Annotated in this window: 52 protein-coding genes and 2 tRNA genes; 32 read left to right on the top strand and 22 right to left on the bottom strand. The window is 74.6% G+C overall.

What is annotated here, in order from left to right; all coding sequences use genetic code 11:
• Positions 1-198: YbdD/YjiX family protein (locus AB6N24_RS07885; RefSeq protein ID WP_412868858.1), on the top strand; the 198-nt coding region annotated here is incomplete at its 5' end.
• 47 nt (positions 199-245) lie between these two features.
• Here the strand turns inward: AB6N24_RS07885 and AB6N24_RS07880 are convergent.
• On the bottom strand, positions 246-1046 hold the full coding sequence (locus AB6N24_RS07880; protein WP_412868857.1) for a hypothetical protein: 801 nt from the start codon (positions 1044-1046) through the stop codon (positions 246-248).
• Positions 1047-1451: 405 nt separating this feature from the next.
• Here AB6N24_RS07880 and AB6N24_RS07875 point away from each other — a divergent pair, with 405 nt between their 5' ends.
• The 10 genes from AB6N24_RS07875 to AB6N24_RS07830 all read left to right on the top strand — a co-directional run bounded on the left by AB6N24_RS07875 (position 1452) and on the right by AB6N24_RS07830 (position 13683).
• A complete protein-coding gene (locus tag AB6N24_RS07875) occupies positions 1452-3314 on the top strand; it encodes an acetolactate synthase large subunit (protein WP_412868856.1) in 1863 nt (620 codons plus the stop codon).
• Positions 3315-3384: 70 nt separating this feature from the next.
• Positions 3385-3909 (top strand): acetolactate synthase small subunit, encoded by a 525-nt coding sequence (gene ilvN / locus AB6N24_RS07870; RefSeq protein ID WP_258723827.1) that lies wholly within the window; start codon positions 3385-3387, stop codon positions 3907-3909.
• 81 nt (positions 3910-3990) lie between these two features.
• The gene (ilvC, locus tag AB6N24_RS07865) at positions 3991-5019 is read left to right on the top strand and encodes a ketol-acid reductoisomerase (protein ID WP_412868855.1); all 1029 of its coding nucleotides are present in this window, start codon (positions 3991-3993) and stop codon (positions 5017-5019) included.
• Between the two features lie 185 nt (positions 5020-5204).
• Positions 5205-6254: a 3-isopropylmalate dehydrogenase gene (locus tag AB6N24_RS07860; protein ID WP_412868854.1), complete on the top strand. Its 1050-nt coding sequence runs from the start codon at positions 5205-5207 to the stop codon at positions 6252-6254.
• 109 nt (positions 6255-6363) lie between these two features.
• Positions 6364-7476 (top strand): branched-chain amino acid aminotransferase, encoded by a 1113-nt coding sequence (locus AB6N24_RS07855; RefSeq protein WP_412868853.1) that lies wholly within the window; start codon positions 6364-6366, stop codon positions 7474-7476.
• A gap of 413 nt (positions 7477-7889) precedes the next feature.
• Positions 7890-9521, top strand: coding sequence for a citramalate synthase (cimA, locus tag AB6N24_RS07850; protein WP_412868852.1), 1632 nt, complete (start codon positions 7890-7892; stop codon positions 9519-9521).
• 123 nt (positions 9522-9644) lie between these two features.
• The gene (locus AB6N24_RS07845; RefSeq protein ID WP_412868851.1) at positions 9645-10481 is read left to right on the top strand and encodes a hypothetical protein; all 837 of its coding nucleotides are present in this window, start codon (positions 9645-9647) and stop codon (positions 10479-10481) included.
• A 27-nt stretch (positions 10482-10508) separates the two neighbouring features.
• Positions 10509-11558 (top strand): lipoate-protein ligase LplAB, encoded by a 1050-nt coding sequence (gene lplAB / locus AB6N24_RS07840; RefSeq protein WP_412868859.1) that lies wholly within the window; start codon positions 10509-10511, stop codon positions 11556-11558.
• Positions 11559-11679: 121 nt separating this feature from the next.
• The gene (locus AB6N24_RS07835) at positions 11680-12999 is read left to right on the top strand and encodes an LCP family protein (RefSeq protein WP_412868850.1); all 1320 of its coding nucleotides are present in this window, start codon (positions 11680-11682) and stop codon (positions 12997-12999) included.
• A 222-nt stretch (positions 13000-13221) separates the two neighbouring features.
• The gene (locus tag AB6N24_RS07830) at positions 13222-13683 is read left to right on the top strand and encodes an NUDIX domain-containing protein (RefSeq protein WP_412868849.1); all 462 of its coding nucleotides are present in this window, start codon (positions 13222-13224) and stop codon (positions 13681-13683) included.
• Positions 13684-13693: 10 nt separating this feature from the next.
• On the opposite strand, the gene AB6N24_RS07825 is transcribed toward AB6N24_RS07830, so the two are convergent.
• The 6 genes from AB6N24_RS07825 to AB6N24_RS07800 all read right to left on the bottom strand — a co-directional run bounded on the left by AB6N24_RS07825 (position 13694) and on the right by AB6N24_RS07800 (position 17271).
• Positions 13694-14125, bottom strand: a complete 432-nt coding sequence (locus AB6N24_RS07825; protein ID WP_412868848.1) for a hypothetical protein — start codon at positions 14123-14125, stop codon at positions 13694-13696.
• A complete protein-coding gene (locus tag AB6N24_RS07820; protein WP_258723817.1) occupies positions 14112-14306 on the bottom strand; it encodes a helix-turn-helix transcriptional regulator in 195 nt (64 codons plus the stop codon). The genes AB6N24_RS07825 and AB6N24_RS07820 overlap by 14 nt, the downstream gene beginning before the upstream one ends.
• A complete protein-coding gene (locus AB6N24_RS07815; RefSeq protein WP_412868847.1) occupies positions 14303-15271 on the bottom strand; it encodes a CPBP family intramembrane glutamic endopeptidase in 969 nt (322 codons plus the stop codon). The genes AB6N24_RS07820 and AB6N24_RS07815 overlap by 4 nt, the downstream gene beginning before the upstream one ends.
• A 315-nt stretch (positions 15272-15586) precedes the next feature.
• The gene (locus AB6N24_RS07810) at positions 15587-15919 is read right to left on the bottom strand and encodes a DUF202 domain-containing protein (RefSeq protein ID WP_412868846.1); all 333 of its coding nucleotides are present in this window, start codon (positions 15917-15919) and stop codon (positions 15587-15589) included.
• On the bottom strand, positions 15916-16287 hold the full coding sequence (locus AB6N24_RS07805; protein ID WP_412868845.1) for a YidH family protein: 372 nt from the start codon (positions 16285-16287) through the stop codon (positions 15916-15918). Before AB6N24_RS07805 ends, AB6N24_RS07810 begins: the two co-directional genes overlap by 4 nt.
• Before the next feature lie 234 nt (positions 16288-16521).
• Complete coding sequence (locus tag AB6N24_RS07800) at positions 16522-17271, bottom strand: YggS family pyridoxal phosphate-dependent enzyme (RefSeq protein WP_412868844.1); 750 nt, start codon at positions 17269-17271, stop codon at positions 16522-16524.
• Between the two features lie 100 nt (positions 17272-17371).
• Between AB6N24_RS07800 and AB6N24_RS07795 the strand changes: the two genes are divergently transcribed.
• The gene (locus AB6N24_RS07795) at positions 17372-17770 is read left to right on the top strand and encodes a YccF domain-containing protein (RefSeq protein ID WP_412868843.1); all 399 of its coding nucleotides are present in this window, start codon (positions 17372-17374) and stop codon (positions 17768-17770) included.
• A 25-nt stretch (positions 17771-17795) separates the two neighbouring features.
• Here the strand turns inward: AB6N24_RS07795 and ybaK are convergent, their stop codons facing one another.
• The 3 genes from ybaK to AB6N24_RS07780 form a co-directional block, all read right to left on the bottom strand.
• Positions 17796-18293 (bottom strand): Cys-tRNA(Pro) deacylase, encoded by a 498-nt coding sequence (ybaK, locus tag AB6N24_RS07790; RefSeq protein WP_412868842.1) that lies wholly within the window; start codon positions 18291-18293, stop codon positions 17796-17798.
• 37 nt (positions 18294-18330) lie between these two features.
• Entirely contained in the window at positions 18331-18909 is a 579-nt protein-coding gene (locus AB6N24_RS07785; protein ID WP_412868841.1) for a VIT1/CCC1 transporter family protein, read from the bottom strand.
• A 129-nt stretch (positions 18910-19038) separates the two neighbouring features.
• Entirely contained in the window at positions 19039-19542 is a 504-nt protein-coding gene (locus tag AB6N24_RS07780) for a pyridoxamine 5'-phosphate oxidase family protein (protein WP_412868840.1), read from the bottom strand.
• A 142-nt stretch (positions 19543-19684) separates the two neighbouring features.
• Between AB6N24_RS07780 and AB6N24_RS07775 the strand changes: the two genes are divergently transcribed.
• Positions 19685-20509 carry a CPBP family glutamic-type intramembrane protease gene (locus AB6N24_RS07775; protein WP_412868839.1) on the top strand — a complete coding sequence of 275 codons (825 nt, stop codon included), beginning with the start codon at positions 19685-19687 and terminating at the stop codon, positions 20507-20509.
• 60 nt (positions 20510-20569) lie between these two features.
• Here the strand turns inward: AB6N24_RS07775 and AB6N24_RS07770 are convergent, their stop codons facing one another.
• Positions 20570-23173: a DEAD/DEAH box helicase gene (locus tag AB6N24_RS07770; protein WP_412868838.1), complete on the bottom strand. Its 2604-nt coding sequence runs from the start codon at positions 23171-23173 to the stop codon at positions 20570-20572.
• Between the two features lie 126 nt (positions 23174-23299).
• On the opposite strand from AB6N24_RS07770, the gene ppk2 reads away from it, so the two are divergent.
• Positions 23300-24223: a polyphosphate kinase 2 gene (gene ppk2, locus AB6N24_RS07765; protein ID WP_412868837.1), complete on the top strand. Its 924-nt coding sequence runs from the start codon at positions 23300-23302 to the stop codon at positions 24221-24223.
• Positions 24224-24244: 21 nt separating this feature from the next.
• Here ppk2 and AB6N24_RS07760 read toward each other — a convergent pair whose 3' ends face one another.
• The 3 genes from AB6N24_RS07760 to AB6N24_RS07750 all read right to left on the bottom strand — a co-directional run bounded on the left by AB6N24_RS07760 (position 24245) and on the right by AB6N24_RS07750 (position 28182).
• Positions 24245-25702 (bottom strand): alanine/glycine:cation symporter family protein, encoded by a 1458-nt coding sequence (locus AB6N24_RS07760; protein ID WP_412868836.1) that lies wholly within the window; start codon positions 25700-25702, stop codon positions 24245-24247.
• A gap of 80 nt (positions 25703-25782) precedes the next feature.
• Positions 25783-26814: a S66 family peptidase gene (locus AB6N24_RS07755; RefSeq protein WP_412868835.1), complete on the bottom strand. Its 1032-nt coding sequence runs from the start codon at positions 26812-26814 to the stop codon at positions 25783-25785.
• Positions 26815-27270: 456 nt separating this feature from the next.
• Positions 27271-28182, bottom strand: a complete 912-nt coding sequence (locus tag AB6N24_RS07750; RefSeq protein WP_412868834.1) for a 3-methyladenine DNA glycosylase — start codon at positions 28180-28182, stop codon at positions 27271-27273.
• Positions 28183-28297: 115 nt separating this feature from the next.
• Here AB6N24_RS07750 and AB6N24_RS07745 point away from each other — a divergent pair, with 115 nt between their 5' ends.
• From AB6N24_RS07745 to AB6N24_RS07735, 3 genes are all read left to right on the top strand, one after another.
• The gene (locus AB6N24_RS07745; RefSeq protein WP_412868833.1) at positions 28298-28684 is read left to right on the top strand and encodes a DUF1304 domain-containing protein; all 387 of its coding nucleotides are present in this window, start codon (positions 28298-28300) and stop codon (positions 28682-28684) included.
• A 101-nt stretch (positions 28685-28785) separates the two neighbouring features.
• Positions 28786-29454: a pyridoxine/pyridoxamine 5'-phosphate oxidase gene (locus AB6N24_RS07740; RefSeq protein WP_412868832.1), complete on the top strand. Its 669-nt coding sequence runs from the start codon at positions 28786-28788 to the stop codon at positions 29452-29454.
• Positions 29427-30182, top strand: coding sequence for a maleylpyruvate isomerase family mycothiol-dependent enzyme (locus tag AB6N24_RS07735; protein WP_412868831.1), 756 nt, complete (start codon positions 29427-29429; stop codon positions 30180-30182). The genes AB6N24_RS07740 and AB6N24_RS07735 overlap by 28 nt, the downstream gene beginning before the upstream one ends.
• A 3-nt stretch (positions 30183-30185) precedes the next feature.
• Here AB6N24_RS07735 and AB6N24_RS07730 read toward each other — a convergent pair whose 3' ends face one another.
• Positions 30186-31385 carry a heparan-alpha-glucosaminide N-acetyltransferase domain-containing protein gene (locus tag AB6N24_RS07730; protein WP_412868830.1) on the bottom strand — a complete coding sequence of 400 codons (1200 nt, stop codon included), beginning with the start codon at positions 31383-31385 and terminating at the stop codon, positions 30186-30188.
• 125 nt (positions 31386-31510) lie between these two features.
• Here AB6N24_RS07730 and AB6N24_RS07725 point away from each other — a divergent pair, with 125 nt between their 5' ends.
• The 4 genes from AB6N24_RS07725 to AB6N24_RS07710 all read left to right on the top strand — a co-directional run bounded on the left by AB6N24_RS07725 (position 31511) and on the right by AB6N24_RS07710 (position 35568).
• Complete coding sequence (locus AB6N24_RS07725) at positions 31511-32332, top strand: methyltransferase domain-containing protein (RefSeq protein ID WP_412868829.1); 822 nt, start codon at positions 31511-31513, stop codon at positions 32330-32332.
• A gap of 83 nt (positions 32333-32415) precedes the next feature.
• Positions 32416-33201 (top strand): fumarylacetoacetate hydrolase family protein, encoded by a 786-nt coding sequence (locus AB6N24_RS07720; protein ID WP_412868828.1) that lies wholly within the window; start codon positions 32416-32418, stop codon positions 33199-33201.
• A gap of 67 nt (positions 33202-33268) precedes the next feature.
• Positions 33269-34798 carry a glutamate--tRNA ligase gene (gene gltX / locus AB6N24_RS07715; protein ID WP_412868827.1) on the top strand — a complete coding sequence of 510 codons (1530 nt, stop codon included), beginning with the start codon at positions 33269-33271 and terminating at the stop codon, positions 34796-34798.
• Positions 34795-35568, top strand: coding sequence for an HAD family hydrolase (locus AB6N24_RS07710; RefSeq protein ID WP_412868826.1), 774 nt, complete (start codon positions 34795-34797; stop codon positions 35566-35568). Before gltX ends, AB6N24_RS07710 begins: the two co-directional genes overlap by 4 nt.
• Before the next feature lie 6 nt (positions 35569-35574).
• On the opposite strand, the gene AB6N24_RS07705 is transcribed toward AB6N24_RS07710, so the two are convergent.
• Positions 35575-36321, bottom strand: a complete 747-nt coding sequence (locus tag AB6N24_RS07705) for a class I SAM-dependent methyltransferase (RefSeq protein ID WP_412868825.1) — start codon at positions 36319-36321, stop codon at positions 35575-35577.
• Between the two features lie 270 nt (positions 36322-36591).
• On the opposite strand from AB6N24_RS07705, the gene AB6N24_RS07700 reads away from it, so the two are divergent.
• The 3 genes from AB6N24_RS07700 to AB6N24_RS07690 all read left to right on the top strand — a co-directional run bounded on the left by AB6N24_RS07700 (position 36592) and on the right by AB6N24_RS07690 (position 38180).
• Positions 36592-36663: transfer RNA gene (locus AB6N24_RS07700), tRNA-Gln, on the top strand.
• A gap of 90 nt (positions 36664-36753) precedes the next feature.
• Positions 36754-36826 (top strand) — tRNA-Glu (locus tag AB6N24_RS07695).
• Between the two features lie 247 nt (positions 36827-37073).
• Complete coding sequence (locus tag AB6N24_RS07690) at positions 37074-38180, top strand: FAD-dependent oxidoreductase (protein WP_412868824.1); 1107 nt, start codon at positions 37074-37076, stop codon at positions 38178-38180.
• A gap of 10 nt (positions 38181-38190) precedes the next feature.
• On the opposite strand, the gene AB6N24_RS07685 is transcribed toward AB6N24_RS07690, so the two are convergent.
• Positions 38191-38910, bottom strand: a complete 720-nt coding sequence (locus tag AB6N24_RS07685) for an IclR family transcriptional regulator (protein WP_183294257.1) — start codon at positions 38908-38910, stop codon at positions 38191-38193.
• A 100-nt stretch (positions 38911-39010) separates the two neighbouring features.
• Here AB6N24_RS07685 and leuC point away from each other — a divergent pair, with 100 nt between their 5' ends.
• From leuC to AB6N24_RS07660, 5 genes are all read left to right on the top strand, one after another.
• Positions 39011-40465, top strand: coding sequence for a 3-isopropylmalate dehydratase large subunit (leuC, locus tag AB6N24_RS07680; RefSeq protein WP_412868823.1), 1455 nt, complete (start codon positions 39011-39013; stop codon positions 40463-40465).
• A gap of 30 nt (positions 40466-40495) precedes the next feature.
• Entirely contained in the window at positions 40496-41167 is a 672-nt protein-coding gene (gene leuD / locus AB6N24_RS07675; protein WP_412868822.1) for a 3-isopropylmalate dehydratase small subunit, read from the top strand.
• A 122-nt stretch (positions 41168-41289) separates the two neighbouring features.
• Positions 41290-42600, top strand: coding sequence for a UDP-N-acetylglucosamine 1-carboxyvinyltransferase (gene murA, locus AB6N24_RS07670; protein ID WP_258723792.1), 1311 nt, complete (start codon positions 41290-41292; stop codon positions 42598-42600).
• Positions 42601-42718: 118 nt separating this feature from the next.
• Positions 42719-43693, top strand: a complete 975-nt coding sequence (locus AB6N24_RS07665) for a lysophospholipid acyltransferase family protein (RefSeq protein WP_412868821.1) — start codon at positions 42719-42721, stop codon at positions 43691-43693.
• Positions 43690-44718, top strand: coding sequence for an NAD(P)H-dependent glycerol-3-phosphate dehydrogenase (locus tag AB6N24_RS07660; protein WP_412868820.1), 1029 nt, complete (start codon positions 43690-43692; stop codon positions 44716-44718). Before AB6N24_RS07665 ends, AB6N24_RS07660 begins: the two co-directional genes overlap by 4 nt.
• Before the next feature lie 117 nt (positions 44719-44835).
• Here AB6N24_RS07660 and AB6N24_RS07655 read toward each other — a convergent pair whose 3' ends face one another.
• Positions 44836-46020, bottom strand: a complete 1185-nt coding sequence (locus AB6N24_RS07655; RefSeq protein ID WP_412868819.1) for a trans-sulfuration enzyme family protein — start codon at positions 46018-46020, stop codon at positions 44836-44838.
• Positions 46021-46093: 73 nt separating this feature from the next.
• Between AB6N24_RS07655 and AB6N24_RS07650 the strand changes: the two genes are divergently transcribed.
• Positions 46094-47242, top strand: coding sequence for a D-alanine--D-alanine ligase family protein (locus AB6N24_RS07650; protein ID WP_412868818.1), 1149 nt, complete (start codon positions 46094-46096; stop codon positions 47240-47242).
• A 100-nt stretch (positions 47243-47342) separates the two neighbouring features.
• Here the strand turns inward: AB6N24_RS07650 and AB6N24_RS07645 are convergent, their stop codons facing one another.
• Together AB6N24_RS07645 and AB6N24_RS07640 are read right to left on the bottom strand one after the other, a co-directional pair.
• A complete protein-coding gene (locus AB6N24_RS07645) occupies positions 47343-47873 on the bottom strand; it encodes a GNAT family N-acetyltransferase (RefSeq protein WP_412868817.1) in 531 nt (176 codons plus the stop codon).
• 67 nt (positions 47874-47940) lie between these two features.
• Positions 47941-48567 (bottom strand): DUF3515 family protein, encoded by a 627-nt coding sequence (locus tag AB6N24_RS07640; RefSeq protein ID WP_412868816.1) that lies wholly within the window; start codon positions 48565-48567, stop codon positions 47941-47943.
• A gap of 80 nt (positions 48568-48647) precedes the next feature.
• Here AB6N24_RS07640 and AB6N24_RS07635 point away from each other — a divergent pair, with 80 nt between their 5' ends.
• Positions 48648-49634, top strand: coding sequence for a thiamine-phosphate kinase (locus AB6N24_RS07635; protein ID WP_412868815.1), 987 nt, complete (start codon positions 48648-48650; stop codon positions 49632-49634).
• 175 nt (positions 49635-49809) lie between these two features.
• On the opposite strand, the gene AB6N24_RS07630 is transcribed toward AB6N24_RS07635, so the two are convergent.
• Entirely contained in the window at positions 49810-50346 is a 537-nt protein-coding gene (locus AB6N24_RS07630) for a GNAT family N-acetyltransferase (RefSeq protein ID WP_412868814.1), read from the bottom strand.
• 103 nt (positions 50347-50449) lie between these two features.
• Positions 50450-50641, bottom strand: coding sequence for a 50S ribosomal protein L28 (gene rpmB, locus AB6N24_RS07625; protein ID WP_034632165.1), 192 nt, complete (start codon positions 50639-50641; stop codon positions 50450-50452).
• Positions 50642-50971: 330 nt separating this feature from the next.
• On the opposite strand from rpmB, the gene AB6N24_RS07620 reads away from it, so the two are divergent.
• A partial coding sequence (locus tag AB6N24_RS07620; RefSeq protein ID WP_412868813.1) for a DAK2 domain-containing protein occupies positions 50972-51794 on the top strand: 823 nt, incomplete at its 3' end.

The following is a 51794-nucleotide window of genomic DNA, read 5'->3' as shown; positions in this document are numbered from 1 at the left end:
GGCGTGCGGGCGCGGGCGGCCCGGGCGTGGCGCGCGGTGCGCTGGTACGTGGGCGCGCTGCTGGGCGACGACGACCACGCGCGCTACGTCGCGCACCTCGCGCGCACCTCCCCGGGGGCCACGCCGCTGGGCGTCGGGGAGTACTGGCGCGAGCGGCACGCGCACACCGCGCGGCACCCGGGCTCGCGCTGCTGCTGAGCCCCGTGGTCCGAGCCGCGGGCCGGGCGCGCTCCGACCCGACGCGCTCAGGGCGCGAGCGTCGGGTAGCTCGTCCGCCAGCCGTCGACGAGCCACCGCCCCTCGACCGGGACGAGGTACAGGGTGTGGTCGGTGTCGTAGACGCGCTCCCCGTCGGGGGCGCCGAAGACGCGCTGGTAGGAGAACGTGACGGCAAGGCGTGCGGCGCCGGCCTCGGGCGCCACGAGCTCCACGGTGGGCTGCCCGGTCGGCCGGTAGGGCTCGATGCTCCCGACCTGCTCCGTCGCGGCGGCGCCGTCGGCGGTGCGGGGCGGGTCGGACTCCCCAGCGCCAGGATCCGCGGGGTCCGCGCCCGGGGCCGGCGCGACGGGAGGGACGAGCGCGCTCGACGGGACGAGCGCCGAGACGGTCGGCTGGTCGCCGGACTCGAACGCGTCCACGAGGAGCGACCACGCCGACGGCGTGAGGTGCACGGCGACGGGCTCGAAGTACGCGAGCAGGAGCGGTCCGTCGCCGTCGGGCCGCTGCGTCTGCTCCGAGGTCTCCATCACGACGTCGAACGCCTCGATCGCCTGGGCCGCGAACGTGCTCAGGTCCGCCGCGGCGAAGTGCGCACCGGCGTCCGCGGGCAGCGCGAGAGCGGCAGGGTCGTAGACGAGGGCGTCCGCGAGCTGCTCGAGGGGCGCACCCGCGTCGCCGCCCGGCGCGGTCGGCGCCGAGCTCGCCGTGGAGCTCGCCGGCGTCGAGCTCTCGACGGGTACCGGGTCCGCGGCGGGGGTCGGTCCGGCGCACGCCGCGAGGACCAGCAGGGCGGCGACCACGAGCGCGGGCGCACGCGTGGAGGGCATGGCCGTCCTCCCTCCTCGCCGCAGCGACGGCAGCATCCGGTCGAGGTCCCGTGGGGCCTCCTGCCGTCCAGATCGGCACGGCCCGGGGGCCGCATGAGCCGTGGCGAGCGTTTCCGTATGCCGGACACGTGAACCACCATGCGAGACGCGCCACGGGGTGAGGTGACATCCCCGCGGGTGCGGCGTAGAGTCCCGGACGTGCAGACGATCCTCCTTCTCGTAGTACCTGAGCGCGCCGGCTGAGGCGACCTCGTCACCAGGTCTCGTCGCGCGCTCACCCCTCGTCCAGCCCGTTCCGGGCCGAGGGGTTTTTCTATGTCGGCGGCAGGCTCGCCCGCGCGGACGGACGACAGCACCGCACAGCACGACCCGAGCTCCACCAGCACCGAAGCCAGGGAGAAACCGATGGTCCAGGGTCCCCACCCGGCACCCCCGCGCACGCCGGCCACGCCGGCCTCCGTGCGCGTCACCGCCGATCCGCGCAGCGCCGAGGTCACGCGCGACGTCGCCGTCGGCCCCGAGCGCGTCACGGGTGCCCAGTCGATCGTCCGCTCGCTCGAGGAGGCCGGCGTCGAGGTGGTCTTCGGCATCCCCGGCGGCGCGATCCTGCCGACCTACGACCCGCTCATGGACTCGAAGCGCGTCCGGCACATCCTCGTGCGGCACGAGCAGGGCGGCGGCCACGCGGCGCAGGGCTACGCGCACGCCACCGGGAAGGTCGGCGTGTGCATGGCGACGTCCGGCCCGGGCGCGACGAACCTGGTGACCCCGATCGCCGACGCGCACATGGACTCGATCCCGCTCGTGGCGATCACCGGCCAGGTCGGTGCGTCGCTCATCGGGACGGACGCGTTCCAGGAGGCCGACATCGTCGGCATCACGCTGCCGGTCACCAAGCACAACTACCTCGTGACCGACCCCGACGAGATCCCGCGGGTCATCGCCGAGGCGTTCCACATCGCGTCGACCGGCCGGCCCGGCCCGGTGCTCGTCGACATCGCGAAGTCGGCGATGCAGACGGACACCACCTTCTCGTGGCCGCAGGAGCTCAAGCTCCCCGGCTACCACCCGGTGACGAAGCCGCACGCGAAGCAGATCCGCGAGGCGGCCCGGCTGCTCGCGACCGCCCGCCGGCCGGTGCTCTACGTGGGCGGCGGCGTGATCCGCTCGCGCGCGTCGGAGGCCCTGCGCAAGCTCGTCGACGCGTCGGGCGCGCCCGTCGTGACGACGCTCATGGCCCGCGGCGCGCTGCCCGACTCCCACCCGCAGCACCTGGGCATGCCCGGGATGCACGGCACGGTCGCCGCGGTCGCGGCGCTGCAGAAGGCCGACCTGATCGTGAGCCTCGGTGCGCGGTTCGACGACCGCGTGACCGGCAAGCTCTCGAGCTTCGCGCCCGGCGCGACGATCGTGCACGCCGACATCGACCCCGCGGAGATCGGCAAGAACCGCGCCGCGGACGTGCCGATCGTGGGCGACCTCAAGGAAGTCCTCGCCGACCTGCTGCCCGAGCTCGTCAAGGAGCACGCGCAGCACGGCCGGCCCGACCTCGAGGGCTGGTGGAAGCAGGTCGACGCCTGGCGCGAGACGTTCCCGCTGGGCTTCGACGAGCCCGACGACGGCCACCTCGCCCCGCAGCACGTCATCCGCCGGATCGGCGAGATCTCCGGGCCGGAGTCGATCTTCGCCTCGGGCGTGGGCCAGCACCAGATGTGGGCCTCGCAGTTCATCCGCTACGAGCGCCCGAACTCGTGGCTCAACTCCGGCGGGCTCGGGACCATGGGCTTCTCGGTGCCCGCGGCGATGGGCGCGAAGGTCGGCGAGCCCGACCGGACCGTGTGGGCCATCGACGGCGACGGCTGCTTCCAGATGACCAACCAGGAGCTCGCGACCTGCACGATCAACGAGATCCCGATCAAGGTCGCGGTGATCAACAACTCCTCGCTGGGCATGGTGCGGCAGTGGCAGACGCTGTTCTACGAGTCGCGGTACTCGAACACCGATCTGCACACCGGCCACGGCACCGCGCGCGTCCCCGACTTCGTCAAGCTCGCCGAGGCCTACGGCTGCGTGGGGCTGCGGTGCGAGACGACGGCCGACGTCGACGCGACGATCAAGCGCGCGATGGAGATCGACGACCAGCCCGTCGTGGTCGACTTCACGGTCTCGCGCGACGCGATGGTGTGGCCCATGGTCTCGGCCGGCGTGAGCAACGACGAGATCCAGTACGCGCGCGGGATCTCCCCGGCGTGGGACCGGGAGGACTGATGCCCGGCCCCAGTCGCCCCCGAACGCCGGCCCCCGTCACGACCCCGTCGACCCCTGGAGAAGGTGCAGCATGAGCAGGCACACGCTGTCGGTGCTCGTCGAGAACAAGCCCGGCGTGCTTACGCGCGTCGCCGGGCTGTTCGCCCGCCGCTCGTTCAACATCCACTCGCTCGCGGTCGGCCCGACCGAGCACGACGAGATCTCGCGCATCACGGTGGTCGTCGACGTCGAGGCCCTGCCGCTCGAGCAGGTCACGAAGCAGCTCAACAAGCTGATCAACGTGCTCAAGATCGTCGAGCTCGAGGACGCGTCCTCGGTGCAGCGCGAGCTGCTGCTGGTCAAGGTCCGCGCCGAGGCCGCGCAGCGCACGCACGTGCTCGAGGTCGTGCAGCTGTTCCGCGCGCACGTCGTCGACGTCGTCCCCGACGCGGTGACGATCGAGGCCACGGGCAGCCCGGCCAAGCTGACGGCCCTGCTCAACGCGCTCGAGCCGTTCGGCGTCCGCGAGATCGTCCAGTCGGGCACCGTCGCGATCGGCCGCGGCTCGCGCTCGATCACGGACCGCGCGCTCGAGCGGGTCTCCCGCACCGCCTGACCACGCCTGGGCCGGCCCGCCGGACCCGGAGCACCCCGCCCTACGCTTCTGCACGACCCCCCACCAACAAGGAGATCGACCGTGGCTGAGCTGTTCTACGACGACGACGCTGACCTGTCCCTCATCGCCGGCAAGAAGGTCGCCGTCATCGGCTACGGCAGCCAGGGGCACGCGCACGCGCTGAACCTGCGCGACTCGGGCGTCGACGTCACGGTCGGCCTGCGCGAGGGCTCGAGCTCGCGCGTCAAGGCGGAGAACGAGGGCCTGAAGGTCCTGCCCGTCGTCGAGGCCGTCCAGGGTGCCGACGTCGTCGTGATCCTCGCGCCCGACCAGGTGCAGCGTCACCTGTACCGCGACGAGATCGCCCCGAACCTCAAGGACGGCGCGGCCCTCGTCTTCGGCCACGGCTTCAACATCCGCTTCGGCTACATCACGCCCGAGGCCGGCCACGACGTCGTCATGGTCGCCCCCAAGGGCCCGGGCCACATCGTGCGCCGCGAGTACGCGGACGGGCGCGGCGTGCCGGTCATCGTCGCGGTCGAGCAGGACGCGTCCGGCCAGGCGTGGGAGCTCGCGCTCTCGTACGCCAAGGGCATCGGCGGCCTGCGTGCCGGCGGCATCAAGACCACGTTCACCGAGGAGACCGAGACGGACCTCTTCGGCGAGCAGGCCGTGCTCTGCGGCGGCGCGTCGCAGCTCGTCCAGTACGGCTTCGAGACGCTGACCGAGGCCGGCTACCAGCCCGAGGTCGCGTACTTCGAGGTGCTGCACGAGCTCAAGCTCATCGTCGACCTCATGGTCGAGGGCGGCATCGCCAAGCAGCGCTGGAGCGTCTCGGACACCGCCGAGTACGGCGACTACGTCTCGGGCCCCCGGGTCATCGACCCGAGCGTCAAGGAGAACATGAAGGCCGTCCTCGCGGACATCCAGAACGGTGCCTTCGCGAAGCGCTTCATCGACGACCAGGACGCCGGCGCCCCCGAGTTCCAGGAGCTCCGCGCGAAGGGCGAGGCGCACCCGATCGAGTCGACCGGCCGTGAGCTGCGCAAGATGTTCGCGTGGGTCAAGCCGACCGAGGGTGACTACGTCGAGGGCTCGGCCGCGCGCTGACCCGACGCGGCCCGACCGCCGCGCCCGTTCCACCTCGCCCGGCCCGCAGGCCCGCACGGCCTGCGGCGTCGTCGCACCGCACGTCCGCCGAGGGCGGCGTCCCGCACCCGGGGCGCCGCCCTCGGCGTGTGTCGAGGAGTGAGATGTGCGTCCCGGCACGTGGGACGCCCCGCTAGGGTGGCCGCATGACGCGCACCATCGAGCTGGCAGTGATCGCAGGCGACGGCATCGGGACCGAGGTCGTCGAGCAGGGCCTGCTGGCCCTCGACGCGGCGCTCGCCGGCAGCGACGTGACGGTGCGCACCACCGACTTCGACCTCGGCGCCCGCCGCTGGCACGCGACCGGCGAGACGCTCACGGACGCGGACCTCGAGGCGATCCGCGGCCACGAGGCGATCCTGCTCGGCGCGATCGGCGACCCGCAGGTCCCCTCGGGCGTCCTCGAGCGCGGGCTGCTGCTCAAGCTGCGCTTCGCGCTCGACCACTACGTCAACCTGCGCCCCGGGCGGCTCTACCCGGGCGTGACGTCCCCGCTCGCGAACCCCGGTGAGGTCGACTTCGTCGTCGTGCGCGAGGGCACCGAGGGCCCGTACGTCGGCAACGGCGGCGCGATCCGCGTCGGCACGCCCGCCGAGGTCGCGAACGAGGTGAGCGTCAACACCGCGTTCGGCGTCGAGCGGGTCGTGCGCGACGCGTTCGCCCGTGCCGCGGCCCGCCCGCGCAAGAAGCTCACGCTCGTGCACAAGCACAACGTGCTGGTGCACGCGGGCCACCTGTGGCGCCGCACGGTCGACGCGGTCAACGCCGAGTTCCCCGACGTCACGGTCGACTACCTGCACGTCGACGCCGCGACGATCTTCCTCGTGACGAACCCGTCGCGCTTCGACGTCATCGTGACCGACAACCTGTTCGGCGACATCCTCACCGACCTCGCCGCGGCGATCACCGGCGGCATCGGCCTCGCCGCGTCCGCCAACATCAACCCGGACCGCACCGCGCCGAGCATGTTCGAGCCGGTGCACGGCTCCGCGCCGGACATCGCGGGCCAGGGCAAGGCCGACCCGACCGCGACGGTCCTGTCCGTCGCGATGCTCCTCGACCACCTCGGGCTCACCGACGCCGCGGCGTCCGTCGAGCGCGCCGTCGCCGCCGACCTGGCCGAGCGCGGCTCGCTCGGGCGAGTACGGTCGACGGCCGAGGTGGGCAAGGACCTCGCCGCGCGCATCAGCGGCTGACCCGCGCACGGCCCGCTCCCGCGGCGGGCCGGCGCGCGGCGCACGTCCCCCGACCACCCGGCCGTCTCACCCGGTACCGTCAGAACCGTCCCAGGTGAAAGGCCCCCTCATGAGCACCGACACGTCCCCGTCGACCGAGCTGCCGACGTTCGAGATCCGCCCGACGGACACCCCGACCCCCGACGCGGAGCGCGACGCGCTGACCGCGGCGCCGAAGTTCGGGACCGTCTTCACCGACCACATGGCGCGCGTCTCGTGGTCGCACGACACCGGCTGGCACGACCGCCGCGTCGAGCGGTACGGGCCGCTGCAGCTCGACCCCGCGACCGCGGTCCTGCACTACGGCCAGGAGATCTTCGAGGGCCTCAAGGCGTACCCGCACCCGGACGGGTCGGTCTGGACGTTCCGCCCGTGGGCCAACGCCGCCCGGCTCGCCCGGTCGGCGCACCGGCTCGCGCTCCCGGTGCTCACCGAGGCCGACTTCCTCGGCGCGATCACCGCGCTCGTCGCGACCGACCGCGCGTGGGTCCCGACCGGCGACGAGGCGAGCCTGTACCTGCGCCCGTTCATGTACGCCTCGGAGGCCTTCCTCGGCGTCCGCCCGACGCTCGAGGCCGAGTTCCTCGTGATCGCCTCGCCGGTCGGCCCGTACTTCGCGGGCGGCGTCAAGCCGGTGTCGATCTGGGTCGACGACGAGTTCCACCGTGCGGGCCCCGGGGGCACCGGCGACGCGAAGTGCGGCGGCAACTACGCCGCGAGCCTCCTGCCCCAGCGGCAGGCCGCCGCGAACGGCTACGACCAGGTGTGCTTCCTCGACGCCGCGACGAACACGCTGCTCGAGGAGCTCGGCGGCATGAACGTGTTCGTGGTCCGCGCCGACGGCACGGTCGCGACGCCCGAGCTCTCCGGCTCGATCCTCGAGGGCGTCACGCGCTCGTCGATCCTGCAGCTCGCCCGCGACGCCGGCCACGACGTCGAGGAGCGGCGCATCCCGCTCGCCGAGGTGCTCACGGGGCTGTCGGACGGCTCGATCACCGAGGTCTTCGCGTGCGGCACGGCAGCGGTCATCACCCCGATCGGCCGGCTCGCGGGCCGCGGCTGGGAGCACACCGTGGCCGACGGCCAGCCGGGTGCGCTCACCACGCGCATCCGCACCGAGCTCACGGACATCCAGTACGGCCGCGCCGCCGACCGGCACGGCTGGCTGCACCGGCTGGTCTGACCGTCGCCCGTCGCGGCCGTCCGTCACGGGCGGCCGCGCCGGCGGGTCCGCGGCTGCCCGCGGCTGCCCCGCGGCGGCGTCCCGGCGAGCGGACGGGGGCGCGCCGGCGGCATCGCGGCGGGCGGGTGTCCAGCGGGCGAGAGGGACGAGGGGCCGCCGAGGCGCTGTGGCATGATGTGGCGCGTGACACAGCTCAGCCTCATCATCGTGTAGCGCGTCTGCCCACCCGCAGACGCGCCGACCTCCCGCATCCTCGGGGGGTTTTTTTGTTGTCGGGCACCATCCCCGTCCGGCAGCTCGTCGATCGACACTGACACGACAGGCCGGCACCACCCCGCCGGCGGGACCCGCCGGCCGAGGCCGGTTCCCCGAGATCGACGCACGTCCGACCGACCGCACGGAGAGAGCCGATCGTGACCCACCCCAGCACCGAGGGCGCGCGCCCGTTCCACGTCTACGACACGACCCTGCGCGACGGCGCGCAGCAGGAGGGCATGAACCTCTCCGTCGCGGACAAGCTCGCGATCGCCCCGCTGCTCGACGAGCTGGGGGTCGGCTTCATCGAGGGCGGCTGGCCCGGGGCCATCCCGAAGGACACCGAGTTCTTCGCGCGGGCGCGCACCGAGCTCGACCTGAAGCACGCGGTGCTCGCGGCGTTCGGGTCGACGCGCAAGCCCGGGGTCCGGGCGGAGGACGACGCGCAGGTCCGGGCGCTGATCGACTCGCAGGCCCCCGTGGTGACGCTCGTCGCGAAGAGCGACCTGCGGCACGTCGAGCGGGCGCTGCGTACGACCGGCGAGGAGAACCTCGCGATGATCGGCGACACGGTCGCGCTGCTCGTGCGCGAGGGCCGGCGGGTCGTCGTCGACGCCGAGCACTTCTTCGACGGGTTCCGCTTCGACCGGGACTACGCGCTGTCGGCCGCGGTACGCGCGTTCGGGGCCGGCGCCGAGGTCGTCACGCTGTGCGACACCAACGGCGGGATGCTGCCCGACTGGGTCGCCGAGATCGTCGCCGAGGTGCGCGCGGCCGTGGGCCCCGACGCGATCCTCGGCATCCACGCGCACAACGACTCCGGCTGCGCCGTCGCGAACTCCATCGCGGCCGTCGGGGCCGGCTGCGAGCACGTCCAGGGCACGGTCAACGGCTACGGCGAGCGCACGGGCAACGCCGACCTGCTCGCCGTCGTCGCGAACCTCGAGCTCAAGCACGGCCGCACGCTCCTCGCGACCGACGGCGAGGGTGACGGCGGCCTCCCCGAGATGACGCGGATCGCGCACGCGATCAGCGAGATCACCAACATCGCCCCGTTCGCCCGGCAGCCGTACGTCGGCGCCAGCGCGTTCGCGCACAAGGGCGGCCTGCACGCGAGCGCGATCAAGGTCGACCCCGACCTCTACCAGCACATCGACCCGCGGCGTGTCGGCAACGACATGCGCATGCTGATCTCCGACATGGCCGGGCGCGCGGCGATCGAGCTCAAGGGCCGCGAGCTCGGCTTCGACCTCGCGGGGCAGGGCGAGCTCCTCGCGCGCGTGACCAAGCGGGTCAAGGACGCCGAGGCGCAGGGGTACACCTACGACGCGGCCGACGCGTCGTTCGAGCTGCTGCTGGTCGAGGAGCTCAACGGCGGGCGGCCGGGGTACTTCCGGGTCGAGAGCTGGCGGGCGATCGTCGAGCGGGCCGGCGGGCGCGGGGTGCCCGCGACGGCCGAGGCGACCGTCAAGCTGCACGCGGGCGGCGAGCGCATCGTCTCGACCGGGGAGGGGAACGGGCCGGTCAACGCCCTGGACCACGCGCTGCGGCAGGCGCTCGTGCGGGTCTACCCGGTGCTCGAGTCGTTCGAGCTCATCGACTTCAAGGTCCGCATCCTCGACTCGATGCACGGCACGGACGCGGTGACGCGGGTGCTCATCGAGTCGAGCGACGGCCAGACGTCCTGGAGCACCGTCGGCGTCGGCCCGAACCTGCTCGAGGCGTCGTGGGAGGCGCTCACCGACTCGGCGATCTGGGGCCTGTACCACCACGGGGTCGACCCGAGCTGACCGCGACCGCGCGTCGCCGCTCGGGCCGCGGCCCGGGGGAAGCGCGGTGGTCGGGTCCTGCAGCCGACCGCTCGGTCAGCGTAAGGTCAAGGGAGTCTTATCCCTCGTCCGCAGGAGCGCACCGTGCCCGTCGACGTCGCGGCGGCCCCGCCGCACCGGCGCACCCGCCGGTGGCCCTGGTGGGTCGTCGGTGTGCTGCTCGTGCTCGCGGGCGCCTCCGGGCTCGCCGCGCGTCCGTGGGCCTCGGCCGAGCCGCTGCCGTTCCCGTCGCCGTCGGTGAGCCCCGGCTCCACGACCGACGCCCCGACGGTGCTGCCCACGGTCCAGGCCCCGCAGTTCGACGCCGCGTCCGCGGGCGCGCTGCTGCTCGGACGCGAGGAGCTCGAGGAGGCGCTGCCCGGTGACGACCCGCTGGCGGCGTGGCCGGTGCTGCCGTGGGCGTGGGGGGTCCCGGAGGGGTCGCGCGTCGAGCCCGAGCGGTGTGCGCTCGCCCGGACGGTCGTCAGCGCGCCGCCGCTGGCCTACGAGGTCCGCGGCTGGGACGGGCCCTCCGTGCGCGTGCGGCAGGAGGTCGCCGTCGTGGCGGACGAGAGCGCCGCGGCCGACGCCTTCCGCGCGCTCGTCGCGACCGTCGACTCCTGCCCGGAGTACCGGCAGGTCAACCAGGGCGTCGAGGGGGCGTCCTGGGCGGGGGAGCCCGCCACGGAGGCGCAGGGCCGGTTCCCGTCGCTCTGGCAGGAGATCGGGCACACCGCCGAGGGGACGACCGTGCCCGGGTACCGCGGGCACCTCCTCGTGGGCAACGCGATCGTGACCTGGAACGCCGAGGTGATCGGGGGAGCCGGGCGCGAGGACGTCGTCGACCGGCTCGGCGAGGGCGCGGCGCTCGACACGCTGGTGCAGCGGCGGGCCTCGGCCGCGACCGCGGCGCTGCAGGGGACGCCCGGGGGCGCGCCGTAGGGTGACGGGGTGAGCGACGAGACGGTCCTGCGGGGCGAGTACAAGGTGCCCGGCGGCAAGCTCGTCGCGGCCGACGTGACGGTGGTCGACGGGGCCCTCGAGGACGTCCGGGTGAGCGGGGACTTCTTCCTCGAGCCCGACGACGCGCTCGACCGGCTCGGGGGTGCGCTGCGGGGCCGGCCGGCGACCGCCGGCGTCGCGGAGCTCGCCGCCGCGATCGACGGCGCGCTCGGCCCGGACGTCACGCTCGTCGGCTTCACGACCGAGTCCGTGGCGATCGCGGTGCGCCGGGCCCTCGGCCACGCCACGAGCTGGCACGACCACACCTTCGAGCTGCTGCGCATGCCCCCGCAGCACCCCGCGCTGCACTGCGCGCTCGACCAGGTCCTCGCCGAGGAGCTCGCCGCGGGCAGGCGCGGGCCGACGCTGCGGTTCTGGGACTGGGTGGAGCCGGCCGTCGTCATCGGCTCGTTCCAGTCGCTGCGCAACGAGGTCGACGCCGAGGCCGCGGAGCGGCACGGGATCACCGTCGTGCGCCGGGTCTCGGGCGGCGGGGCGATGTTCATGGAGGCGGGCAACTGCATCACGTTCTCGCTCGTGGTCCCGGCCTCGCTCGTCGACGGGCTGTCGTACGAGCAGTCGTACGCCTTCCTGGACGACTGGGTCCTCGGGGCGCTCGCCGACGTCGGCGTCCGGGCCTCGTACGCGGGGCTCAACGACATCGCGTCGCCGGCGGGCAAGATCGCCGGCGCCGCGCAGAAGCGCCTCGCGGGCGGCGCCGTGCTGCACCACGTGACGATGGCGTACGACATCGACGCGGACAAGATGCTCGAGGTCCTGCGCATCGGGCGCGAGAAGCTCTCCGACAAGGGCACGACGAGCGCGAACAAGCGCGTCGACCCCGTGCGGTCCCAGACCGGGATGGCGCGGGCCGACGTGATCGCCGCGTTCGAGGCGCACTTCCGGTCGCGCTACCGGACCGTCGACGGCGCGCTCACGGACGCCGAGCTCGAGCGCGCCGCACATCTCGTCGAGACGCGGTTCGGGACGCCGGAGTGGACGGCACGCGTCCCGTGAGCCCCGCTCCGCGCGACGCGCGGTGCGCCGACGGGCCGCGCAGGGCACGTGCACGTCATCTGCACCGATCTCCCACCCGCTGCGGGCCCACCCGCGTGCCCGGACTCCCTACGGTGTCCGGGTGAGCCGAGCACGTCGAGCAGCGCCGAAGGGCGCACCCCCCGCCCCTCCCCGCCACGCGGCGTCGCACGGCCCGCGCCTGCCCGTCGGTCGCGTCGTGGGTCTCGTGACCGTCGCCGTGCTCGCGTTCGGCGGGTCCGCAGCCGCGCTGGCCGCCGTGCGGCTCAACGGCAACGTCGAGCGGGTCGACGACATCTCGCACCTGGTCGCCGCCCCGTCGGCGAGCCCGACCGAGCCGCCCCCGCCGGGCGACTCCTGGGCGGGGCAGCCCGTGCGGTTCGTCGCGATGGGCTCCGACGACCGCAGCGGCGTGAACGCCGAGATCGGCGGCGCGGACGACGGGATGCGCTCCGACACCACGATGATCGTGCAGGTCTCCGCGGACCGGACGCGCGTCGAGGTGGTGTCGATCCCGCGCGACTCGTGGGTGCGGATCCCCGCGTGCCACCTCGACCGCGACCCCGACGGACCGATGTCTCGGCCCCGCACCGACAAGTTCAACTCGGCGTTCGCGATCGGCGCGGACACCGGCGACGTGGGCCTCGCGGCGGCGTGCACCCTCTCGACGATCGCCGAGAACACCGGGCTCATGATGTCGGACTTCCTGCTCGTCGACTTCGCCGGCTTCCAGGGCATGGTCGACGCCATCGGCGGGGTGCGCGTCTGCGTGCCGCGGGCGATCCGCGACACCAAGGGCAACACCGAGCTCGACCTCGCGGCCGGGTGGCACGACCTCGCCGGGCAGCAGGCGCTCGACTACGTGCGCGCGCGGTACGTCACGGGCTCGGACAACTCCGACACGCAGCGGATCCCGCGCCAGCAGAAGTTCGTCGGGGCGATGACCCGCAAGGTCCTCTCGGCCGAGGTGCTGACGAGCCCGCGCAGCATCTACGGGTTCCTCGACGCCGCGACCCGCTCGCTGACGGCGTCGGACCAGCTCGGCGCGCCCGACAACCTCGTGGGTCTCGCGCTGTCGCTGCGCGAGCTTCAGCCGTCCGCGGTGACCTTCGCGACGGTCCCCAACGGCAGCGCCGACGGGCACCTGGTGTGGACACCCGACGCCGACCTCGTGTGGCAGCGGCTCGAGCTCGACCTGCCGCTCGTCGACCCGCCGGCGCCGGAGGTCCCGGACCCGGGCGCAGGGACGGGGACCGGCGAGCCGGCCGACCCCGCGGCGGGGGCGCCGGCCGACGGTACGGGGGCGCCGGCCGACGGGGCGGGGACGCCGGCCGACGGGGCGACCGGCGCCGCGCCACCCGTCCCGGCACCCGAGGTCACGACGCAGTCCGGCGTCGACCCCGACGACCCGATGTGCGGCTGACGAGGTGCGTGCAGGGCGTCGTCCGGGCGCCCGTGCTGCCACGCGCGAGCCCCGGCGCCGCGTTGCCCGCTCGACGCACCCCCGGTACCGTGGCGCTCCGTCGGGGGGCGGATCACCAGGAGGCCCCATGACGGCGGACGCGCACCACCGGCACAGGCACACGCACCGCTCGGCTCGCTCCGGACCGCCGCGCCGCACCGCGGCCGGGGTCGAGGTCGGCCGATGAGGGTCCCGCGCGGTGGCGCGACCGAGCGCCTGACCCGGATCTCGGCGTACGCGCTGTGCGTCGACGCCGGCCGTGTCCTGCTCATGCGGTGGAACGGTGCCGCAGGCTCGGCGTGGACCCTGCCGGGCGGGGGCCTCGTGTTCGGTGAGCCGCCGGACGACGGCGCGCGTCGCGAGGTGCTCCAGGAGACGGGTCTCGTCGTCGAGCTCGGCGACCTGCTGGGGGTCGACTCGCTCCGCACGGGTGCGCAGGTCGCCCCGCCGCGACCGGCCCCGCTCGACCTGCACCTGCTGCGCGTCGTGTACTCGGGGCGCGTCGTGGGTGGGCTGCTGCGGCACGAGGTGCAGGGGCCGGTCGACCGCGCGGAGTGGATCCCGCTGGACGACCTGCCGAGCCTGCGCCGGGTCGAGCTCGTCGACACCGCGCTCGGCTGGGCGAGCCCGGCGCGCGTCGTCTGATCGCCGCGGCTCAGGTCCGGCGGTCGACCACGATGAACGTGATCCCGAGCGTGGCGAGCAGCACGAACGGCAGGGCGCCGACCACGACGGTCGCGTCGGCTCCGACCATGACCGCCGCCGATGCGATCCCGCTCGCGACGATCGCGACCGTCCCGACGACCGCGAGGGTGCGGGTCAGGACGTGGTCGTCGCGCTCGTCGAACGCGCCCCCGCCGATCCGGGCGGCGGTGCCGGCCGTCCGCGCACGCCGCACGGTGCGCCAGCGCGCGACGCACGCCGCCAGGAGCACGAGCGCGCCACCCGCGAGCGCACCCTCGGCGGCGTTGCCCGGCGCCCGCCCGGCGAGCACCGCGTAGAGGGCGACCATCGCGACGGCCCCGGAGAGCATGCCGAGCAGCCACGCGTTGCGCTGCTGCGCGGGGGTGCGGTCACGCCTCGTCATGGAAGATCTCCTCGATCGTGGTGCGGAAGTAGCGGGCGACGGCGAACGCGAGCGGCAACGAGGGGTCGTAGCGCCCGGTCTCGAGCGAGTTCACGGTCTGCCGCGACACGCGCAGGGCCTCGGCGAGCGCGGCCTGCGAGAGCCCGGCCTCCTCCCGCAGCCGACGGATCTCGTTCCTCACGGGGTCACCGGCGCGTCGTGCGGGCGCGTGGCGTCGGGCGCCGTCGCGGACGTCGCGGTGAGGCTCGGCGCGGCGTCGTCGCTCGTCCCGGGTGCGCCGGCCGCGACGGGTGAGGCGGGGCTGCCGGCCGGGACGGGTGAGGCGGGGCTCCCGGCCGTGCCGACCCCGGGGGTCGCGGTGGGCCGGGGGGCGGGCAGGAGCAGCGGGCGGAGGTCGACGAGGGTGTGGAGCACCATCGGCAGGAGCAGGCTCCCGGTGCTCAGGTAGAGGCCGCCGAGCACGAAGCCGATCGCGCCGGTCGCGAGCATCCCGAGCGGGCCCTGGTACCAGTGCGCGACGCCGAACAGCACGGCTGCGGCGACGAGCACCGTCGTCCGGTCGGCGCCGGGTGCGAGCAGCGCGATCGTCAGGAGCAGGAGTCCTCGGTACGTGACCTCCTCGGTGACGCCGGCGGCGAGCGCGAGCCCGGCCCAGCCGCGTCGACCGCGCGGGGTCTGCGGGAGCATGGGCTCGACCGCGGCCGCCCCGGCGATCGGTGTGCGTGTGGACCGCCGGGCCAGGAACCGCACGAGGAGCAGCGAGGCGACGACGGCGAGCGTCGCGCCGACGAGGAAGCCGGCGAGCGTCGAGCCGCTGAGCGAGCCCCCGTCGGGCCCGCGCAGCCCGTCGAGGTCGGGTGCGGTCAGCCCGAGGTCGGCGAGCCCGACGCCCGGGAGCCCGGCGACCAGCAGCACCGCGGCGGCCCCGAACACCCAGCTCTGCCGCGACCACTGCCGGTACAGCCGGACGCGCACCGACTCCTGGGCGGCGGGTGCGGTGTCGGCGGCGAGGTCGGCGAGGAACGCGCGGTGCTCCCGCCGGCCCAGGACCGGCTCGGAGACCACGAGGGCGAGCGCGACGACGGTGAGCACGACGACGGTCACGGCGGGAGCGTCGATCGCCTGGAGCGTCTCGAGCGGGGTCACGGGTCCTCCGGTGGACGGGCGGGGTGTCAAGCGTGCTTGACTCGGAACGGTGACAAGGATGCTTGACACCGCTCCGGCTGTCAAGCGACCTTGACACCCGACCGACGCGTCGGGCGGTCGGTGGCGGGCCACCCGCACGGCCGAGGCCGGGTCGTCCCGCCCGTTCAGCTGGGAGGCCGGTCGTCCCGCCTGCGCAGCCGCGAGGACGGCCGTCCCGCCCGTGCGGCCGGGATGCCGGCCGTCCCGCCCGTGCGGCCGCGGAGCCTGTCGTCCCGCCCGTGCAGCCGCCAGGCCGGTCGTCCCGTCCGCGTCGCGCTAGGGCGCGCCACGCAGCACGACGACCGCCGCGACGACCCCGAGCAGCAGGGCCACCCCGGCGCACGCCGTCACGAGCCGCCCGCCCCCGTGCTCCCGCGTGGACCGCCGGTGCGCCACCGCCGCGAGACCTCCCGCCAGCACGACCCCCGCCGCCGCGACCCCCCACGCGGCCAGCCCGAGGTCGGGTGCCAGGAGCCGGCCGGCGACGAGCGAGCCGGTCGCGAGCCCGAGCGCGGTCCGCCGCCACGCGAGTGCCGTGCGCTCGGGCTGCAGGCCGGGTGGGGGAGCGGGAGCGGGGCCGGGCGGGACGGGCGGAGGTACGGGGCTCATGCCGCGAGCAGTCCCACGAGCAGCAGGACGCCGGTGAGGAGCAGCCCCAGGCCGAGGGGTCCGGCCAGCAGCGGCGGCGGGAGCGGTCGGGCCAGCCGTAGCGCCCGCTCCGCGCGCGCCCACCCGACCCACGCCTGCACCGGCGCGAGGGCTCCCAAGGCCACGAGGACCAGCGCCGCGGCGGATCGCGCCCACGGCTCGACGGGGACGGCGAGCGCCTCGAGGGCGACCCCGCTCGCCAGCAGCGCGAGCGACGTCCGGATCCAGGCCAGGAACGTGCGCTCGTTCGCGAGCGAGAAGCGCGCGTCGGGCTCCGTGCCCACGCCGAAGACCCAGCGCGGGAAGCGGGTGCGAGGTGCGGGGTTCATGGACCACATCTTCACCCGCGCGGCACCGCGCGCGCCGCAGCCGTATCAGCGCGGGTCCGCGATGCTCCTCCCCGGGGACAGCGCCGGCGACGGCCGGCGCACCGGCGCGGGGCGCGTCGGCGAAGGACGAGGGGGAGCCGTGGACGAGCTGGAGCGTGCGCTGCGCCGCATGGAGCTGCTGCACCGGCGGCACCTGGCCACCACCCGCCCGCGCAGCCGCGCGCTGCGGACCGGTCAGAGCGTCCGGCTGCCGAACACCGCGGTCCCGATCCGCACGACCGTCGCGCCCTCGGCGACCGCGAGCTCGAGGTCGCCGCTCATGCCCATCGAGAGGCCGGTCGCCCCGTCGGTGCCCGGTGCCCCCGAGGCGACGAGGTCGTCGCGCAGCGACCGCAGCCGCGCGTAGCCGGCCCGGACCAGGCCCGGGTCGGTCGAGTTGGCACCGATCGTCATGAGCCCGCGCAGGCGCAGCGCCGGGAGCGCCGCGACGTCCGTGGCGAGCCCGAGCGCCTCCTCCGGCGCGACCCCGCGCTTGGTCGGCTCGCCCGAGACGTTGACCTGCACCAGCACGTCGACCTTCCGCGCGGTCGCGACGCACCGCTCGGACAGGCGCCTCGCCAGCTCGAGCGAGTCGACGCTCTCGACGCACGTCGCCCACCGCAGCGCGTGGTTCACCTTGTTCGACTGCAGCGGGCCGATGAGGTGCAGCTCGGCCGCGAGGTCCGTCAGGACGGGGGCCTTGGCGACGAGCTCCTGGACCCGGTTCTCGCCGAGCAGCACCGGTGACCCGGCGCCGGCCGCGTGCACGTCCGCGGAGTCGGCCTCGACGGCCGCGCGCACGAGCTCGGCGGGCACGGTCTTGGTCGCGAGCAGGAGACGCACGGATCCCGGGTCACGGCCGGCCGCACCCTCCGCCTCGCGCAGCCGGGCCCGGACCTGACGCAGGCGTGCGGTAACTCCGGCGCGCGCGTCGTCGAGGGTCATGGCAGGACACCCTAGACCGGGGCGCGTGCCCGCGAGACCGGGGTCCGACCGGGGTCCTCCCGGATCCCGCGCGGGCGCGCCGTACGGGACAGTGGGGCACGTGAACACGCTCCTCAACCTCATCTGGCTCGTCTTCGCGGGGCTCTGGCTCGCGCTCGGCTACGTCGTCGCGGGCGTCGTGTGCTGTGTGCTGGTCGTGACGATCCCGTTCGGCATCGCCTCGTTCCGGATCGCGAGCTACGTCCTGTGGCCGTTCGGCCGCACGGTCGTCGACAAGCCCGGGGCGGGCGCCTGGTCGACGCTCGGTAACGTGGTCTGGGTGCTCGTCGCCGGGATCTGGCTCGCGATCGGCCACGTCCTGACGGCCGTGCCGCTGTTCGTCTCGATCATCGGCATCCCGATGGGCATCGCGAACCTCAAGCTCATCCCCGTGTCCCTGCTGCCGCTCGGCAAGGAGATCGTCCCGACGTCGCGCCCGTTCGCCGCGTCGGGCAGGTGACCCCGGCGCGAGCCGGTGCGCCGGGTCAGTCGCGGGCGATGTCCGCGACCGTGGCGTCCGTGAGCCGCACGAGGTCGGCGGGCGCGAGCTCGACGTCGAGTCCACGCCGGCCGCCCGAGACGAGCACGGTGTCGAACAGCCAGACGGTCTCGTCGACGACGGTCGGGTGCGGGGTCTTCTGGCCGAGCGGCGAGATCCCGCCGGCGACGTAGCCCGTGGCGCGCTCGGCGGCGGCGCGCTCGGCCATCGCCGCCCTCTTGCCACCCACCGCGTGCGCGAGCGCCTTCAGGTCGAGCTTCCCCGTGACGGGGACGACGGCCACGGTGAGCGCGCCGTCGACGCTCGTCATGAGCGTCTTGAAGACCTGCTCGGGCGGGACGCCGAGCGCCTGCGCCGCCTCGAGTCCGTACCCGACGTCGCTCGCGGGGTCGTGGTCGTAGGGGTGCGCGGTGTGCGCGACGCCGGCCGCGGCGAGCGCGACGAGCGCGGGGGTGCCCGAGGGAGCGGGCTTCTTCGAGGCCACGGCGGAAGCCTAGCCAGCGGGGAGGTGGCCCACGGGGTCAGACCGCGATGCCGACGAGCAGCCCGACGCCGTACGTGACGGCCATCGCGAGCCCGCCGCCGAGCACGTTCCGGCGCACCGCGGGGCCGGGCGCCGACCCGCCGAGGCGCGCGCTGACGTGACCGGTCAGCGCGAGCGCCAGCACGACCGCGGCGAACGTCGCGGGCACGCGGGCCCCGGCGGGAACCGTCAGGATCACCAGCAGGGGGATGAGCCCGCCGGCGACGAAGGCGACGAGCGAGGCGCCCGCGGCGTGCCACGCGCTCGTCAGGTGCGGCTCGCCGTCGCCCGTGCCGCCGGCCGCCCGCGACCGCTCGGCGTCGCGCTGGCTGCTCACGGAGACGTACTCGCCCGACGCCATGGAGAGCGCGCCCGCGACGAGCCCCGCGGCTCCGGCGATCGCGATCGCCGGGACCGACGGTGTGGCCGCCGCGACCCCGACGACCATCGCGGCGACGGACACGATGCCGTCGTTGGCCCCCAGGACGCCCGCGCGCAGCCAGTTGAGCCGCGACGCGAACTCGGTGTCGAAGGTGGGCAGCGACGGCAGGACCGTGGGCGACGGGTGCGTGGTCATGACTCCACGGTAGGCGCCCTGCCGCGCACTGTCACCGAAGGTTTGGCTGCCCTGACCTGCGAAAACGCAGGATCGCCTTACCTTCGTGACGCCCGCCGAGCGGCCGGTCGCACGGTCCGCGGGGGACCGTCAGAGCTCGACGGACCGGTTCTCGCCGATGTCCGGCTGCCCCCCGGAGACCGCCGCCTTGGCGATCTTGAACACCTTCACGACGTTCGGGGTGTCGTCGCTCCAGTACTCGGCGGACTCGGGCACCACGCGCAGCAGCGCGACGGTCGGGTCGTCCTTGCCCTCGGGGAACCAGGCCGAGACCTGCGGCGACCACAGCTCGTCGATCTTGGCCCGGTCGTGCACCAGCTCGGCGCGCCCGGCGATGGACAGGAAGCCCTTGTCCGACTCGAACGCCGCGTTCACCTGCGGGTGGGTCCGGATGTCGTCGACCTTGCGGCTCGGGTCCTGCGTGAAGAACCAGAGCTCGCCGTCGTAGTCGGCGTCCTGCACGGCGAGCGGGCGGCTGTGGAGGTGACCGTCGAGCGTCGTGGTCGTCAGGAGCGCGATCTTCGCGGCCTTCACGATCGCCGCGATGGTCTGCAGGTCGTCCTCGGACGCCTCGTTCGTCGTCGGTGCGGTCATCGTCGTCCTCCACGTCGTCGGTGTGCTCCTCACGCTACGTCGGGCCCTCGCGCCGGGCGCGTCGAGCGCTTCCCGGGCGTGACGCCCGCACCGCCCGCCCCGTCCACCGGGCACGCGCGCCGCCACGTGGCACGCTGTCCCGGTGACCGCGACGCCGACCCCGACGCTGCAGCTCGAACGTGCGGCCCTGAGCTGGAAGCTGCCCCCCGCGCTGCTGCTGTGCGCGTCGGCGGTCCTGCTGTTCGGCGTCCAGCACGCCGCCGGGTACGTGACGCTCGCCGCGTCCGTCGGTCTCGCCGCGCTCGTCGACCGCGAGCTCGCCCGGCACCTCGTGCTCGTCGCCGCGGGCCTGACGATCATCAGCCTCGTCCCGCTCGACGCGGACCTGAGCCTCAGCCACATGGCGCTCATGGGCTCGGCGCTCGCGCTCGCGGTGCTCGTGCCGTGGGCCGTCTCCCGGTTCGTCTACCGCGAGGACCTCATCCGCTTCCCGGTCCGCACCGGCAAGCCGTGGCCGCTGCCTGCGCGGCTCTACCTGCTGCTCGTCGTGCTGCTCGGGTACCTGGTCCTGCCCTTCTACCTCATCTCGACCGGGGTCTACACGAACTGGCCGGACGCCTCGGACCCGACGGTCTTCGTGCGCCTGTTCGTCGGGGTGAACGCGGTCGGGATCTGGGACGAGCTGTTCTTCGTGTGCACCACGTTCACGCTGCTGCGCCGGCACTTCCCCGACTGGCTCGCGAACCTGCTGCAGGCGGTGGTGTTCTCGTCGTTCCTGTGGGAGATCGGCTACCAGGCGTGGGGGCCGCTGCTCACGTACCCGTTCGCGCTGCTGCAGGGGTACACGTTCAAGCTCACGAAGTCGCTGACGTACGTGGTGTCGGTGCACCTGCTGTTCGACCTCGTGCTGTTCCTGACCCTCGTGCACGCGCACAACCCCGAGTGGCTGCCGATCTTCCTGTACTGACGCGGGCGGGCCTCGACGGGCTCCGGTACGACCCGGGCGCCGGGCCGGCCGACGCCCGGGTCAGAGCCGACCGACCGCCACGACGGTCAGCACGACCTCCCCGACGGCGTCGCTCGCCGCGAGGTCGACGACCGCGTCGAGGCGCCAGTCGTGGTCCCCGGCCGGGTCGTCGAGGACCTGACGGACCTCCCAGGTCCCGGCGACGGCGCCCGCGGGCAGCTCGTGGCCGGGCGCGGAGCGGTCGACGACGGTGAACAGCGCCGGTCCGCGCGCGGGGGCGCCGGTGAGGATCTCGTCGTGGTCGTCGTAGTACGGGTCGAGCGCCTGGGCCCACCGGTCGGCGTCCCACGGCTCGCCGTCGGCGTCCTGGTCGCCCAGCGCGGCCAGCGCGCCGTACGCCTCGCGCGCCGCGAGCTCGACGCGACGGAACAGCGCGCCGCGGACGAGCGCGCGGAACGCGCGCGGGTTCGCCGTGACGGGCGGGGGAGCGTCGTCCTCGACGGCGGCGAGCTCGCCGTCGGGCCCGCGCTCGTCGAGGGGGTTGCGCAGCCGCTCCCACTCGTCGAGCAGGCTCGAGTCGGTGCGCCGGACGAGCTCGCCGAGCCACTCGACGATCTCGTGGAGCTCCTCGGTGCGGGCCTCCTCCGGAACCGTCTGGCGCAGCGCGCGGTAGGCGTCCGCGAGGTAGCGCAGCAGCACGCCCTCGGTGCGGTCGAGGTTGTACGTCGAGACGTACTCGGGGAACGTCATCGCACGCTCGTGCATCTCGCGGACCACGGACTTCGGCGACAGCTCGTGGTCGGCGACCCACGGGTTCGTCTGCTTGTACGTGTGGAACGTCGCGGTGAGGATCTCGGCGAGCGGACGCGGGTAGGACACGTCCTCGAGCAGCGCCATGCGCTCCTCGTACTCGATGCCGTCGGCCTTCATCGCCGCGACCGCCTCGCCGCGCGCCTTGTTCTCCTGCGCGGCGAGCACCTGGCGCGGGTCGTCGAGCGTCGCCTCGATGACCGAGACGACGTCGTGCGCGTACGCCGGGTCCTCGCGGTCGAGCAGGTCGAGCGCCGCGAAGGCGAACGGCGACAGCGGCTGGTTGAGCGCGAAGTTGGCGGGGACGTCGACGGTCAGGCGCACGGTGCGGCGCCGGCCGCCGGGTGCCGCGGCGTCGGGGACGACGACGCGCTCGACGACGCCCGCGGTGCGCAGCGACCGGTACACCGAGACGGCCTGGCGCACGTGCCGGCCGCGCGCGCTCTCGGGCTCGTGGTTGTCGGTCAGCAGCCGCGTCATGGCCGCGACCGGGTCGCCCTCGCGCGCGAGCACGTTGAGGACCATCGCGTGGCTCACCGCGAAGCTCGACGTCAGCGGCTCGGGCGGGGCGTCGCGCAGCCGCTCGAACGTCTTGTCGGTCCAGTTGACGGCGCCCTCGGGTGCCTTCTTGCGGACGATCTTCTTGAGCTTCTTCGGGTCGTCGCCCGCGCGCTCGAGGAGCTTGCGGTTCTCGATCACGTGCTCGGGCGCGAGTACGATCACCTCGCCGACGGTGTCGAACCCCGCGCGGCCGGCGCGCCCGGCGATCTGGTGGAACTCGCGCGCGGACAGGTGGCGCATGCGCACGCCGTCGTACTTCACGAGCGACGTCAGCACGACCGTGCGGATCGGGACGTTGATGCCGACGCCGAGGGTGTCGGTGCCGCACACGACCTGCAGCAGGCCCTTCTGCGTGAGGCGCTCGACGACGCGCCGGTACTTGGGCAGCATCCCGGCGTGGTGGATGCCGACGCCGTGGCGCAGCAGCCGGGACAGCGTCCGCCCGAAGCCCGGCCCGAACCGGAACGCGCCGAGCTCGTCGGCGATGCGGTCGCGGTGCTCGCGGCTCGCGAGGTTCATCGACAGCAGCGCCTGCGCGCGCTCGACGGCCTCCTTCTGCGTGAAGTGCACGACGTACACGGGGGCCCGGCGCGTGCGTACGAGCTCCTCGAGCAGCTCGTGCAGCGGCTCGACGGCGTAGGTGAACGTCAGCGGGACGGGCCGCTCCGCGTCGGCGATCACCGCGACGGGCTCGCCGGTGCGCCGCGTGAGGTCCTCGGCGAAGAACGCGACGTCCCCGAGCGTGGCGGACATGAGCAGGAACTGCGCCCGCGGCAGCTCGAGCAGCGGCACCTGCCACGCCCAGCCGCGCTGCGGGTCGGCGTAGAAGTGGAACTCGTCCATGACGACCTGGCCCGCGTCGGTCTCCGCGCCGTGGCGCAGCGCCTGGTTCGCGAGGATCTCGGCCGTGCAGCAGATGATCGGGGCGTCGGCGTTGACGGCCGAGTCGCCCGTCATCATCCCGACGTTCTCCGAGCCGAACGCCTCGACGAGCGCGAAGAACTTCTCGCTCACGAGCGCCTTGAGCGGTGCGGTGTAGAACGTGCGGCGGCCCTGCGCGAGCGCGACGAAGTGCGCGGCGATCGCGACGAGGGACTTCCCGGAGCCCGTCGGCGTGGACAGGATCACGTGCGAGCCGGTCACGAGCTCGAGCAGTGCCTCCTGCTGGTGCGGGTAGAGCACGAGGCCCTGCTCGCTCGCCCAGCCGGTGAACGCGTCGTACAGCGCGTCGGGGTCGTGGGGGTCGGCCGGGACACGCTCGGCGAGGGTCAGCGGGCGGTCGGCGTCGGGCACCGGGCCATCCTCCCAGGCCGGCGCGACCCGGGCGTGCACGCAGGGGCGCTGCGGGCCGTGCACCCGTCCGGGCACCGACCCCCGGCCCCGGGGGCGCGCCGACCCCGACGGCGCTAGCGTCCCGTCATGGCAACCAAGGAGACGAACGCGCGGGCGGGACGAGCCGAGCGCGCCGAGCAGGCCGAGCGCGCGGCGCAGGCGAAGGCCGCCAAGCAGGCCGAGAAGAACCGGCGTGGCCCCAAGATCGACAACGACGTCTACGAGGCCGAGCTGTTCCGCCTGCAGGCCGAGCTCGTCAAGGTCCAGCAGTGGGTGCGGGCGACCGGTGCGCGCGTCGTGGTCGTGTTCGAGGGGCGCGACGCGGCCGGCAAGGGCGGCACGATCAAGCGGATCACCGAGTACCTGAGCCCGCGCATCGTGCGCATCGCGGCGCTCCCGGCACCGACCGAGCGCGAGCGCGGCCAGTGGTACTACCAGCGCTACATCGCCCAGCTCCCCGCGGCCGGCGAGATCGTGCTGTTCGACCGCTCCTGGTACAACCGCGCGGGCGTCGAGCGGGTCATGGGGTTCTGCACGCCGCAGGAGTACTCCCGGTTCATGCGCCAGACGCCGATCTTCGAGCAGATGCTCGTCGAGGACGGGATCCTGCTGCGCAAGTACTGGTTCTCGGTGTCCGACGAGGAGCAGCTCAAGCGCTTCCGCTCGCGGCTGTCCGACCCCGTGCGGCAGTGGAAGCTGAGCCCCATGGACCTCGAGTCGATCAACCGGTGGGAGGACTACTCGCGGGCCAAGGACGAGATGCTCGTGCACACCGACGTGCCGTCGAGCCCCTGGTACGTCGTGGAGTCGGACATCAAGAAGCACGCCCGGCTCAACATGATGGCCCACCTGCTCTCGACGATCCCGTACGAGGACGTCCCGCACGAGAAGGTCGAGCTGCCTGACCGCCCGAAGGCGTCGAGCGGCTACGAGCGGCCGCCGCGCGAGCTGTCGACGTACGTGCCCGACCACACCGCGACGCTGCTCGGCGACCCGGAGCGCGACTCCTGAGGCGGGCGGGGTGGCGCCGAGTCAGATCGTCGCGCGCGCCACCTCGTCGCGTGGCTCGGACGTCCACACGCTGTCCGTGAGGTCCTTCGGCAGGTCGGCGTTGCCCGTCGTGCGGAACACCGGGTCGGCGCCCGTGCCGATCTGACGCTCGAAGTCCCGCAGCGCGCCGAGCGCCCACTTCCCGAGCAGCACGATCGCCACGAGGTTCACGAGCGCCATGAGCCCCATCGCGACGTCGGCGAGCGCCCACACCGCCTCGAGCTCGAGCACCGCGCCCGCCCCGACGATCGCGATGACGACGAGGCGGAAGACCGTGAGCGTCGCGCGGCGTGCGCGCAGGAAGCTCATGTTGACCTCGGCGTAGGAGTAGTTGCCCAGCACCGAGGAGAACGCGAAGACGAAGACCAGCACGGTCATGAGCCAGGTCGTGCCCTCGCCGAGCTCGTGGGCGACGGCGGCCTGCGTGAGCGACGCGCCGTCCGCCGTCGACCCCGGCGTGTACACCGCGTCGCCGGCGAACAGGATGATGAACGCCGTCGCGGAGCACACGACGATCGTGTCGACGAACACCCCGAGCGACTGGATCAGCCCCTGCTTGACCGGGTGGCTCGTCGTGGCGGTCGCGGCGGCGTTCGGGGCGCTGCCCATGCCGGCCTCGTTGGAGAACAGCCCGCGCTTGGCGCCGTTCAGGAGCGCCGCGGCCAGCCCGCCGGTGATGCCCGCCGCGGCTTCGCCGACACCGAACGCCGCGGTGATGATGTCCGCGAGCACGTCGCCGATCCGGCCGATGTTGAGCACGATGATCACGAGCGCGAGCAGGACGTACGCGAGCGCCATCGCGGGCAGCAGGACCTCGGCGACCTTGGCGATGCGCCGGACCCCGCCGAACACGACGGGTGCGGTGAGTGCCATCAGCGCGAGCGCCGACCACCCGGTGCTCACGCCGTGCCCCGCACGCAGGACGTCCGCGATCGTGTTGGCCTGCACCATGTTGAAGGCGATGCCGAAGGTGCCGATGAGGAGCACCGCGAAGAGGATGCCGCCGCGCCGCGAGCCGAGCCCCCGCTCGATGTAGAAGGCGGGACCACCGCGGAAGCTGCCGTCGGGGGAGCCGACCTTGAAGATCTGCGCGAGCGTCGCCTCGATGAGCGCCGTGGCCATCCCGACGAGCGCGACGACCCACATCCAGAAGATCGCCCCCGGCCCGCCGAGGGTCAGGGCGATCGCCACGCCCGCGATGTTCCCGGTGCCGACGCGGGACGCGAGCCCCACGCAGAAGGCCTGGAACGACGAGATGCCGCCGGCGGAGCCCTCCCGGGAGGACAGGATCTGTCGCAGCATGCGCGGGAACAGCCGCACCTGCACGAACCTCGTGCGGATCCCGAAGTAGATGCCGACCCCGAGGAGCACGTAGACGAGGACGTAGGTCCACAGGAAGCCGGACACCGGGTCGATCACGTTCTGCTGGATGAAGTCCACGTCGCCCCCTGATCACGGATCACGCCATCGTGCCCCTGCGGGGCCGAGCGCGCGAGGTGCGGGGGCACCCGCCGACCGCGTCAGACGAGCTCCTGCACGAGCGAGCGCTCGTCGCCCCGCCACGTGAGCGTCGCGAGCGCGCCGTTGACGAGGGCCATCTGGGGCGGCACGTGCCCGCAGTCGACGTCGGCGACGACCGGGATCCCGAGGCCCCCGAGCGTGTCCCGCACCGCGTCGTGCTGCGAGAACCCGGGGGAGTCCGGCGCGCTCGTGCGGGCGACGAGGACTGCCGCCGCGTCGTCGAACCAGCCCGCGAGCCGCAGCCCGTGCAGCCGCCGCGCGGTGCCGAACGCGGTGTCCTCGGACGCCTCGACATAGACGATCAACCCCTCGGGCGCGTGCGTGCGCGCGAACCCGGGGACGTCGCCGTACGGGCTGCCGGCCAGGTGCGTGACGGTCTCGAGGCAGCCGCCGACGAGGCGCCCGCGCGCGACGACGTCACCGGCGCCGCCGTCGAGCCGGACCCACGACGAGGGCGTGTCCAGCGTGTACCGGTCGACGTCCGGGTGCGCGACGATGTCGTCCCACGCGCCGCCGGCGTACCGCGCGGACGGCCCCTGGTGCAGCGAGGTGCCCGCCGGGGCGCGGACCACGTCGAGCCACGGCAGCAGCGGTGCGGGGACCGCGTAGGGCAGCTCCATGAGCGCGGGGCCGTGCACGGTCGCGACCCCGGTGCGCAGCGTCATCGCGGTGAGCAGGGTCGAGGTGTCCGAGAAGCCCACGAACCACGTCGGACGCGCGGCGGCGATCGCGTCCCAGTCGAGCAGGTCGACGAGGTCGATCGCGAGCTCGCCGCCCCAGGGCGGGACGACGGCGCGCACGGCCGGGTCGACGAGCATCGAGGTCAGCTCGGCGGCGCGCTCGGCGGCGGGGGCGCTGACGACACCGTCGCCGTCGAGGCACCCGCCCAGCACGACCTCGAGACCGCGGGCATCGAGCTCACGCAGCGCACGGTCCAGGCGCGGCCGGAACCGCGCGGCGACGCCGGCGGAGGGCGCGGTCACCGCGACGCGGTCACCGGGCGTGAGGGGGTCGGGGTAGCGCACGCTCATGGGGAGATCCTGGCAGAGCACGCACCTGCTGGTTATCTGAACACGTGACCAAGAATGTCGCCACCCGTGGGGGCAATGTTTCCGGAAGAAATCCCGACCGCTCCGGCGGCGAGTTCTGCACGGCCCTGCCGCGCCTTCCCAAGAACGCGCGAAGCCCGGCGCAGCCCGACGGTGCGGGGCCGCGCCGGGCTTCGAAGCCTGGCGTCTGTGCTGGTCAGATGCGCACGCGGCGCGGGTTGCTCACGCTCGTGAAGCTGATCTCGTCGCGCTCGTCGGTCGCCGTGGTCATCTCGTCGGTGCTCGTCATCTCCATGGCCCCTCCCATGTCGGTGGTCGCTGTGCAGCAAGTATCACGGACAATTCGCCGGGATGCGCTGCCTCGTGATGAACGTCACGTAAAAGGTCCGTTTCACGTTTCTTGGCCGTGCCCGTCCACGTCGACCGGCCCGCGGGTCGTCAGGACGCGAGCGCCGGGTCCGCGTCGAGCACGCCGCCCGCCACGACGAGCAGGCGCTCGCGCAGGGCGGCCGCCCGCTCGGCGAACCCCCGCTGGCGCCGGACGTACTCGGCCTTCCCCGCGGACGTCTCGATCGCCACCGGACGCTCCCCGAGCGAGGTCACGTCGTACGGCGACGCCTGCATGTCGAGCGTGCGCACGTCCCGGGCGAGCTCGAAGCAGTCGAGCACGAGCCCGCCGGGCGCCGCGGGCCCGAGCTTCGACGCCCACTTGAACAGGTCCATGTTCGCGTGCAGGCAGCCGGGCTGCTCGTGCTCGACCTGGTCGGCGCGGCTGAGCGGCGCCCGGTTGCGCGGTACCGCGTCCGGCGTGAAGAACCGGAACGCGTCGAAGTGCGTGCACTGCAGAGGCAGCTGCTCGACGACCGCGTCGGTGCCGTCGCGCCCGAGGCGCAGCGGCAGCGTGTGGCGGCGGCGCTCGTCGTCCTGGCGGTAGACCATCGCCCACTCGTGCAGCCCGAGGCAGCCGGTGTGCGCGGGGCGGGACGCGGTCCGGGCGAGGAGGGTGCGGACGAACGCGACGGTGTCGCGGCGCTCGGCGAGGAACGCCCCGACGTCGAGGGTGACGACGCCGTCGGCGTCGGTGCGGTACCAGCGCCACGCCGCGTGCTCCGCCGGGCCGGCGGTCGTGGGGGCGAGCGCGGTACCGGCTCCCGGGTGCCACCGGCGCAGGTGCGAGGGCTTGGTGCCGTAGTAGTCGTAGAGGAAGTCGTCGATCGCGTGGCGCTCGCCGGCGGCCCGGCGTGTGCGGTGCGCCTGCGTCAGCGCGTCGGCCCGCGCGGCGTGCTCGCGTGCGCGTCCCGACCACTCCTCGGCGGGCAGCACGAGGCGCACGGGCGCGGTCGGTTCCACGGGACCAGGGTAGGTCGCCCAGGCCGCCGCCCCGCTCGTCCGGGCCTCGGGGCGATCGCGTCCCGCCCCGGTCGGGACGGACGGACGGACGGACGGACGGAGGATGCTGGGCCGCATGCTGCTGACCCTCGCCCTCGTCCTCGCCGCGCTCGCCGCCGCGTTCCACGTCGTGATCTTCGTGCTCGAGTCGGTCCGCTTCGAGCGCCCCGAGGTGCACGCCCGCTTCCGGACCCGGACCGAGGACGTGCCCGCCGTCCGCCCGTGGGCCTACAACCAGGGCTTCTACAACCTGTTCCTCGCCGTCGGCGCGTTCGTCGGGGTCGGGCTCACGGCCGCGGGCTCACGTGAGGCGGGTACTGCGCTCGTGCTCCTCGCGTGCGGCTCGATGGCGGCCGCGGCCCTCGTGCTGGTGGTGACCGACCGCCGGATGGTGCGGGCCGCCCTGACCCAGGGGCTGCTCCCGTCGCTCGCCGTGCTCCTGACGGTCGCCGCGCTCGTGTGACCTGCTCTTCCGTGGACGGGCGCCCGCACCGATACTGACCGGGTGACGCACCCCGGCGTGGTCCCCCGTCCCCTCGGCGCGTCGCGCGACGCACGCACGGCATGAGCGACCCGGAGGTCCCGACGCTGCGCGAGCGGCTGCGCCGTGCCCCGGCGTTCGGCCCCGACCTGCCGGGCTTCGAGCCCGACGACGCCCCCGAGGACCCGCACGTGCTCTTCGCGGAGTGGGTGCTCGGCGCGATCGACGCGGGTGCGCCGGCGCCGCAGGCCATGACGCTCTCGACGCGAGGGGCCGACGGCTCGGTCTCGGCGCGCGTCGTCGTGCTCAAGGACGTCACCGCCGACGGCTGGCACTTCGCGACCGACGCGCGCAGCCGCAAGATCCACGACCTCACCGCCGACGCGACGGTCGCCGCGAGCTTCTACTGGCCGACGCTGGCCCGTCAGGTCCGGATCACCGGGTGGGCGCACGCGATGGGCGCGGCGGCGTCGGCCGCGGACTTCCTCGAGCGCTCCCCGGCCTCGCGCGGCGCGGCGCTGGCGACCCGGCCCGGCGAGCCGCTCGCCTCGCACGCGGAGCTCGTGACGGCGATCGCCGACGCGACGGCGCGGGCCGACGCGGACCGCGAGCTCGTGCTGCCCGAGTGGCAGGTGTGGGTCGTGGTGCCGGAGGAGGTCGAGTTCTGGCAGGGCAGCGCCGAGCGGGCGCACGTGCGCGCGGTGTACCGGAGGGAGGCGGCGGGATGGACCCGGACGAGGTTGTGGCCCTGACACCGGCGGAGCAGTCGGACGCGGCGGGGCGGCGGGTGGTCGAGGACGTCGTGCGTCTGCGGCGCACGCTCGAGGGGGTGCTCTCCCGGCTGACCGACGCCGAGGTCGCGGCTCCCTCGCGGCTCCCCGGGTGGACGCGCGGGCACGTGCTCGCGCACCTCGCGGGGGTCGGCTCCGCGGCAGCGCGTCAGCTCGAGCACGCCCGCGCACGCCGGCTCGTGGACTTCTACGACGGCGGGCGCCCCGCGCGCGACGCCGCGATCGAGGCGGGTGCCGGGGCGTCGGCGGAGGTGCACGCGCGCGACGTCCTCGCGGCGGCGCGGCGGGTCGAGTCGGCGCTCGTGGCCCTGGGGCCCGAGGACTGGGACGCCCCGACGCGGTACCGCGACCAGCCGGCGACCGCCGTCGCGCACGCGTGGTGGCGCGAGCTCGCGATCCACCTGGTCGACGTCGACCTCGGCGTCGGGCAGGACGTCTGGTCGCCCGCGCTGCTCGACCACCTCGTCGAGTTCCTCGCACCGCGCGTGCCGCACGGCGTGCTCGTCGCGCTGGTGCCGGGCGGCGGCGCCTCGCGGTGGGAGCTCGGCGACGGCGCGCTCGTCCGCGTGCACGCACGGCAGGCGGCGGACCTCGTCGCGTGGCTGGCGGGGCGCGAGCCGTCGGGGCCGGTGACGGCCGAGCGCGACGGCGAGCGGGTCGGCCTCCCGGAGCTGGGCCCCTGGCCGTGACCGTCAGCCGCCCGGAGCCCGGCCCCTCGCGGTGACCTGTGCCGCGGCGTCGCCGGGGCGGGCGGCGTCCGGCGTGGTCCCGGGCGCTCCCGTCGGCGGGCCGGGCGCGGTCGTCGACGCGAGCCCGCCGGCCCGGGGAGTCGTGCGGTCGCCGTCCGACGGAGCACGCACCGGGGAGTCGGCACCGAGGTCGCTCGCGCGCGTCGAGACCGCGTGCAGCAGGCGCTCGAACGGCCCCCTCCCGAGCGTCGCGCGCCAGAGGGTGCACGCGACGACCGTCACGGCGAGGAACGTGAGCCACACCCGGTCGGACGGCTCCCAGACGACGTCGTCACCGAGCGCCGCGATCGCGGCGACGTGCACCGTGTACGCCGTGAGAGCCAGCGCGCCGGTCGCGGCGAGGGGGTACGTCAGCCGCGGCCAGCGGTCCGCGGCGACGAGGCACAGCGCAAGCACCGCGACCGCGACGCCGGTGTTGGCGATCACCTCGAACGTCGTGCCCGCGTGGGGCTCGGTCGTGAGGTACCGCCCCGGCCCGACCTCCGGGCGCGCGCCCGGCACGAGCCGCACGAGCACAGCCGACGCCAGGTGGGCCAGCACCGCGACCCCCGTGCCGCCGAGCAGCAGGGCGCGGCGCACGTGCGCCGCCGTGAGGTCGAGCCGACCGACCGCGAGCCCGGCGAGCAGGTACGCGGTCCAGATGCCCGCGGGGTAGTAGTGCCCGACGACGAGGTCCGTCAGCGCGGTCGCCTCCTCGCGCTCGACGAGCCAGTCGCCGACGCGGAAGGTCACGGGCGGCCCGACGACGGCGACGACGGCCGCCGCCGCGAGCAGCCCGCGGGGGGACCAGCCGAGGAAGCCGATCGCGACGGCGAAGTAGACGCCGTACGCGGGCAGGATCACCGCGACGGGGGTCCCGAGCACCACGAGCACGACCCCGAGCGCGACGAGCAGGACCCCGCGCACGAGCACCCGGAGCCGGGCCTGCACGCGCCGCACGCCCTCGACGGGCCGCGGGCCGCCCGAGAGCAGCGCGACGGAGAGCCCGGCGAGCACGACGAACGCGGCGGCCGAGCGTCCGTCGGCGACCTGCACGGCACCCCGCGGCCAGGGGTCGCCCGCGGCGCCGGGGGCGAGGTGCGCGGTGAACATCCCGAGCACCGCGAGCCCGCGGGCGACGTCGACGCCGGCGATCCGCTGCATCGGCTCACGGTACCGCCGGCGCCTGTGCGGGTCCTGGGCGGGCGCCGGTCGGCAAGGGTCTCAGCTGGCGGACTTTCGCGTTCCGTTGCTTGAAACGGGGCCCGGGTGCGCGTCTACAGTGCGGGGTGAGCATCGAGTCGCCCCAGGACGTCTACACGCACGGGCACCACGAGAGCGTGCTGCGCTCGCACCGCTGGCGCACCGCCGAGAACTCCGCCGCGTACCTCCTCCCGTCGCTCCAGCCGGGTCAGCGGCTGCTCGACGTCGGCTGCGGTCCCGGCACGATCACGATCGACCTCGCGTCCCGCGTGAGCCCCGGCGACGTGGTCGGCATCGACCGCTCGGCCAAGGTCATCGAGGCCGCGCGCGAGGCGGCGACCGAGGCGGACGCGGCGAACGTGACGTTCGAGGTCGGCGACGTCTACGCGCTGCCCTACGAGGACGCGAGCTTCGACGTCGTGCACGCCCACCAGGTGCTCCAGCACCTCGTCGACCCGGTCGCGGCGCTGCGCGAGATCCGCCGCGTCACCCGCCCGGGCGGCATCGTCGCGGTGCGCGACGCCGACTACGCCGCGATGACCTGGTACCCGCCGTCGGCCGGGCTCGACGAGTGGCTCACGCTCTACCACGAGGTCACGCAGGCCAACCACGCCGAGGCCGACGCGGGCCGCCGCCTGCTGAGCTGGGTGCGCCAGGCCGGGTTCGACCCCGCCGGCATCGCGCCGTCGGCCGGTGTGTGGTGCTACGCGACGCCCGAGGACCGCACGTGGTGGTCGAGCTTGTGGGCGGACCGCGCGGTCGCGTCGAACTTCGCGGCCCAGGCGATCGCGCACGGGCTCGCCGACGAGGTCGCGCTCGAGCACCTCTCCGACGCGTGGCGCGAGTGGGGGACCGCCGAGGACGGCTGGTTCTCGATCCTGCACGGCGAGGTGCTCGCACGCGCCTGACGTGCGGCCGGGGGCGCCCGTCCGTCGGCGGTGGCGAGCCCGGCGACACGGCTCGGGGCGTGACGCCCGACTAGGGTGGGCGCGTGCGCATCGCGAGATTCACGACCGGCGACGACCCCCGCTACGCCCTCGTCGAGGGGGACCCGGGCTCCGAGCAGCTCGTCGTCCTCACGGGTGACCCGATCTACACGCCGGTCCAGCCGACCGGCGAGCAGGTCCCGCTCGACGACGACCGCGTGCGCCTGCTCGCGCCGGTGATCCCGCGCTCGAAGATCATCGGCGTCGGGCGCAACTACGCCGCGCACGCCGCCGAGATGGGCAACGACCTGCCCGTCGCACCGCTGCTGTTCCTCAAGCCCAACACCTCGGTGATCGGCCCGGACGACCCGATCGTCCTGCCCACGTGGACCGAGCACGTCGACCACGAGGCCGAGCTCGCCGTCGTCATCGGCAAGGTCACGAAGGACGTCTCGCCCGAGCACGCGCTCGGCCAGGTCTTCGGGTTCACGGTCGCGAACGACGTGACCGCGCGCGACATCCAGCGCACCGACGACCAGTGGGCGCGCGCCAAGGGCTTCGACACGTCGTGCCCGATCGGCCCGTGGGTCGTGCCGGGGCTCGACGTCGACGACCTCGCGGTGCGTGCCCGGGTCAACGGCGAGGTCCGCCAGGACGGGCGCACGTCGCAGCTCATCTTCGACGTCGCGTACCTGATCTCGTACATCTCCGAGGTCTTCACGCTGCTGCCCGGCGACGTGATCCTCACCGGGACGCCCGCGGGCGTGGGCCCGATCGTGGACCGCGACGTCGTCGAGTGCGAGATCGAGGACATCGGCACGCTGCGCAACCCGGTCCTGCGCCGCGCCTGACGCCGGGCAGGCGCCGGCCCCCGCGCCGGCCCGGGCCGTCCGTGCGCCCGCCAGTAGGCTGGAGCCCGTGACCTCCACCGCTCCTGAGACCTCCACCGGCGTGCCCACGGGTTCCGCCGTCCGCGTGCGCTTCTGCCCCTCGCCGACCGGGACGCCGCACGTCGGCCTGATCCGGACCGCGCTGTTCAACTGGGCGTACGCGCGCCACGTCGGCGGCACGTTCGTGTTCCGCATCGAGGACACCGACGCGGCGCGCGACTCGGAGGAGAGCTACCAGCAGCTGCTCGACGCGCTGCGCTGGCTCGGGCTCGACTGGGACGAGGGCGTCGAGGTCGGCGGCCCGCACGAGCCCTACCGGCAGTCGCAGCGCATGGACCTGTACCGCGACGTCGCGCGCCGGCTGCTCGAGGGCGGGTTCGCCTACGAGTCGTTCTCGACGCCCGACGAGATCGAGGCGCGCCACCGCGCCGCGGGCCGTGACCCCAAGCTCGGCTACGACGGCTTCGACCGCGACCTCACCGACGAGCAGAAGGCCGCGTTCCGCGCCGAGGGTCGCGAGCCCGTGCTGCGCCTGCGCATGCCCGACGACGACGTGACGTTCACCGACCTCGTGCGCGGCGACGTCACGTTCCCCGCGGGCTCGGTGCCGGACTACGTGATCGTGCGCGCGAACGGCCAGCCGCTGTACACGCTCGTCAACCCGGTCGACGACGCGCTCATGGGCATCACGCACGTGCTGCGCGGCGAGGACCTGCTCTCCTCGACCCCGCGCCAGGTCGCGCTGTACCGCGCGCTGCTGCAGATCGGCGTCGGCTCGGTCGTGCCGGTCTTCGGGCACCTGCCCTACGTCATGGGGGAGGGCAACAAGAAGCTGTCCAAGCGCGACCCCGAGTCGAACCTGTTCCTGCACCGCGACCGCGGGTTCACGCCCGAGGGCCTGCTCAACTACCTCGCGCTGCTCGGCTGGTCGATCGGGCCGGACCGCGACATCTTCACGACCGAGGAGCTCGTCGCCGCGTTCGACGTCGCCCAGGTCAACCCGAACCCCGCGCGGTTCGACGTGAAGAAGGCCGAGGCGATCAACTCCGCGCACGTGCGGATGCTCGCGCCCGAGGACTTCCGGGACCGGCTCGTGCCCTACCTGCACCGGGCGGGCATCGTCCCCGCCGACTCCTACGCCGACCTCGAGCCCCGCCACCGCGCGCTGCTCGACGCGGGTGCGCCGCTCGTCCAGGAGCGCATGACGCTGCTCGGCGAGGCCGTCGGGATGCTGGGCTTCCTGTTCGTGGCCGACGACGCGCTCGTGGTCGAGGACGACGCCCGTGCGGGGCTGCGCGACGAGGCCGCCTCGGTGCTCGACGCCGCGACGGCCGCGCTCGAGCCGATCCCGGCCGACGCGTTCACGACCGCCGCGACGCAGGAGGCGCTGCAGGCCGCTCTCGTCGACGGGCTCGGCATCAAGCCACGCTTCGCGTACACGCCGCTGCGCACCGCGCTCTCGGGCCGGCGCGTGTCGCCGCCGCTCTTCGAGTCGATGGAGATCCTCGGCAAGGACTCGACCCTCGCGCGGATCGCGACGCTGCGCTCGACGCTGTGACGGACGAGCGCCTGGCCACGCTCGACGCGGTGCTGCACGTCGACGGCGTGCTGTTCGACATCGACGACACGCTCGTCGACACGCGAGCGGCGTTCGGGTCGGCGATGCAGGCGGTCGCCGACCGGTACCTCCCGCACCTCGACGCGGCCCAGCGGGCGGGGCTCGTGGGCTTCTGGCGGGCCGACGAGCACGACCGCTACGCGCAGTTCACGCGCGGCGAGGTCAGCCACCGGACGCAGCGCATGGGCCGCGCCAACGACCTGCACCGCGCGTTCGGGGGCGTCGAGCTCGACGACGAGGCGTACGAGGTCTGGGACGAGCTCTTCGACGCCGCGTTCGCCGCCGCCTGGGCCGCACACCCGGAGGCGGCCGAGGTCGTCGACGAGCTCGTCGACGCCGGGCTCGCCGTGGGCGCCCTGAGCAACGCCGACGTGGCCTACCAGACCCGCAAGCTCGAGGTCGCGGGGTTCGGGGCGCGCGTGCCCATGCTCGTCGGGACCGACACCCTCGGCTTCGGCAAGCCCGACCCGCGCGTGTTCCTCGAGGCCTGCCGACGGCTCGGCACCGACCCGGCGCGCACGGCGTACGTCGGTGACGAGCTCGACGTCGACGCGCACGCCGCGGTCGGCGCCGGGCTCGTCGGCGTGTGGGTCGACCGCCCGGGCGGCCGTCGTCGCACCGTCCCCGAGGCGGACATCGCCGCGGCGCGCGCCGCGGGCGTGCACGTCGTGACGTCCCTCACGGAGCTGCCGGCGGTCCTGCGCCGCTGAGCCCCGTCAGCCGCGGACCCGTGCGCGCCAGCACACGGTCCGGTAGGGCAGGTCGACCTCGTCGCGGCCGCGCAGGTCCGGGTGCGTGCGGCCGAGCTCGTCGACCTCGTCGAGCAGCTGCTCGCGCCGCTCGGCCGGCAGCGTCAGCAGGTGGCTGCGCGACGCAGCGAGCATCCGCAGCGTGCGCACCGCGACCCGGTCGGTCCACGGGAACGTCGCGCTCTCGGGCTCGTCGAAGCGGTCGCCGAGCACCGGGGCCGCGGGGTCGCGCTCGTGCGCGTCGCCGCGGTGGATGATGTCGCCGAACCGGGCGACCCAGTCCACGGAGGCGTCCCGCACGTTCCACAGCAGCGCGAGCGTGCCTCCCGGCCGAAGCACGCGGGCGATCTCGGCGCTCGCGGCCGCCTCGTCGAACCAGTGCCACGCCTGGGCCACGGTCACGGCGTCGACGGAGGCGGAGGGCAGCCCGGTGTCCTCCGCGGTGCCCGGGCGCGGGGTGACGTCGGGCACGAGCGACGTGAGCTGCTCGCGCATCGCGCGTGACGGCTCGACCGCGGTCACGTCGAACCCGTGGGCGACGAGGACCGCGGTGAGCTTGCCGGTGCCGGCGGCGAGGTCGAGGACGCGGTGCGCGCCCGGCGGCACGCACCAGTGCACCGCGGCGTCGGGGTAGGAGGGGCGGGCACGCCCGTACGCCTGAGCCCCGCGGTCGAACGAGCGGGCCCTGTCCTGGCGGGCGGGGTCGTCAGCCATGGGACGAGCATCCCACGCAGGGGCCGGAGCGGCTGGCCGGGGCGTCGGGCGGCGGCGCGGACGGGGTGGCCCGACGCCGTCCGGTGCGCCGTCGGCTCGGGCGCGTCCTGGCGGCGGAACGGGGGCTCAGCGGGGGCTCAGCCGGGCCGAGCGGTATCGGGTTTGGACGGGCCTCCGGCGTCGGGTAATGTTCACCGGCGGTACGACGTCCGCGTGTGCCGCGTGACGGGCCTCGGTCCGGAACGCGACGGCGCGGAGGGGGTACCCCCATGGGGTATGGTGTAATTGGCAGCACGACTGATTCTGGTTCAGTTAGTCTAGGTTCGAGTCCTGGTACCCCAGCGCGAGCACCGCTGCGGCGGTTCTGAGATCGTCAGAGCTTCCGGTAGAGTGTTCACCCGTAGCACGCGAGTTCGCTCGCAGGCTGCATAGGCCCCCGTTGTGTAGCGGCCTAGCACGCCGCCCTCTCACGGCGGTAGCGCCGGTTCGAATCCGGTCGGGGGTACAGAGGCAAGAGCCCTGGTTCGCGGAGACGCGGCCAGGGCTCTTCCGTTTCCGGGATCGGCCGGAACGAGCCCTGGTTCGCGGAGACGCGGCCGGGGCTCTTCCGTTTCCCGCGTCAGGTCGCCAGGGTGGAGGCGTCCGACGTCCGGTGCTCGCGTCGAACGGTCCGTAGCCCGGTGTGAGGTCCCTCACGCGCGTGCCCTCGGACGAGGGGTGCGCCCGACGAGAGCCTGGCGAGGGGGTCGGCCGTGACGCGTCGGGTGCTCGTCGTCGGCGGCGGCGTCGCCGGGCTCGCGACCGCCCGGGCGCTGCGGACCGCCGGTGTGGACGACGTCGTGGTCCTCGAGCGCCGGAGCGGCCCGCCCGGACCCGGTCTCGGCCTGAACCTCCCCGGGAACGCGGTGCGCGCTCTCGGGGCCCTCGGGGTCGCCGACGAGGTCCTCGCGGCCGGGGTCCCGGTGACCACGCGCGAGTACCGCACCGACCGGGGCCGCCTGATCTTCGCGGTGGACGAGGCGTCGTTCTGGGCGGGTGTCGCGCCGTCGGTGTGCGTCCGGCCCGGGCGGCTCCTGGAGGCGCTCGGCGCCGGCCTGACGGTGCGCCGCGGGGCGGGCGTCACGCGCGTCGACGCGGACGCGTCGGGGGCCACCGCCGAGCTCGACGACGGGACACGCGAGCCGGCCGACCTCGTGGTGGGTGCGGACGGCGTGCGCTCCGTCGTCCGCGAGGCCGTCGCCCCGACGGCCGTCCGGGCCTCGGTGATGACGGCGACGAGCTGGCGGTTCGTGGTCCCGGACCCGGGGGTCGCGTGCTGGACGGCGTGGACCGGGTCCGGCCGGGCGCTGCTGCTCGTGCCCGTGGGGCCGGGGGAGGTGTACGGCTACGCGTCGAGCAGCCGCGGTGGGGACGTGGGCGACGACCCGGGCTGGCTCGCTGCCGCGTTCGCGCGGTTCCCGGAGCCGGCGCGGCTCGCCGCCGAGTCCGCGTGCGCGCCGGGCGCGACGACCTACCGTGCCACGGTCGCCGAGATCAGGGCGCCCGCGTGGCACCGGGAGCACGTGCTCGTGCTCGGGGACGCGGCGCACGCGACCGGGCCCGTCTGGGCGCAGGGGGCCGCGGGGGCGCTCGAGGACGCTCTGGTGCTCGCGGAGCTGCTCGGCGCGGACGACGACTGGGAGCGGGCGTGCGCGGCGTGGGAGCGGCGCCGGCGTCCACGCGTCGCGCACGTGCAGGCCGCGACGGACCGGATGTCGCGGCTCGCGGCGCTGCCGGACGCGCTGGCCCGCCCGCTCGCCCGCGTCGCGGGCCCGCGGTCGTTCCGTGCGGCCTACGGGCCGTTGCGTGCGGCGCCCTGAGCCCGGCGCCTCATTCACCCGTGCGGCGCAGCACCTCCGTCAGCCGGTTGGCGGCGGAGACGACCGCGGCGGCGTGCAGGCGGCCGGGCTGGCGCGAGAGGCGCTCGAGCGGCCCCGAGATCGACACGGCGGCGACGATGCGCCCCGACGGGCCGCGGACCGGCGCGGACACCGACGCGACGCCGACCTCGCGCTCGGAGACCGACTGGGCCCAGCCACGGCGGCGGACGCCCGAGAGGATGGTGGCGGTGAACTTCGCCCCCTGCAGGCCGCGGTGCAGGCGGTCCGGCTCCTCCCACGCGAGCAGGATCTGCGCGGCGGAGCCGGCCTGCATCGTCAGCGTCGCGCCGACCGGGATCGAGTCGCGCAGGCCGATGGGCCGCTCGGCCGCGGCGACGCAGATGCGCTGGTCACCCTGCCGGCGGTAGAGCTGGGCGCTCTCGCCGGTGTGGTCGCGCAGCGCCGTCAGGACGGGCCCCGCGGCCGCGAGGAGGCGGTCCTCGCCGGCGGCCGTGGAGAGCTCCGAGAGTCGGGGCCCGAGCACGAACCGGCCCTGCATGTCGCGGGCGACGAGGCGGTGGTGCTCGAGCGCGACGGCGAGCCGGTGCGCGGTGGGGCGCGCGAGGTGGGTGGCGGTCACGAGCTGCGCGAGCGTCGCCGGACCGGCCTCGAGTGCACTGAGAACGGACGCGGCCTTGTCCAGCACGCCGACTCCGCTAGAGTTGTCCATAGGTCGATATTGGCGTCTCGTAACCTGAGACGCAAGCCGCTCGGCCTACTTACTGCCCCGCAACCATTCTCCGGCGGGGGATCACGAGAGGACCACGGACATGGCCGGCACGCTGGCAGAGAAGGTTTGGGACGCGCACATCGTGCGCCGCGGCACCGACGGCGCACCGGACCTGCTCTACATCGACCTCCACCTGGTGCACGAGGTGACCAGCCCGCAGGCGTTCGAGGGGCTCCGCCTCGCCGGCCGGAAGGTGCGCCGCACCGACCTCACGCTGGCCACCGAGGACCACAACACCCCGACGCTCGACATCGACCGGCCCATCGCCGACGAGACGAGCCGCACCCAGATCCAGACGCTGCGCAACAACGCCGCGGAGTTCGGCGTGCGCATCCACTCGCTCGGCGACGCCGACCAGGGCATCGTGCACCAGGTCGGCCCGCAGCTCGGCCTCACGATGCCCGGCCTCACGGTCGTCTGCGGCGACTCGCACACCTCGACGCACGGCGCGTTCGGCGCGCTCGCGTTCGGCATCGGCACGAGCGAGGTCGAGCACGTGCTCGCGACGCAGACGCTCCCGCTCGTGCCGTTCAAGACCATGGCGATCACCGTCAACGGCACGCTGCCGGCCGGTGCGACGTCGAAGGACATCATCCTGGCGATCATCGCCAAGATCGGCACCGGCGGCGGCCAGGGCTACGTCCTCGAGTACCGCGGCGAGGCCATCAAGGCGCTGTCGATGGAAGCCCGCATGACGATCTGCAACATGTCGATCGAGGCGGGCGCACGCGCCGGGATGATCGCGCCCGACGAGACCACGTTCGAGTACCTGAAGGGCCGCCCGCACGCGCCCGAGGGCGCCGACTGGGACGCCGCCGTCGAGTACTGGCGGACGCTGCGGACCGACGACGACGCGACGTTCGACGCCGAGGTCGTGCTCGAGGCCGCCGACCTCGAGCCGTTCGTCACGTGGGGCACCAACCCGGGCCAGGGCCTGCCGCTCTCGGGCAACGTCCCCGTCCCGGAGCAGATCGCCGACGAGAACGAGCGCCAGGCCGCCGAGCGCGCGATCGAGTACATGGGCCTGACGCCCGGCCAGCCGCTGCGCGAGATCCCGGTCGACACGGTCTTCATCGGCTCGTGCACCAACGGCCGCATCGAGGACCTGCGCTCGGTCGCGAAGCTGGTCCAGGGCCGCAAGAAGGCCGACTCCGTGCGGGTGCTCGTCGTCCCCGCGTCGGCACGCGTGCGCCTGCAGGCCGAGGCCGAGGGGCTCGACAGGATCTTCCTCGACTTCGGGGCCGAGTGGCGCAACGCCGGCTGCTCGATGTGCCTGGGCATGAACCCGGACCAGCTCGCGCCGGGGGAGCGCTCGGCCTCGACGTCGAACCGCAACTTCGAGGGCCGCCAGGGCAAGGGCGGGCGCACGCACCTCGTGTCGCCGCTCGTCGCCGGGGCGACCGCGATCCGCGGCACGCTCTCGTCCGTGGCGGACCTCGGTGCGGACGTCGTCGCGCCCGACGGCTCGCCGCTGACCGACCTGCAGCACGCCTGACCCCCGCACGCACCGGAAGCGAGAAGCACCATGGAGAAGTTCAGCCAGCACACCGGCGTCGGGGTCCCGCTGCGTCGCAGCAACGTCGACACCGACCAGATCATCCCCGCCGTCTACCTCAAGCGCGTGACGCGGACCGGCTTCGAGGACGCGCTGTTCGCCGCGTGGCGCGGGGACCCGTCCTTCGTGCTCAACCAGCCGGCGTACTCGTCGGGTTCGGTGCTCGTCGCGGGTCCCGACTTCGGCACCGGCTCGTCGCGCGAGCACGCCGTGTGGGCCCTCAAGGACTACGGCTTCAAGGTCGTCATCTCGAACCGGTTCGCCGACATCTTCCGCGGCAACTCCGGCAAGCAGGGGCTGCTCGCGGCCCAGGCGTCGCAGGAGGACATCGAGCTCGTCTGGAAGGTGCTCGAGACCCGGCCGGGAACCGAGGTGACGGTCGACCTCGTCGCGCGCACGATCACGGCCGACGACGTCGTGGTGCCCTTCCACGTCGACGACTACACGCGCTGGCGCCTGCTCGAGGGGCTCGACGACATCGGCCTCACGCTCCAGCACGAGTCCGAGATCACGGCGTTCGAGGCGACGCGCGAGCCGTGGCGCCCGCGCACGCTGCCCGCCAAGCACCTGCCGCCCGTCGAGATCGAGGCCGCGCGGCCCGTCGGCGTCCCGGTCGAGCTCGGCGCGACGCGCACCGTCTGACCCGTCCGGGAACGTCCTGGAACGTCCCGCGTGTCGCCCGTCCGTGCAGGTTCTGCACGGACGGGCGACGCGCCAGGCCCGCGGTTAGGAACCACACGGTTCCGTGAGCGACGATGGGGACCATGACCGATCTGCTGTACGTCAACGGTGGGACCCCGCTCTCGGGGGAGATCACCGTCCGCGGCGCCAAGAACTTCGTCTCGAAGGCCATGGTCGCCGCGCTCCTCGGTGAAGGACCGAGCGTCCTGCGGAACGTCCCGCAGATCCGCGACGTGGCCGTCGTGACGGGCCTGCTCGAGCTGCACGGCGTGACCGTGAAGGCCGACGACGGCACGCTGCACCTCGACCCGTCCAACGTCGAGTCCGCGCACGTCGCCGACATCGACGCCCACGCCGGCTCGAGCCGCATCCCGATCCTGTTCTGCGGACCGCTGCTGCACCGGCTCGGCGAGGCGTTCATCCCCGACCTCGGCGGCTGCCGGATCGGCGACCGCCCGATCAACTACCACCTCGACATCCTGCGCCAGTTCGGTGCGGTCGTGGACAAGCGCGAGGGCGGCATCCACATCCGGGCGCCGCGCCGCCTCCAGGGCACCAAGATCGCCCTGCCGTACCCGAGCGTCGGGGCCACGGAGCAGCTGCTGCTCACGGCCGTGCGCGCCGAGGGGCTCACCGAGCTCTCGAACGCGGCGATCGAGCCCGAGATCATGGACCTGATCAACGTCCTGCAGAAGATGGGCGCGATCATCTCGGTCGACACCGACCGGGTCATCCGCATCGAGGGCGTCGACCGGCTCAACGGCTTCCAGCACACCGCGCTCTCGGACCGCATCGAGGCCGCCTCGTGGGCGTCGGCGGCGCTCGCGACGGGCGGCGACATCTACGTGCGCGGGGCGACCCAGCCGGAGATGACGGCGTTCCTCAACACCTTCCGCAAGGTCGGCGGCGAGTTCGTGGTCGACGACGACGGCATCCGGTTCTTCCACCCCGGCGGCGACCTGCGCTCGATCGTCCTCGAGACCGACGTGCACCCCGGCTTCATGACCGACTGGCAGCAGCCGCTCGTCGTCGCGCTCACGCAGGCGACCGGTCTGTCGATCGTCCACGAGACGGTCTACGAGAACCGCTTCGGGTTCACGGACGCGCTGCGCGGCATGGGCGCGACGATCCAGGTGTACAAGGAGTGCCTCGGTGGCCGGCCCTGCCGGTTCGGGCAGCGCAACTTCTACCACTCGGCCGTCATCTCCGGGCCGACGCCGCTCGCGGCCGCCGAGATCGAGGTCCCGGACCTGCGCGGCGGGTTCAGCCACCTCATCGCGGCGCTCGCCGCCAAGGGCACCTCGTCCGTGCGGGGGATCAGCCTGATCGACCGCGGGTACGAGCACTTCATGGACAAGCTCGGCGCCCTCGGCGCGGACTTCAGCCGCGACTGACACCGGCCCGTCCCCAGCCCGGCCCGCGAGCCCGCACCTGCCCGGTGCGGGCTCGCGGTGCACCCGGCACGGACGCGGCACACGCTCGCCGCGAGCGGGACGGGTAGCATCCCTCAGCGTGCCAGCACCGAAGCGGTCGAACCGCACCTACCGCAACGTCGCCCACGTCGTGCGGCCGCTGATGAGCTCGATGACCCGGACCGACTGGCACGGGACCGAGCACCTGCCGACCTCCGGCGGCTTCATCGCGGCGTCCAACCACATGACCGAGATCGACCCGCTCACGTTCGCGCACTACCTGTGGGACGCCGGGTTCGCGCCGCGCATCCTCGCGAAGGACCCGCTGTTCCGGGTGCCCGTGCTCGGCAAGATCCTGCACGCGACCGGCCAGATCCCCGTGTACCGGGGCAGCAGCGACGCCGGGCGCTCGCTCGAGGCGGGCGTCCAGGCGCTGCGCGACGGCGAGTGCGTCGCGGTGTTCCCCGAGGGCACCCTCACGCGGGAGCCCGCGCTGTGGCCGATGAGCGGCAAGACCGGCGTCGCGCGCCTCGCGCTCACCACGCAGGTCCCGGTGATCCCGGTCGCGCAGTGGGGGCCGCAGGACGTGCTCGGGCGGTACTCGAAGGTGCTCAAGCCGTTCCCGCGCAAGAAGGTCACGGTCGTCGCCGGGCCGCCCGTCGTGCTCGACGACCTCTACGGGCGCCCGCAGGACACCGCGACGCTGCGCGAGGCCACCGAGCGGATCATGGCGGCGATCACGGTCCTCCTCGAGGGGATCCGCGGCGAGAAGGCGCCCGAGGTGCGCTACGACATGCGCCGCGCCAAGGCGAACGGCGGGTCTGCCGCCGCACCGACCGGGACGACGGGCGGCACGCCGACCGGGACCGCGCCTACGACCGGGACCGTGCCCGCCACCCCGACCGAGACCGAGGCCTCGACCTCGACCCAGACCCCGACCGGGACCGAGGCCGACGAGCGGGTCGGCGAGCAGCCGAGCGGCGAGCTGCCCGGCTCGCCCGTGAGCGGCGTGCTGCCGGAGGCACCGCCCGGTGAGCAGGGCGGCGACGCCGCGGCGAAGCCGGGGACCCCGTGACGGAGCGGGCGACGGGGGAGCGCGCGGTGCGGGCCACGGTGCTGGGCTCGGGCGCCTGGGGGACGACGTTCGCGGCCGTGCTGGCCGACGCCGGCTGCGACGTCACCGTCTGGGGGCGCAGCGCCGCGACGTGCGAGCAGATCGCGCGCGAGCACCGCAACGAGGCCTACCTCCCGGGCGTCCGGCTGCCCGACGGCGTGACCGCGACGACGGACGCGCGCGCGGCCCTCGCGGACGCCGACCTGGTGGCGATCGCGATCCCGTCGCAGAGCGCCCGCGCCGCGCTCGAGCCGCTGCGCGACGCGTTCCCGGCCGGCGCAGTCGCCGTCTCGCTCATGAAGGGCGTCGAGCTCGCGACCGACCGGCGCATGAGCCAGGTCGTCGCCGAGGCGCTCGGGCTCCCCGACGAGCGGGTCGCGGTCGTGTCCGGGCCCAACCTCGCGCGCGAGATCGCGCAGCGCCAGCCCACCGCGACCGTCGTGGCGTCGTCGAGCGACGCGACCGCGCGTCTCGTCGCGCAGGCGTGCGCGTCGTCGTACTTCCGGCCCTACACCAACGACGACGTCGTGGGCGTCGAGCTGTGTGGCGCGGTCAAGAACGTGATCGCGCTCGCGGTCGGGATGTCGCAGGGCCGGGGGCTCGGGTTCAACACCATGGCGACCGTCATCACGCGCGGCCTCGTCGAGATCACGCGCCTGGGCCTCGCGCTCGGGGCCGACGCCGACACGTTCCCCGGCCTCGCGGGCATGGGCGACCTCATGGCCACGTGCGCGTCTCCGGACTCGCGCAACCACACGCTCGGCGTGCACCTCGGGCAGGGCATGACGCTCGCCCAGGCCATCGAGGCGACCGGGGGGACCGCCGAGGGCGTCAAGAGCTCGCGCTCGGTCCTCGAGCTCGCGACGAGCGTGGGCGTCGAGATGCCGATCACCGCGGCCGTCGTGCAGGTCGTGCACGAGGGCCTGCCCGTGGACCGGCTCGCGAGCCTGCTGCTCGCCCGGCCGCACAAGGCCGAGGGCGTCTGACCGCTCGGCCGACGCCGACGACGCCGCCGAGGGTGGACGGCTCTGCGGTCGCGGCTCCTGCCGGTCGCAGGCCTCGGTCGACGCGGGTCGCCGGTCGGTCGCCCCGGTCCCGCCCCGTCAGCCCTCGGTGCCCTGCGCGGCGGTGAGCGCCTGGTCGAGGTCCGCCCACAGGTCCTCGACGTCCTCGATGCCGACCGAGAGCCGCAGCAGGTCCTCGGGGACCGTGAGCGACTCGGTGGCGAACCGGCGGCGGCGCTCGAGCATCGAGTCGACGCCCCCGAGGCTCGTCGCGGGCACCCACAGCCGCACCGCGTCGACGACCGCGTCCGCGGCGGCTACCCCGCCCCGGGGCACGACCCCGAGGATCGCGCCGTAGCCGTCCATCTGCGCGGTGGCGCGCGCGTGGCCCGGGTCGTCCGGCAGGCTCGGGTGGCGCACGAGCGCGACGGCAGGGTGCTCCGCGAGCCGGCGGGCGAGCTCCGCGGCGTTGGCCTGGGCGCGCTCGACCCGCAGCGCGAGCGTGCGCACGCCGCGCAGCGCGAGCCAGACCTCGAACGGGCCGGCGATGCCGCCGTGCATCGTGCGGTAGGCGTGCAGCCGCGCGTGCAGGTCGTCGTCGTCCGCGAGGGCGGCGCCGAGCACGACGTCGCTGTGGCCCGCGAGGTACTTGGTGACCGAGTGCACGACGACGTCCGCGCCGTGCTCGAACGGACGCTGGACGAGCGGCGTCGCGAACGTGTTGTCGACCGCGACGAGCGCGCCGGCGTCGTGCGCGCCCGCGATCAGCGCAGGCAGGTCGGCGACCTCGAGCATCGGGTTCGTGGGGGACTCGACCCACAGCAGGTCGGCCGCGCGGCCGCTGGCGTCGCCGCGCACGGCCGCGAGGACCTCGTCGGTCCGGTCGATGTCGACGAGCACCACCTCGACGCCCGAGCGCTCCGCGAGGTCGCGGGCGTAGCCCAGGGACACCTGGTAGGCGTGCCGCGGCATCACGAGGCGGCCACCCGGGGGCACGAGCGAGAGGGCGGCGGCGATCGCGGCCATGCCCGAGGCGAAGACGAGCGCCGGGTGCGTCGACCCCTCGAGCTGTCCGAGCGTCTCCTCGAAGGGGTGCCAGGCCTCCGTGTCGATGCGGCCGTACAGCGGGTCGCCCGGGCCCGGGACCCCCGTCGAGACGAACGTCGACGTGAGCACGACCGGCGGGTTGAGCGGCGCCCCGGCGGTGCGGGGCGGGCGCCCGGCGGTGACCGCGAGGGTCGAGGGGGCGACGGAGGGGTGGGCTGGGGAGCGGTCGTCGAGCACGCCCTCAGGGTAGTCGCGGTGCGGGTCCCGGACGGCGTCCGGGGCACCGCGGGGGCCGGTAGGGTCGGGCGCGATGGAGACGACCCCGCCCCCGCTCGACGTCCCTGCGACCGGGCCGCGCCCGCGCGTGCTGCTGCTGTTCGGCGGCCGTTCCGGGGAGCACGCGATCAGCTGCGCGACCGCCGGCGGCGTGCTCCGGGCGATCGACCGGAGCCGCTACGACGTCCTGCCGGTCGGCATCACGCCCGGCGGTCGCTGGGTCCTGGTCGAGGACGACCCGGACCTGTGGTCGATCGTCGACGGCCGGCTCCCCGAGGTCGTGGACGGGCCGCGGCGGGTGCTCCTGCCGCAGGCCGCCGACGAGGACGCGGTCCGGGTGCTCGAGGCCGGGCTGCTGCCGCAGGACATCGGGCAGGTCGACGTGGTGTTCCCCCTGCTGCACGGCCCGTTCGGGGAGGACGGCACGCTCCAGGGCATGCTCGAGCTCGCGGACGTACGGTACGTCGGCGCCGGGGTGCTCGCGTCGGCCGTCGGCATGGACAAGCACGTGATGAAGCTCGTTCTCGCGGGCCAGGGGCTGCCGGTCGCACCGTTCGTGGTGCTCCGGCCCGGCGACTTCGCCCGGGACCCCGCGGGGTTCACGGATCAGGTCCGGGGCCTCGGGCTGCCCGTGTACGTCAAGCCCGCACGCGCCGGTTCGAGCCTCGGGATCTCCCGGGTCGACGACCTCGCGGACCTGCCCGCCGCCGTCGCCGCGGCCGAGGTGCACGACCCCAAGGTGCTCGTCGAGACCGGCATCGTCGGCCGGGAGATCGAGTGCGCGGTGCTCGGTGGTCGCCACGGCGCGCGGGCCCGGGCGTCGTTGCCGGGCGAGATCGTCGTGAGCGACGCCAAGAACGGGTTCTACGACTTCGAGGCCAAGTACCTCGACGAGAGCGCGGTCGAGCTGACCTGCCCCGCGGACCTGCCCGGGGACCTCGTCGAACGGGTCCAGGACGTCGCCGTCCGCACCTTCGAGGCCGTCAGCTGCGAGGGTCTCGCGCGCGTCGACGTGTTCGTGACCCCGGACGGCGAGGTCGTCGTCAACGAGATCAACACCATGCCCGGGTTCACGCCCTTCTCGATGTACCCGCGCATGTGGGAGGCGACGGGGCTCACGTACCCGGACCTGATCGACGAGCTCCTGCGGCTCGCGCTCGAGCGGCCGACCGGGCTGCGCTGACGCGGCTGCGCCGACGCGCTCGGCCCGGTCGCGCGGACGCGTCCGGCCGGGCTGCGCCGACGAGGCGGTGAGCCGTGGGTGGGACGGGCTCGCGTGCCGGTCAGGCGGGCTCGGGCCTCGACGCCCGAGCCGTCCCGGCGGTCTGCGGCACGGCTCCCGGGCGGGGGTCGACGACGCGGGTCATGAACGTGCTGTGCGGGCTCGGGAGGTAGTCGGCGAAGGGTCCGCACTCCGCGAAGCCCGCGCGGGCGTACAGCGCGCGGGCCGGGGCGAAGCCGGGCTGCGACCCCGTCTCGAGGCTCACGCGCTCGAGGCCCCGCTCGCGGGCGAGGACGAGCAGGTGGTCGAGCAGGGCCCGCCCGACGCCACGCCCGCGGGCCTCCTCGGCGGTGTGCATCGACTTGACCTCGGCGTGCGTCGCGTCGAGCTGCTTGAGCGCCGCGACCCCCAGCAGGGTGCCCTCCGAGCGCAGGCTGACGAACGTCACGGACGGGTCGACGAGCCCGTCGACGTCGAGCGCGTGGACGTCCTCGGGCGGGCTCTGCGCGTTCATCAGCTCGAGGTGGCGCTCCAGGAGCCGGCGCACGTCGGCGGCGCGGGGGTCGTCCGGGGCGATGACGCTCGTCTGCACGGCGCACACCGTACCCGCCGGTGCGCGGTGGACGACGCGCGCGCCCGGGGTCGAGCAGGTCGCCGCGTCAGCCGGTCAGCCCGAGGCAGGTGCGCTCGGGCTCGAGCAGGTCGACGGCCGGGCCGAGCTGGTCGAGGAACGACGTCGAGCGGCCCGAGACGACCTCCGCAGGCACCACCACCTCGATCGCCGGCGCCCGGCCGTACGTCGTGAAGGTCCAGTCGGTCACGCCCTCCGCGAGACCGGAGCCCCCGGCGTCGTCCCCCGCGTCGTCGCCCGCGTCACCCCGGTCCGCACCGGCACCACCGTCGTCCTCCGCGGGCACCGCGAGCCAGTCGATGCTCGGGCCGCTCGGCGTCTCGACGGTCACGCACCGGTCGGTCGTCGGCCCCGGCGGCTCGACCCCGCAGCGCAGCACGACGGGCGCCGTCGCGGTGCCCCACGCGGTGCTCGCCTGGCTCGACGTCGCGAGCCGGGGCAGCCCCCCGAGCTCGTCGGGCAGGGCGAGCACGACGCGTGCGCACGCGGGGTCGTGGCCGTACGGGGCCTCCGCGACCGAGACGGTGGGTGCGCAGCCGGCGAGGAGCGCGACGACCATGACTGCCGCGGGCCCGGAGCCGCGCCGCACCGCCCCGCGCCGCACCGTCCCGTGGCGGGAGCCGCGAACGAGCGGGGACAGGGATCGGTGGCGCACGCCCACACGCTAACCCGCCGCCGGCGACCTCTCGGACCCGCGTGCGCCGACCACCGCACGGGCCGGATAGCGTGCTGGTCGTGACCGCCCCCGACGAGCCGACCGTGGCCGACCTGTCCGAGGACGAGCTGCTCGCGCGGATCTTCCCGCACCTGCCGCGCGGCTCCCGGACCCTCGTGCCGCCGGGCGACGACGCGGCCGTCGTGCGCGCACCGGACGGGCGGGTCGTCGTCTCGACCGACGTCCTGGTCGAGGGCCGGCACTTCCGCCGCGACTGGTCGAGCGGGGAGGACGTCGGGCGCCGGGCGGCCGCGCAGAACCTCGCGGACGTCGCGGCGATGGGTGCCGTGCCGACCGCGCTCGTCGTGGCCCTCGTCGCGCCGGGCGACCTGCCGGCGTCCTGGGTGACCGGGCTCGCGCGCGGGCTCGGGGCGGCGTGCTCGCCGCTCGACGTCGGCGTCGTCGGCGGGGACCTGTCGGGCGGGCCCGTCGTCGTCGTCTCCGTCACCGTGCACGGCGACCTCGCGGGGCGTGCGCCGGTGCTGCGCTCGGGGGCACGGGAGGGCGACGTCGTCGCGCACGCCGGTGTGCAGGGCCGCTCGGCCGCCGGGCTGGAGCTCCTGCTCGCGGACCGAGCCGACGCCGACGCGGGGCTCGTCGAGGCCTACCTGCGGCCCGACCCGCCGCTGGCAGCCGGCCCCGCTGCGGCGGACGCGGGGGCGACCGCCATGCTCGACGTGTCCGACGGGCTGCTGCGCGACGCGGGGCGGATCGCGCGGGCCAGCGACGTCGTGCTCGACCTCGACGACCCCGGCACGGGGTTCGTGGACGACCTCGAGCGTGTCGCGGAGGCCGCCGCGCTGCTCGGCGCCGATCCGCGGGAGTGGGTGCTCACCGGCGGCGAGGACCACGGGCTCCTGGCGACGTTCCCGCCGGGGACCGACCTGCCTCCGCCGTTCCGCGCGGTGGGGCGGGTGGCCGCCGTCGGGAGCGGCACCGCCGGGGTGCTCGTCGAGGGCCGTGCACCGGGCGTGCGGACGTCCGGCTGGGACCACTTCGCGCGGTGAGCGCCCCCGTCGGGCTCCGCACCGCCGTGTCACGCGTGGGGGAGCGAGCGCTGGTGCACGACCTGAACGCAACGGCATCGCGGGGCACCCGGGCCGGGCGAGCGTGCCCAGGCGGGCAAGCGCGCCCCGGCCGAGCGGTGTCGCGGATCTGCTGCGTGCCCGACGGCGGTAGGGCTCAGTGGGCGGCGCCGGGCCGCCGGTAGCGCACCTGCAGGAGCTCGATGCCGCCCACCGTCTCGTAGCGCTCGGTGCCGTCGGCCTGGAAGCCGTTGCGCCGGTAGAAGTGCCGGGCGCGCTCGTTCGCGGCGGCGACCCACAGCGAGATCGCGATGTGCCGGTCGACCTCGCTGACGACCGTGCGCAGGAGGTCACGGGCCACGCCCTGCCCCCAGCGCTGCGGGTCGAGGTACACGGCGTAGATCTCGAGGTCCAGCCGCCCGGCGTCCTCGTCGCGGCTCGGGCCCAGCGTCAGGAAGCCCACGACCTCGGAGCCGGCCTGCGCGAGCCACGTGCGGACGTGCTGCTGCGGGCCGTCGCGGAGGTCCTCCGCCCAGCGGCGGGCACGGGCCTCGAGGTCGAGCGACTCGAGGTAGTCCGCCGGCAGGATCCCGACGTAGGCCTCCTGCCACGACCTCACGTGCACGCGGGCGATGGCCTCCGCGTCCGCGGCGTCGGCGACACGGACGGTGACTTCCTCGATCTGCTGCACCATGGGCTCACGATGCCACACCGCGCGGGCAGCACGAAGGCCCACGAGATGTCGACCTCGTGGGCCTTCGGTGACGGCCGAGCGACCGTCAGGCGTCCGGGAGCGGTCAGACCGCGCGCTGCACCTTGCCGGCCTTGAGGCACGACGTGCAGACGTTGAGGCGCTTGGGGGCGCCCGCCACGACGGCGCGGACACGCTGGATGTTCGGGTTCCAACGGCGCTTGGTGCGCACGTGGGAGTGCGAGACGCTGTGCCCGAAGCTCGGGCGCTTGGCGCAGACGTCGCAGGTGGCAGCCACGGTCTTCTCCTGGTTCGGTCGAGCACGCCGCTCTCGCGGCGAAGTCTGGGTCGGATGGTGCGCTCCGCACCGTCCGTGAGGACGACGCGGGACCGTGCGGGACGGACCTGCACCACCTGCGCCCGGCGGCGGACCTGCCGGGCAACCTGGAAAGACTAGCCCATGGCCGAGCCACGACCCAAATGTCGGCGGGATGGGGCATCGTGTGGGCACGCGTCGCGCGGCGACGGCCCTCGCGCGCTCGCGGGACGACCGGAGCGCACGCGAGTCGCCTGCGTGCCGTCGCACGCGGACGAGGGGCGCACGTCGACGAGAACGGAGCACGGGCGGTTGGAGCGGCTCGACGGGACGGCGCTGCGCGCGTGGGCTGCCGCCGCGACCACGGCGCTCGCTGCTGCGCGCGCACGGGTCGACGCCGTCAACGTCTTCCCCGTGGCGGACTCCGACACGGGGACCAACGTCTACCTCACGGTCGCGGGGGGCTCCGAGGCGCTCGCGCGCGACGGTGCGGGGAGCGGGCCGGTCGAGGCGGGGGCCGACGCGGTCGCGCGCCGCTTCGCGCACGGGGCGCTGCTCGCGGCACGCGGCAACTCGGGCGTCATCGTGAGCCAGTACCTCGCCGGCCTGGCCCGGGCCCTCCCGGCGTCGGCCGGGCCGGGCGACCTCGCTCGGGCGCTCACCTCGGCTGCGGACGCGGCGCGCTCCGCGGTGGCCGAGCCGCAGGAGGGCACGGTCCTGACGCTCGCCGAGGTCGTCGCCCGGTCGGCGACCGCGGCGGCGCACCGCGGCGCGGTGCTCGCGGACGTGCTGACGGCGGCGCTCGGCGAGGGGCACGCCGCGCTCGGGCGGATCAGCGCCGAGCACCCGGTGCTGCGCGCCGCGCAGGTGGTCGACGCGGGCGCGTGCGCGCTGCTCGTGCTGCTCGACGCGCTCGGCGGCGTCGTCGTGGGGGAGGGCGACGCGGCCCCCGACCTCGGCTGGCTCCCGACGGCGGGCACGCACCCGCACGCGGCGGAGGGCGAGGGTGCCGCCGACGGCGGGACCGGCGCGCACGGCCTGGGCGACGGCGGGGGCGCCTACGAGGTCATGCTGCTGGTGCGGGCGCCGGGCGAGGCCGGCGCGCGACCCGACGGCGGCGCGCCCGGTGCCGCCC

This window comes from Cellulomonas jepli, assembly GCF_047229345.1.
Taxonomy (GTDB): domain Bacteria; phylum Actinomycetota; class Actinomycetes; order Actinomycetales; family Cellulomonadaceae; genus Cellulomonas_A.
Note: the sequence above shows the minus strand (reverse complement) of the source record. Positions and strands in the feature narration are given on the sequence as shown.

Excerpts from the sequence above, each read along its gene's own strand:
- AB6N24_RS07685 (WP_183294257.1), bottom strand. The coding sequence starts at position 38,910 with ATGGACAACTCTAGCGGAGTCGGCGTGCTGGACAAGGCCGCGTCCGTT.
- AB6N24_RS07825 (WP_412868848.1), bottom strand. The coding sequence starts at position 14,125 with ATGACGAGGCGTGACCGCACCCCCGCGCAGCAGCGCAACGCGTGGCTG.
- AB6N24_RS07860 (WP_412868854.1), top strand. The coding sequence starts at position 5,205 with ATGACGCGCACCATCGAGCTGGCAGTGATCGCAGGCGACGGCATCGGG.
- AB6N24_RS07630 (WP_412868814.1), bottom strand. The coding sequence starts at position 50,346 with ATGGTGCAGCAGATCGAGGAAGTCACCGTCCGTGTCGCCGACGCCGCG.
- AB6N24_RS07785 (WP_412868841.1), bottom strand. The coding sequence starts at position 18,909 with ATGACCACGCACCCGTCGCCCACGGTCCTGCCGTCGCTGCCCACCTTC.
- AB6N24_RS07810 (WP_412868846.1), bottom strand. The coding sequence starts at position 15,919 with ATGAGCCCCGTACCTCCGCCCGTCCCGCCCGGCCCCGCTCCCGCTCCC.
- AB6N24_RS07855 (WP_412868853.1), top strand. The coding sequence starts at position 6,364 with ATGAGCACCGACACGTCCCCGTCGACCGAGCTGCCGACGTTCGAGATC.
- AB6N24_RS07800 (WP_412868844.1), bottom strand. The coding sequence starts at position 17,271 with ATGACCCTCGACGACGCGCGCGCCGGAGTTACCGCACGCCTGCGTCAG.
- ilvN (WP_258723827.1), top strand. The coding sequence starts at position 3,385 with ATGAGCAGGCACACGCTGTCGGTGCTCGTCGAGAACAAGCCCGGCGTG.
- leuD (WP_412868822.1), top strand. The coding sequence starts at position 40,496 with ATGGAGAAGTTCAGCCAGCACACCGGCGTCGGGGTCCCGCTGCGTCGC.
- AB6N24_RS07650 (WP_412868818.1), top strand. The coding sequence starts at position 46,094 with ATGGAGACGACCCCGCCCCCGCTCGACGTCCCTGCGACCGGGCCGCGC.
- AB6N24_RS07805 (WP_412868845.1), bottom strand. The coding sequence starts at position 16,287 with ATGAACCCCGCACCTCGCACCCGCTTCCCGCGCTGGGTCTTCGGCGTG.
- AB6N24_RS07880 (WP_412868857.1), bottom strand. The coding sequence starts at position 1,046 with ATGCCCTCCACGCGTGCGCCCGCGCTCGTGGTCGCCGCCCTGCTGGTC.
- AB6N24_RS07745 (WP_412868833.1), top strand. The coding sequence starts at position 28,298 with ATGCTGCTGACCCTCGCCCTCGTCCTCGCCGCGCTCGCCGCCGCGTTC.
- AB6N24_RS07705 (WP_412868825.1), bottom strand. The coding sequence starts at position 36,321 with ATGGCTGACGACCCCGCCCGCCAGGACAGGGCCCGCTCGTTCGACCGC.
- AB6N24_RS07780 (WP_412868840.1), bottom strand. The coding sequence starts at position 19,542 with ATGACCGCACCGACGACGAACGAGGCGTCCGAGGACGACCTGCAGACC.
- AB6N24_RS07830 (WP_412868849.1), top strand. The coding sequence starts at position 13,222 with ATGAGGGTCCCGCGCGGTGGCGCGACCGAGCGCCTGACCCGGATCTCG.
- AB6N24_RS07730 (WP_412868830.1), bottom strand. The coding sequence starts at position 31,385 with ATGCAGCGGATCGCCGGCGTCGACGTCGCCCGCGGGCTCGCGGTGCTC.
- leuC (WP_412868823.1), top strand. The coding sequence starts at position 39,011 with ATGGCCGGCACGCTGGCAGAGAAGGTTTGGGACGCGCACATCGTGCGC.
- murA (WP_258723792.1), top strand. The coding sequence starts at position 41,290 with ATGACCGATCTGCTGTACGTCAACGGTGGGACCCCGCTCTCGGGGGAG.
- AB6N24_RS07755 (WP_412868835.1), bottom strand. The coding sequence starts at position 26,814 with ATGAGCGTGCGCTACCCCGACCCCCTCACGCCCGGTGACCGCGTCGCG.
- ppk2 (WP_412868837.1), top strand. The coding sequence starts at position 23,300 with ATGGCAACCAAGGAGACGAACGCGCGGGCGGGACGAGCCGAGCGCGCC.
- AB6N24_RS07875 (WP_412868856.1), top strand. The coding sequence starts at position 1,452 with ATGGTCCAGGGTCCCCACCCGGCACCCCCGCGCACGCCGGCCACGCCG.
- AB6N24_RS07740 (WP_412868832.1), top strand. The coding sequence starts at position 28,786 with ATGAGCGACCCGGAGGTCCCGACGCTGCGCGAGCGGCTGCGCCGTGCC.
- AB6N24_RS07735 (WP_412868831.1), top strand. The coding sequence starts at position 29,427 with ATGGACCCGGACGAGGTTGTGGCCCTGACACCGGCGGAGCAGTCGGAC.